At 70.6% G+C, this 57,671-nt stretch carries 51 protein-coding genes and 1 pseudogene (1 of these 52 running past the window's edge); 16 read left to right on the top strand and 36 right to left on the bottom strand.

Annotated features, from left to right (window positions below; translation table 11 throughout):
- Positions 1-194 precede the first annotated feature (194 nt).
- The 10 genes from E1288_RS09315 to E1288_RS09270 form a co-directional block, all read right to left on the bottom strand.
- Positions 195-2,282 (bottom strand): ATP-dependent DNA helicase UvrD2, encoded by a 2,088-nt coding sequence (locus E1288_RS09315; RefSeq protein WP_132483282.1) that lies wholly within the window; start codon positions 2,280-2,282, stop codon positions 195-197.
- A gap of 175 nt (positions 2,283-2,457) precedes the next feature.
- A complete protein-coding gene (gene nudC / locus E1288_RS09310) occupies positions 2,458-3,384 on the bottom strand; it encodes an NAD(+) diphosphatase (protein ID WP_207954263.1) in 927 nt (308 codons plus the stop codon).
- A gap of 25 nt (positions 3,385-3,409) precedes the next feature.
- Entirely contained in the window at positions 3,410-4,777 is a 1,368-nt protein-coding gene (locus E1288_RS09305) for a M16 family metallopeptidase (RefSeq protein WP_132483280.1), read from the bottom strand.
- Complete coding sequence (locus E1288_RS09300) at positions 4,774-6,102, bottom strand: M16 family metallopeptidase (RefSeq protein WP_132483278.1); 1,329 nt, start codon at positions 6,100-6,102, stop codon at positions 4,774-4,776. Before E1288_RS09300 ends, E1288_RS09305 begins: the two co-directional genes overlap by 4 nt.
- Before the next feature lie 145 nt (positions 6,103-6,247).
- Positions 6,248-7,033, bottom strand: a complete 786-nt coding sequence (locus tag E1288_RS09295; protein ID WP_235883439.1) for an ESX secretion-associated protein EspG — start codon at positions 7,031-7,033, stop codon at positions 6,248-6,250.
- A gap of 117 nt (positions 7,034-7,150) precedes the next feature.
- Positions 7,151-8,509, bottom strand: a complete 1,359-nt coding sequence (locus E1288_RS09290) for a PPE domain-containing protein (RefSeq protein WP_132483274.1) — start codon at positions 8,507-8,509, stop codon at positions 7,151-7,153.
- A gap of 13 nt (positions 8,510-8,522) precedes the next feature.
- Positions 8,523-9,065 carry a DUF3558 domain-containing protein gene (locus E1288_RS09285; RefSeq protein WP_132483272.1) on the bottom strand — a complete coding sequence of 181 codons (543 nt, stop codon included), beginning with the start codon at positions 9,063-9,065 and terminating at the stop codon, positions 8,523-8,525.
- Positions 9,062-9,475 (bottom strand): hypothetical protein, encoded by a 414-nt coding sequence (locus tag E1288_RS09280; RefSeq protein ID WP_132483270.1) that lies wholly within the window; start codon positions 9,473-9,475, stop codon positions 9,062-9,064. Before E1288_RS09280 ends, E1288_RS09285 begins: the two co-directional genes overlap by 4 nt.
- 228 nt (positions 9,476-9,703) lie before the next feature.
- The gene (locus tag E1288_RS09275) at positions 9,704-10,294 is read right to left on the bottom strand and encodes a DUF3558 family protein (RefSeq protein WP_132483268.1); all 591 of its coding nucleotides are present in this window, start codon (positions 10,292-10,294) and stop codon (positions 9,704-9,706) included.
- Positions 10,295-10,315: 21 nt separating this feature from the next.
- A complete protein-coding gene (locus E1288_RS09270; protein ID WP_132483266.1) occupies positions 10,316-11,938 on the bottom strand; it encodes a DUF2207 domain-containing protein in 1,623 nt (540 codons plus the stop codon).
- Positions 11,939-12,423: 485 nt separating this feature from the next.
- On the opposite strand from E1288_RS09270, the gene E1288_RS09265 reads away from it, so the two are divergent.
- Positions 12,424-13,431: a neutral zinc metallopeptidase gene (locus E1288_RS09265; protein WP_235883445.1), complete on the top strand. Its 1,008-nt coding sequence runs from the start codon at positions 12,424-12,426 to the stop codon at positions 13,429-13,431.
- Positions 13,432-13,437: 6 nt separating this feature from the next.
- On the opposite strand, the gene E1288_RS09260 is transcribed toward E1288_RS09265, so the two are convergent.
- On the bottom strand, positions 13,438-13,857 hold the full coding sequence (locus E1288_RS09260) for a hypothetical protein (protein ID WP_132483264.1): 420 nt from the start codon (positions 13,855-13,857) through the stop codon (positions 13,438-13,440).
- Between the two features lie 166 nt (positions 13,858-14,023).
- The gene (locus E1288_RS09255; protein ID WP_132483262.1) at positions 14,024-15,127 is read right to left on the bottom strand and encodes a potassium channel family protein; all 1,104 of its coding nucleotides are present in this window, start codon (positions 15,125-15,127) and stop codon (positions 14,024-14,026) included.
- 182 nt (positions 15,128-15,309) lie between these two features.
- On the opposite strand from E1288_RS09255, the gene E1288_RS09250 reads away from it, so the two are divergent.
- Positions 15,310-15,837, top strand: coding sequence for a hypothetical protein (locus tag E1288_RS09250; protein WP_132483260.1), 528 nt, complete (start codon positions 15,310-15,312; stop codon positions 15,835-15,837).
- Positions 15,838-16,074: 237 nt separating this feature from the next.
- Here E1288_RS09250 and E1288_RS09245 read toward each other — a convergent pair whose 3' ends face one another.
- The 3 genes from E1288_RS09245 to E1288_RS09235 form a co-directional block, all read right to left on the bottom strand.
- On the bottom strand, positions 16,075-16,683 hold the full coding sequence (locus E1288_RS09245; protein WP_235883438.1) for a hypothetical protein: 609 nt from the start codon (positions 16,681-16,683) through the stop codon (positions 16,075-16,077).
- A 178-nt stretch (positions 16,684-16,861) separates the two neighbouring features.
- Entirely contained in the window at positions 16,862-20,143 is a 3,282-nt protein-coding gene (locus E1288_RS09240; RefSeq protein ID WP_132483258.1) for an ATP-dependent helicase, read from the bottom strand.
- A gap of 49 nt (positions 20,144-20,192) precedes the next feature.
- Positions 20,193-23,363, bottom strand: a complete 3,171-nt coding sequence (locus E1288_RS09235; RefSeq protein ID WP_165968043.1) for an ATP-dependent helicase — start codon at positions 23,361-23,363, stop codon at positions 20,193-20,195.
- Between the two features lie 201 nt (positions 23,364-23,564).
- Here E1288_RS09235 and E1288_RS09230 point away from each other — a divergent pair, with 201 nt between their 5' ends.
- Together E1288_RS09230 and E1288_RS09225 are read left to right on the top strand one after the other, a co-directional pair.
- Entirely contained in the window at positions 23,565-24,551 is a 987-nt protein-coding gene (locus tag E1288_RS09230) for a chitinase (RefSeq protein WP_132483256.1), read from the top strand.
- A gap of 164 nt (positions 24,552-24,715) precedes the next feature.
- Positions 24,716-25,003: an MGMT family protein gene (locus tag E1288_RS09225; RefSeq protein ID WP_132483254.1), complete on the top strand. Its 288-nt coding sequence runs from the start codon at positions 24,716-24,718 to the stop codon at positions 25,001-25,003.
- Between the two features lie 185 nt (positions 25,004-25,188).
- Here the strand turns inward: E1288_RS09225 and E1288_RS09220 are convergent, their stop codons facing one another.
- The 5 genes from E1288_RS09220 to E1288_RS09200 all read right to left on the bottom strand — a co-directional run bounded on the left by E1288_RS09220 (position 25,189) and on the right by E1288_RS09200 (position 30,534).
- A complete protein-coding gene (locus E1288_RS09220; protein ID WP_132483252.1) occupies positions 25,189-26,010 on the bottom strand; it encodes a uroporphyrinogen-III synthase in 822 nt (273 codons plus the stop codon).
- 43 nt (positions 26,011-26,053) lie between these two features.
- Positions 26,054-26,851: a TIGR02569 family protein gene (locus E1288_RS09215; protein WP_132483250.1), complete on the bottom strand. Its 798-nt coding sequence runs from the start codon at positions 26,849-26,851 to the stop codon at positions 26,054-26,056.
- A 147-nt stretch (positions 26,852-26,998) separates the two neighbouring features.
- Positions 26,999-28,171, bottom strand: coding sequence for an adenylyltransferase/sulfurtransferase MoeZ (gene moeZ, locus E1288_RS09210; RefSeq protein ID WP_132483248.1), 1,173 nt, complete (start codon positions 28,169-28,171; stop codon positions 26,999-27,001).
- Between the two features lie 181 nt (positions 28,172-28,352).
- Complete coding sequence (locus tag E1288_RS09205; protein ID WP_132483246.1) at positions 28,353-29,414, bottom strand: DUF3152 domain-containing protein; 1,062 nt, start codon at positions 29,412-29,414, stop codon at positions 28,353-28,355.
- 97 nt (positions 29,415-29,511) lie between these two features.
- Positions 29,512-30,534 (bottom strand): alpha/beta fold hydrolase, encoded by a 1,023-nt coding sequence (locus tag E1288_RS09200; RefSeq protein WP_235883437.1) that lies wholly within the window; start codon positions 30,532-30,534, stop codon positions 29,512-29,514.
- A 127-nt stretch (positions 30,535-30,661) separates the two neighbouring features.
- Between E1288_RS09200 and E1288_RS09195 the strand changes: the two genes are divergently transcribed.
- Entirely contained in the window at positions 30,662-31,282 is a 621-nt protein-coding gene (locus tag E1288_RS09195; protein ID WP_132483244.1) for a TetR/AcrR family transcriptional regulator, read from the top strand.
- Positions 31,283-31,443: 161 nt separating this feature from the next.
- On the opposite strand, the gene E1288_RS09190 is transcribed toward E1288_RS09195, so the two are convergent.
- Together E1288_RS09190 and E1288_RS09185 are read right to left on the bottom strand one after the other, a co-directional pair.
- The gene (locus tag E1288_RS09190; RefSeq protein WP_207954262.1) at positions 31,444-32,358 is read right to left on the bottom strand and encodes an alpha/beta fold hydrolase; all 915 of its coding nucleotides are present in this window, start codon (positions 32,356-32,358) and stop codon (positions 31,444-31,446) included.
- Positions 32,355-33,254 (bottom strand): AurF N-oxygenase family protein, encoded by a 900-nt coding sequence (locus tag E1288_RS09185; protein ID WP_132483242.1) that lies wholly within the window; start codon positions 33,252-33,254, stop codon positions 32,355-32,357. The genes E1288_RS09190 and E1288_RS09185 overlap by 4 nt, the downstream gene beginning before the upstream one ends.
- 64 nt (positions 33,255-33,318) lie before the next feature.
- On the opposite strand from E1288_RS09185, the gene E1288_RS09180 reads away from it, so the two are divergent.
- Both E1288_RS09180 and E1288_RS09175 read left to right on the top strand, forming a co-directional pair.
- On the top strand, positions 33,319-34,086 hold the full coding sequence (locus E1288_RS09180) for a TetR/AcrR family transcriptional regulator (RefSeq protein WP_132483240.1): 768 nt from the start codon (positions 33,319-33,321) through the stop codon (positions 34,084-34,086).
- Positions 34,079-34,390 carry a DUF4873 domain-containing protein gene (locus E1288_RS09175; protein ID WP_132483238.1) on the top strand — a complete coding sequence of 104 codons (312 nt, stop codon included), beginning with the start codon at positions 34,079-34,081 and terminating at the stop codon, positions 34,388-34,390. Before E1288_RS09180 ends, E1288_RS09175 begins: the two co-directional genes overlap by 8 nt.
- Before the next feature lie 65 nt (positions 34,391-34,455).
- Here E1288_RS09175 and E1288_RS09170 read toward each other — a convergent pair whose 3' ends face one another.
- Both E1288_RS09170 and E1288_RS09165 read right to left on the bottom strand, forming a co-directional pair.
- Complete coding sequence (locus E1288_RS09170) at positions 34,456-34,683, bottom strand: DUF3107 domain-containing protein (RefSeq protein ID WP_132483236.1); 228 nt, start codon at positions 34,681-34,683, stop codon at positions 34,456-34,458.
- 272 nt (positions 34,684-34,955) lie between these two features.
- The gene (locus E1288_RS09165; protein ID WP_093262317.1) at positions 34,956-35,630 is read right to left on the bottom strand and encodes a ferritin-like fold-containing protein; all 675 of its coding nucleotides are present in this window, start codon (positions 35,628-35,630) and stop codon (positions 34,956-34,958) included.
- Between the two features lie 515 nt (positions 35,631-36,145).
- Here E1288_RS09165 and E1288_RS09160 point away from each other — a divergent pair.
- Together E1288_RS09160 and E1288_RS09155 are read left to right on the top strand one after the other, a co-directional pair.
- The gene (locus E1288_RS09160; RefSeq protein WP_408013176.1) at positions 36,146-37,783 is read left to right on the top strand and encodes a DEAD/DEAH box helicase; all 1,638 of its coding nucleotides are present in this window, start codon (positions 36,146-36,148) and stop codon (positions 37,781-37,783) included.
- 157 nt (positions 37,784-37,940) lie between these two features.
- Positions 37,941-39,143, top strand: coding sequence for an Rv3212 family protein (locus tag E1288_RS09155; protein ID WP_132483232.1), 1,203 nt, complete (start codon positions 37,941-37,943; stop codon positions 39,141-39,143).
- Positions 39,144-39,192: 49 nt separating this feature from the next.
- On the opposite strand, the gene E1288_RS09150 is transcribed toward E1288_RS09155, so the two are convergent.
- The 5 genes from E1288_RS09150 to E1288_RS46810 form a co-directional block, all read right to left on the bottom strand.
- Positions 39,193-39,588, bottom strand: coding sequence for a hypothetical protein (locus E1288_RS09150; RefSeq protein WP_132483230.1), 396 nt, complete (start codon positions 39,586-39,588; stop codon positions 39,193-39,195).
- Positions 39,589-39,614: 26 nt separating this feature from the next.
- Positions 39,615-40,448, bottom strand: a complete 834-nt coding sequence (locus E1288_RS09145; RefSeq protein ID WP_165968042.1) for a RecB family exonuclease — start codon at positions 40,446-40,448, stop codon at positions 39,615-39,617.
- Positions 40,449-40,495: 47 nt separating this feature from the next.
- Positions 40,496-41,377 carry a PHP domain-containing protein gene (locus tag E1288_RS09140; protein WP_132483344.1) on the bottom strand — a complete coding sequence of 294 codons (882 nt, stop codon included), beginning with the start codon at positions 41,375-41,377 and terminating at the stop codon, positions 40,496-40,498.
- 82 nt (positions 41,378-41,459) lie between these two features.
- Positions 41,460-42,032 (bottom strand): PH domain-containing protein, encoded by a 573-nt coding sequence (locus E1288_RS09135; protein ID WP_132483228.1) that lies wholly within the window; start codon positions 42,030-42,032, stop codon positions 41,460-41,462.
- 26 nt (positions 42,033-42,058) lie between these two features.
- Positions 42,059-42,220, bottom strand: a complete 162-nt coding sequence (locus E1288_RS46810) for a hypothetical protein (RefSeq protein WP_165968041.1) — start codon at positions 42,218-42,220, stop codon at positions 42,059-42,061.
- Between the two features lie 145 nt (positions 42,221-42,365).
- Between E1288_RS46810 and E1288_RS09130 the strand changes: the two genes are divergently transcribed.
- The 4 genes from E1288_RS09130 to E1288_RS09115 all read left to right on the top strand — a co-directional run bounded on the left by E1288_RS09130 (position 42,366) and on the right by E1288_RS09115 (position 45,464).
- Entirely contained in the window at positions 42,366-42,794 is a 429-nt protein-coding gene (locus E1288_RS09130) for an NUDIX domain-containing protein (protein ID WP_207954261.1), read from the top strand.
- Between the two features lie 454 nt (positions 42,795-43,248).
- Positions 43,249-44,328: a magnesium/cobalt transporter CorA gene (gene corA / locus E1288_RS09125; RefSeq protein ID WP_132483226.1), complete on the top strand. Its 1,080-nt coding sequence runs from the start codon at positions 43,249-43,251 to the stop codon at positions 44,326-44,328.
- Between the two features lie 146 nt (positions 44,329-44,474).
- Positions 44,475-44,663: a hypothetical protein gene (locus E1288_RS09120; RefSeq protein WP_132483224.1), complete on the top strand. Its 189-nt coding sequence runs from the start codon at positions 44,475-44,477 to the stop codon at positions 44,661-44,663.
- A 321-nt stretch (positions 44,664-44,984) separates the two neighbouring features.
- Positions 44,985-45,464 (top strand): CAP domain-containing protein, encoded by a 480-nt coding sequence (locus E1288_RS09115; protein ID WP_235883436.1) that lies wholly within the window; start codon positions 44,985-44,987, stop codon positions 45,462-45,464.
- Between the two features lie 203 nt (positions 45,465-45,667).
- On the opposite strand, the gene E1288_RS09110 is transcribed toward E1288_RS09115, so the two are convergent.
- From E1288_RS09110 to E1288_RS09080, 7 genes are all read right to left on the bottom strand, one after another.
- On the bottom strand, positions 45,668-46,840 hold the full coding sequence (locus E1288_RS09110; protein ID WP_132483222.1) for an ABC transporter ATP-binding protein: 1,173 nt from the start codon (positions 46,838-46,840) through the stop codon (positions 45,668-45,670).
- A gap of 4 nt (positions 46,841-46,844) precedes the next feature.
- Positions 46,845-47,690, bottom strand: a complete 846-nt coding sequence (locus E1288_RS09105; RefSeq protein WP_132483220.1) for a carbohydrate ABC transporter permease — start codon at positions 47,688-47,690, stop codon at positions 46,845-46,847.
- Positions 47,690-48,613 carry a carbohydrate ABC transporter permease gene (locus tag E1288_RS09100; protein ID WP_132483338.1) on the bottom strand — a complete coding sequence of 308 codons (924 nt, stop codon included), beginning with the start codon at positions 48,611-48,613 and terminating at the stop codon, positions 47,690-47,692. The genes E1288_RS09105 and E1288_RS09100 overlap by 1 nt, the downstream gene beginning before the upstream one ends.
- Positions 48,613-49,869 carry an ABC transporter substrate-binding protein gene (locus tag E1288_RS09095; protein ID WP_235883435.1) on the bottom strand — a complete coding sequence of 419 codons (1,257 nt, stop codon included), beginning with the start codon at positions 49,867-49,869 and terminating at the stop codon, positions 48,613-48,615. The genes E1288_RS09100 and E1288_RS09095 overlap by 1 nt, the downstream gene beginning before the upstream one ends.
- A gap of 252 nt (positions 49,870-50,121) precedes the next feature.
- Positions 50,122-50,592, bottom strand: coding sequence for a hypothetical protein (locus E1288_RS09090; protein ID WP_132483218.1), 471 nt, complete (start codon positions 50,590-50,592; stop codon positions 50,122-50,124).
- 157 nt (positions 50,593-50,749) lie between these two features.
- The gene (locus E1288_RS09085; protein ID WP_132483216.1) at positions 50,750-51,271 is read right to left on the bottom strand and encodes a general stress protein; all 522 of its coding nucleotides are present in this window, start codon (positions 51,269-51,271) and stop codon (positions 50,750-50,752) included.
- A 153-nt stretch (positions 51,272-51,424) separates the two neighbouring features.
- On the bottom strand, positions 51,425-52,435 hold the full coding sequence (locus E1288_RS09080) for an MFS transporter (protein ID WP_235883443.1): 1,011 nt from the start codon (positions 52,433-52,435) through the stop codon (positions 51,425-51,427).
- On the opposite strand from E1288_RS09080, the pseudogene E1288_RS47915 reads away from it, so the two are divergent.
- The 3 genes and pseudogenes from E1288_RS47915 to narJ all read left to right on the top strand — a co-directional run.
- Positions 52,368-55,539: pseudogene (locus tag E1288_RS47915) on the top strand (nitrate reductase subunit alpha); the annotation flags it as partial. The gene E1288_RS09080 and the pseudogene E1288_RS47915 sit on opposite strands and share 68 nt — an antisense overlap.
- Before the next feature lie 25 nt (positions 55,540-55,564).
- Positions 55,565-57,214: a nitrate reductase subunit beta gene (narH, locus tag E1288_RS09070; protein ID WP_132483214.1), complete on the top strand. Its 1,650-nt coding sequence runs from the start codon at positions 55,565-55,567 to the stop codon at positions 57,212-57,214.
- Between the two features lie 78 nt (positions 57,215-57,292).
- Positions 57,293-57,671, top strand: the 5' portion of a protein-coding gene (gene narJ, locus E1288_RS09065; protein WP_207954267.1) for a nitrate reductase molybdenum cofactor assembly chaperone. 179 nt of this gene lie beyond the right edge of the window; the window shows 379 of its 558 coding nt (coding positions 1-379); the start codon lies at positions 57,293-57,295; its stop codon lies beyond the right edge, outside the window.

Raw genomic sequence — 57,671 nt, 5'->3', positions numbered from 1 at the left:
CGGCCATGAGGTGGCGCGGGGTGCTCGACATCAGAATCGTGGACACCAAGGCCACCTCCCTTCGGGGTTCAGGGCCGTGGTTTCTCCCAACCACGGCTCGCGCTCTTGCAGGTTATTGGCACCACCGTGCCGGTCGCAACGTATTTTTCGAAGAATCCGCTCGATCGCCTGAAAAACCCGTGCGACCAGGCGTTTCAGCGCATGTCGCGGCGGTCACCCTGGGTCAGCGCGAGCACGTCGGAGCCGAACTTCTGCAGCTTCGAGGCCCCGATCCCGGAGATGCCGACCAATGCGGTCTCGTCCAGCGGCCGCTGCTCGGCGATCGCGGTCAGCGTCGCGTCGGTGAACACCACGTACGCGGGCACCTTCAGCTGCCGTGCCCGCTCGCTGCGCCACGCCTTCAACTGCGACAGCAGATCTTCGTCCACATCAGACGGGCAGCCCGCGCAGCGACCGAGCTTGATGTCCATCGTGCCCGTCAGGACGACGTTGCAGATGCGGCAATGCGGTTTCGCGGCCTTCGCGGGTCGTGACAGCAGCTCGCGCTGCTTGACCTTGTTGGGCAGCGCCGCCGGATGTTCGTCCGGCACCAGGCTGTACAGGAAGCGGCTGCGCCGGCGGTAGCGGCGGCCACCGGCGCGCGCCAGCGCCCACGACAGGGAAAGGTGCTCGCGGGCGCGGGTGACCCCGACGTAGAGCAGGCGGCGTTCCTCCTCGACGGCCGCGTCGGTGTCGGCGTGCATGATCGGCAGGGTTCCCTCGACCAGACCCACCAGGAACACCGCGTCCCATTCGAGGCCCTTGGCCGCGTGCAGCGAGGCCAGGGTGACGCCCTCGACGGTCGGCGGATGCTGGGACTCGGCACGCGCGTCGAGTTCCGCGACGTAGCGGGCCAGCCCCGCTTCGGGCTCCGCGGCGGTCAGCTCCTCCGCGAGCTCCACCAGCGCGATCAGCGACTCCCACCGCTCGCGCGCGGCCCCACCGGCAGGAGGCTCGTCGGTCAGGCCGACTTCGCGGAGCACGGACCGGACGGTCGCGGGCAGGTCCTCCTCATCGGCGCCGTGCGCGATCGCGGTGCGCAGCGTGGCCATCGCCTGCCGCACCTCCGCCCGCGCGAAGAACCGTTCGCCACCGCGTACCTGGTAGGGGATCTCGGCGTCGGACAGCGCCTTCTCGTAGACCTCCGACTGCGCGTTGACCCGGAACAGCACCGCGATCTCCGACAGCGCGACGCCTCGCTTGGCCAGCTGAGCGATCTTGCGCGCGATCGCCTCGGCCTCGTCGGTCTCGTCGTCGTACTCGGCGAAGTCCGGCCGGGGCCCGTCCGGGCGTTGTCCGACCAGCTTCAGCCGGGTGCCGGCCGGCCGTTCCCGCGCCGCGCCGATGACCTGGTTGGCCAGGCCCACCACCTGCGGCGTCGACCGGTAGTCCCGTTCCAGGCGCACCACCGTCGCCTCCGGGTACTTGCGCGGGAAACCGATCAGCCACTTCGGCGACGCGCCGGCGAACGAGTAGATCGTCTGGTTCGCGTCGCCCACCACCGTGAGGTCGTCGCGGTTGCCTACCCACGAGTCGAGCACCCGCTGCTGCAGCGGGTTGACGTCCTGGTACTCGTCCACGACGAACGACCGGTACCGGCCGCGGAACTCCTCGGCGATCTCCGGCTGGTCCTCCAGGATCGCCGCGATGTGCAGCAACAGGTCGTCGAAGTCCAGCATCTGCGCCCTGTTCTTGACCTGCTCGTAGGTCGCGAAGGCCTTGCTGAGCTGCTCCGGCAGGACCGGCACCTCCCGCCCGGCGGCGGCCGCGGCGGCCGGGTACTGCTCGGGCCCGATCAGCGACGACTTGGCCCACTCGATCTCGCCGGCCAGGTCCCGGACGTCCTCCCGCTCGGTGGACAGCCCGAGCTTGTTCGCCGCCTGCATGACCAGCCGGAACTTGTTGTCCGCCAGCTGCCACATCTGCGTCTCGTGCACCCGCGGCCAGAAGTAGCGCAGCTGCCGGAAGGCCGCGGCGTGGAAGGTCTGCGCCTGCACGCCGGCCGCGCCGAGCGCGCGCAGCCGGGTGCGCATCTCCCCCGCCGCTCGGGCGGTGAAGGTCACCGCGAGCACCTGCTGCGGCGCGACGAGGCCGCGCTGCACGAGGTAGGCGATGCGATGGGTGATCGTGCGCGTCTTCCCGGTGCCCGCGCCCGCCAGGACGCACACGGGGCCGCGTGGTGCGACGACCGCCTGCCGCTGCTCCGGATCCAAACCTTCCAGGAGTCGCGGCTGCTCGGTCATGCCCGGCATCTTCGCAGACCTGCTCCCCCGTTCGGGGCTACACCCCGGCACCCGCAACCGCGTGTCGGGCGTGATCCGCCGGCGAGAACTGTGCCCGAACCACGCTGAACTGCGGCGAAAGGTGCTCAAAAGGACATGCGGAGCCGGCCGGGGAGGTCCCGGCCGGCTCCTCGCGTCAGTCCTGCCAGGTGGCCCAGCCCTTGATCATGCGGTAGGCGATGGACACGCCCGGCGGCAGGCGCAGGCCGTCGACCGCTCCGCCCTCGGACTCCAGGGCCGCCCGGACCGTGTCGCGGTGCACCCAGCGGGCGTCCTCGATCTCGCCGTCCGCCGGGGTCAGCGGCGCCGACGGGTCCGCGATCGCGGCGAAGCCCAGCATCAGCGACCGCGGGAACGGCCACGGCTGGCTGCCGAGGTAACGGACGTCCGAGACCGCCACCCCGACCTCCTCCGCGATCTCGCGCGAGACGCAGGCCTCCAACGACTCACCGGCCTCGACGAAACCGGCGAGCACCGAGTACCGCTCCGGCGGCCAGATCGGCTGGCGGGCCAGCAGGATGCGGTCCGCGCCGTCGTGCACCAGGCAGATGACGGCCGGGTCGGTGCGCGGGTACTCCTCGCGGTCGCAGCCCGTGCAACGCCGGGCCCACCCCGCGCGGACCCGCGTCGTCGCCGCGCCGCACACCGCGCAGTAGCGGGCGTTGTCGTGCCAGCCGAGGAGGCCGACAGCGGTGGTGAACAGCCCGGCGTCGGTGTCGTTGAGCAGACCACCGCCGGTGCGCAGGTCCCGCCAGTCGTCCTGGGCTCCGTCGTGCTCGCTGCGCAACGCCCAGTAGCCGATCTCGTCCTCGACGCCGAGCAGGACGGCGTTGGGGACCGGGCCTGCACCGAAGTCCGTCGCGGGATGCACCACGAGCCGCGAATCCTGGCCGATCTGGGTGCGCCCTCTGGCGTCCACCAGCACGACCCGTCCGGTCGTCCACAGCTGGGCGCCGCCGTCCGGGGCGTCCCGCAGCGTCTCCCTGCGGTCCACTGTGGACCTGGAGAGCAGGGGCGCGGAATCCAGCTGGAAACCCGCCCCGGCCAACACCTCGGTAGTCATCTGCCCGCCTCACCGTCTAACCGGGTCATGGCAGCACCACTCCCCCGAGCAGCCGCAGCTGGCCGGCGAGCTTGTCCGCGTCGCCGACGACCACTCCGGTGAAGGACGTGGGAGCGAACAACCTGGCCGCCTCGGCAACTTGCTCGACAGTGACCGCCCGCAACCGCTCGGGGTGCGCGACCAGCCAGTCCTGCGCCAGCCCCGCCGTGGCCAGCGCGGCGAGCGTGGATGCCATCCCGGCCTGCGAAGCGGTGGAGGTGAGCAGGCTGCCGATGGCATACTGCCGGGCCGACTCCACCTCCGACTCGGTCGGCGGCACCAGCGCCAGCCTCGCCAGCTCGTACCGGGTCTCCAGCAGCGCTGCCGCGGTGACCTCGCTGGCGGTGTCGGCGTCGACGAGGACCGTGCCGTTGCCCCGGGTGAACTCGAACGACGAGTGCGCGCCGTAGGTGTAGCCCTTGTCCTCGCGGATGTTCTCCACCAACCGCGAGGAGAAGTAGCCGCCGAAGACCAGGTTCGCGACCTGCAGCGCCGGGTACTGCGGGTCCGTGCGCGGCAGCGCCTGCGCGGAGAAGCGCAGCTGCGACTGCACCGCGCCGGGCCGGTGCACCAGCCGCACGTCACCACCGCGGACCGAGGGCAACGACGGGAGCTCGCGCGCGCTGTCCTCGGACTGCCAGTCCGCCAGGTTGCGCGCGACGGCCGCCACCGCCTGATCCGGGTCGATGTCACCGACCAGCACCAGCACCGAGCCGCGCGGCAGCACCGACTCGCGGTGCAGGGTGCGGACCTCCTCGGCGGTGACCTCGGCGACGTCCTCGGCCGCCGGCACCTCGCGGACGAACGGGTGGTCGCCGTAGCGGTGTCGCTGCAGCTCCTCGCGGGCGATCACCCGCGGCTGCGATCGCGCGACGGCGATCCGCTCGACCAGCCGGGCGCGCTCCCCCTCGACCTCCTCGTCGCGGTACACCGCGCCGGTCAGCGCGTCGGCGAGCACGTCGAGCAGGGTGTCCAGCCCGGTGGCCAGCGCGTCACCGGTGATGCTGAGCCGCTCCGGGTCGACGACCGAGCTCAGGTCGGCGCCCACCGCGGCCAGGTCGGTGTCCACCTGCACCCGGTTGCGGCGCTCCGTGCCGGTCAGCAGCGTCTCGGCCAGCAGCTCGGCGCGGGCCGGGTGCTTCTGGTCCTCGCCGGCGAACGGGATCCGCAGGCGCAGTTCGACCATCGGGACCACGCCGTGCCGGGCGGCGATCACCCGCAGGCCGTTGTCCAGCACGGTGTCCACGACGGCCGGCGCGCGGCCGGTGCGGGGCTCGCCGAGCGGCGGCAGCGGGCGCCGGCCGAGCTCGGTGCGGCCGATCTCCTCGGCGCTGCGGTGCGTTGCGCGGGTCATGCCGGACCTCCTGTCGCGTTCTCGTCACCTGCGGGTTCGATCTCCAGCACCGCTCGTGCGTCCGACCGCAACGCCTTCGCGGCCGCCGCGACGTCCTCGGTGCGGACCTCGCCGATCCGCTTCGGCAGCTCGGAGATCAGCTCCGCGCGGCCGTGCAGCAACTCGGCGCTGCCCAGGTCGAGGGTCCGGGTGACCACCCGGTCGTGCCCCCGGTAAAGGCTGGCGGCCCAACGCGCCGTGACGCGGGACAGCTCGTCCTCGGTGGGGCCGTCGGCGGCCAGCTTCTCCAACTCCTCGTCGACCGCTCCGATCACCCGGTCGAGGCCGACCTCCGGCGTGTGGATCGCGGTCACGGTGAAGGTGTCCGGGTCGCGGGCGTCCAGCGGGGAGCCCATCAGACCGCAGCCGGCGTGCACGTCCACCACCAGCGAGTCCTGGTAGACCAGGCGCTGCTGCAGGCGGGCGGCGTCGCCGTCGGACAAGATCGCCGCGAGCACCACGTTCGCCAGGTAGGCGTCGAGCTCGCCGACCGGGTCCGGCAGGCGATAGCCCAGCGCGACGGCGGGCAGCGGCGCGTGCGGGTCGGTGTGCTTGCCGCGCAGCTCACCCGACGGGAACGGCTCGCCGAACGACGGCCGCGGCGCGACGTCGCGCGCCGGCACATCGCCGAAGTGCTTGTTGATCAGATCGATGGTGTGCTCGACGTCGAGGTCACCGCTGACGGTCAGCACCGCGTTGCCCGGCGCGTAGTAGGTGTCGAGGAACGCGGCGCAGTCGTCGACGGTCGCCTGTTCCAGGTCGGTGAAGTCGCCGTAACCGTTGTGGGCGTTGGCGAAGGTCGAGTACAGCACCGGCGGCAGCAAGATCCACGGGAAACCGCCGTAGGGGCGGTTGAGGACGTTGAGGCGGATCTCCTCCTTGACCACGTCCACCTGGTTGCGCAGGTTCTCCTCGGTGATCTTCGGCGCCCGCATCCGGTCCGCTTCGAGGAACAACGCCCGCTCCAGCGCCGCCGACGGCAGCACCTGGTAGTAGTCGGTGTAGTCCTGGTGCGTCGAACCGTTGAAGGTGCCGCCGGAGCCCTGCACGTGCCGGAAGTGCGCGAGCTTCTCCAAGCTCTCGCTGCCTTGGAACATCAAATGCTCGAAGAGGTGGGCGAAACCGGTGCGCCCTTCCGGTTCCGAGCGGAAGCCCACGTCGTAGTGCACGCTGACACCGACCACAGGGGCCTGGCCCGACGACGCTTGGCCCGCCGCCGAGTCCGGTGCCAACACCACGCGCAGCCCATTGGGCAAAGTAACGCGATGCAGCTGGGGTTCGACCATGCCATGCAGCCTACGTGCGGACTGTCAAGCCGTGGGCGCCCCCTTCGCCACTCTTCGGCGTGTCGTGATCACCCGGCGTAGATGGCGAAATCCCGGCGCGCAGCATCCAGCCGCGGTCGAGCGGTCCCCGCCTGTTCGGGCGCGGTCAGCGGACCTGGGCGATGAGGGAATCGATCTCGGCGCCGATCGTGCGCGCGTCGGCCGGCAGGATCGCGAAGACCTGCTCGCCGGAGCTGCCGCGCTCGACCCGGTTCAGGTAGCGGCCGTCCGGCTCGTTGTCGAACCAGGACACCACCTGGGAACGCTTCCGGCGGCCGTACTGGTCGCGCGTGCTCGCCGAGATCTGGCCAATGCGCGCGTGCGGCGCCTTCCCGATCGCCTCGTAGAGCGCGACCTGCTGGTCGCCGCTGCTGCCGCGGTTCGGGGTGGCCGACTGCATCATGCTCATCTGGTCGTAGTCGTCGGGCTGCGGCTGCTGCACCAGCGAGCTCTGCGGGACGCGCACCGGTCCCTGGCCGCCCGGCTTGGTGGGCGGCAACGTGGCCAGCAGGACCTGCGGCAGCGGGGCTTTCTCGTGGACCTCGACGGTCAGCATGCCGCCGCGCTGCGGGTCCTCGCTCGGCGTCTGCACGCCGAGCACGACCCGGTTGCCTTCGGTGAACACCGCGAGCGCCCGCCAGCAGTGATCGGAGCCGACCTGCGGGAACCACAGCGAGTCGACCCACAAGAACGGGTTGGCCAGCGTCTTGAGCGCGGTGACCAGCGGCGGCGCGACCTCGTCGTTGATCACGACGCCGGCGGCGGCCATCCGGTCCAGCTCACCGATCGCGATCTGGCTGAACTGATCGGCGGTGTACCCGAAAGAACGGGTGCTCAACGGCAGGGTCAAACCGTCGATCTTCAAGTACTTGAGCACGATGTCCAAGTGCACCGGCTGAAGCTGCCACCGCCCCAACACGCCCACTGTCGTTTCTCCCCTTGTGAATTCGCCCGCTTCAAGCGTGACCGACCGGTGGTGCCGAGGTCGGCACCACCGGTCGGCACCGGATCATTCGCCGAGCACCGGCGGGGCGGTCTTCGGCATGTCGTTCATCCAGATGTCGTCCTGCTCCTCGAGCCACGACGGACGCTCGTGCTCCTGGTCCTCGCTGCCCTGGCCGCGCTGACCGGCACCACCCATGCCGCCCATCGCGCCTCGTCCGGCACCGGCACCTCGAGCACCTGCTCCACCGGCCGCACCGGCACCAGCCCCGGCGCCGAGTCCACCGACACCGGCCCGGCCACCGGCGGCCATGCCACCGGCGCCTGCACCGGCACCCATGCCACCGACCATGCCGACACCGCCGGCGCCGCCGCCGGGGAGACCACCACCGGCGCCACCGGTGCCACCGCCGGGGAGCCCGGTTCCGCCACCGCCGGGAAGGCCGGGCTGACCGGCCCACTGGCTGCCGGTCCCGGACGGCGTGGTGTAGCCGCCACCGGGGATACCGCTACCGAGATTATTGGGGTCGTACGCACCGACGGGGCGCCCGTCCCCGGGAATGCCGCCACCGGGGATACCGGTGCCGATGCCACCAGCGGGAAGCTTTCCGGTCCCGCCACCCGGCGTTTCGCCGCCGGGTCCGCCGCCGGGATTTCCTGGACCTCCACCGCCCCACTCCGTGGGTGGCGGCGGGGGCACGGGCGGCGGCTCCTTGGTGTTGCCGTCCGGCCCCTTGTACTGCGGCATCTTGGCGTCGACCTGGGTGAGAGTGGGGCTGTAGACGCGCGCCATCGTCTCCTGCGCGGCCTTCTCAGCCTCCTCCTGCTCTTCCATCTGACTGAGCGCGTTGATACCACCGCCGGCGACCCCGAACGGAACGGAAGCGGCGGCGGCCTCACCCCAGCTGAAGCCCTGGGGCTTCTCAACCATCTTGCTGGCCTGACCGGCGGCCTCACCCGCGGCGTGCAGGTTGTTCCCGGTCATCTCGAAGGCATCGGCACTGGCCTTCATCCAGTCGGAAGCGGGCTTGCCGACCTCACGAGCGTTGCCCGCGGCCTCGCCTTCCCAGCCCCCATCGACGATCTTGGCCAGGTCCGTGGCGTAGTTCTCACCGCGCTCGCGCAGGCCCTTTGCCAAATCGAGCCACGCCTGCGCGGACTCACCAACCTTGCCTTGATCGATCGACTCCTGGTTGGTCTGGAAGATCTGCCCGTGGCTGAATCCAGACCAGTTGATGCACTGGCTGATAGCAGGCGAGTCGTAGCCGGTGACGTTCAACCCGGAATTCTGCTGCGCCAGCTGCGATTGTTGCTGCTGGGCGACCCGGTTGGCCTCTTCGCCGTGCTTCTTCCGCTCCTCTTCCGCAGCGCTCTCCCAGCCGAAGACCCGGGAACCCGCGTTGTCGAGTGTGCTGAGAAGTCCCATCACTCCTCCTCGGTCATTCTGGAAGCCTCGGCTCAATCTGACGTGCGATCTTCTCCGCCTCGCCGCAAGGGTCTGCCACGGAGTTGCGCATGATGCCAGCCACGTTCACATCAACGATGCCGCCGCCTGCACTGATGATCGCGGAGCAGATCCCCTGCCCCCCAGAACCAGCGGTGACAGCGCGCGCCGCTTGCCGGCCATTGATGTCGAACCGGTCGAACGTCTCGAAGTTGTTCTTGCTGTACTTCTCGAAGTCTTCGGTCTCGTTCTTGCTGAAGGTCAGCAGTACGTCCTTGCCCTCCCAGTCACAGCCCGGCTGCGACTTGAGGTCGTTCACTGGGCGACTGGGACCGGAGACACCTGCTGCGCTGAGCTCTTCGGAAGTAAGGAACGTGCACGGGTCCAAGTTCGCCAAGCCAGAGCTCTGGGCCGCTGACGTGGGCGTGGACGTGGACGTTTCCTCGCCGCTTTTGCCCGGGCCACCGGAGCAGGCAGACAGTCCAACCAGCGCCAGACCGGCGACGCCGACGGCCAAGGACCGGGAAACCAAACTCACTGAATACCTCGCTGCAAGTCGTCGGAGATCTGCTCGTCGGTCGCACGGTAGTCCTTGGCAGCCGCACGAAACGCGTCTGCCTGCTTCTGCAGCTCGTCCTGCAGCTGACGAACGAGTTCCACCGCACCTGAGCCGGGATCCGCGGCCTTGTCGATGAACCGTTGCGTCAACTGCTGCCCATCCGGGTAGTTCCCCAGACCGCTCAAACGCGTCATCCGGTCGGCGCCACGCATGAGTCGCGCCAACTCGCGGATCTCCTCCTCGCAGCGCTTCGCGGCCTTGTCGGCCACGTCGGGGTCAAGCGACAGCTTGCCCGCGCCGACCTGCTGATTGATCCACTGCGTGCGGCCGCTGATCGCCTTCAGCCCTTCCTTGGCTGCAGCGAACCCACTTGCGTCTGCGCTTGTCATCCCAGACCCCTCTGGACTCTGCGATCTCCCCAGGTAACGGTGAACACTTTAACCTGACGCAGGGGCGTCCGTAACGGTTCCCGACAAACCTGACGCAGCTCCGGCATCACCCGTTCAGCCGCAGGTCACAGCGTTGTTACGGTCCGATACCGAGCGATTGCAGACAGCGATCCCGCGAGACGTTCAAGCCGAGCCCGGAACACCTAACGCGACTGTTCGGCCTGTTGATCATTCCGGCAGGCGCGAAGCCGACTGGCCGACGATCTTCTCCACTTCCCCGCACGCATCGACCGAGTCGTCGAAGCGCCCGGAGACCCCGTAGATCGCGACACCTCCACCAGCATCGACCAGCACGTTGCAACCGCCCGTGCTTCCGCCGCCAGGAACGTTCGCGACCGCAGCAGAACGCCCGCCGATCGTCTTCTTGTCGTACCGCTCCCAGTTACCGCTCTTTTCGTAGGACGCGACGGTCTCGTCCACGTTCTTCTGGAAGGTGAGCGACATCTGCTCCCCCTGCCAGCGGCAACCCGGCTCGAAGCTCACCGGCGCGAACTCCTTGCCCTGGGCGGACAGTCCCCACGAGGTCAGCTCCGCAGGCCGAAAGAAGCCGCAAGGATCGAACTTCTCCATGGCAACGCCGCCCGACTTCGTGGTCGGCGCATGCCCCGTGCTGCCGCTACCGCCACTTCCACACGCGGGCAGCCCAGCCAACACAACACCCGCACCTGCGACGACAAGGAGTCGGACATGCTTGTTCAAGGAACCCCTCGTTCCACGCGAAAGCCGACAACAGCCCTCGCACCCATCCGCCCCGGACATGTCGGCAGAAGCTGGCCGGTGTCACCGGTTGATTTTTTTGTTCAGGGTTTCTACGAGGGTTGTGAAGGTTTGGTGGAAGTTCTGGAGGTTCGGGGTCTCGTTCGGGGTTCCGTACCAGTAGAGGCCCTGCGTTCCGTCTGCTCCTGGTTTCAGTTCCGCGAACTCCGCTAGCCAGCGGTCCGTTTCTTCCAGGACCACCGCGTACGGCAGCGATCGGGAGAACACCGTCTCGCGGTCCTGCTCCGGCAGGGACTCCGCCGCGGCCTCGTGCAGGTAGCCGCGCAGGCCTCTGACCTGCACCACGAGCGCGCTGCCTCGTCGTGTTCGCGCCGGCATCAGGCGTGCGCTGAACATCATCGCGATACCGCCGATCAGCACGGCGATCCCCAGCAGTGCTGCTGAGGTCGTCAGCGCCAGTACCGCCGTCAGCGCCGCTCCGCCGATGATCACGCCGAGGCCCGTCCACCAGAAGCGGTTCCGGTCGACGTCCGGGCGCCGTGCGAACCATTCCTTTTCCACGACCTCCGCGTACAGCGCCGCGCGGACCTGGCTTGCGTCGAGGTCTCGCAGTTGGGACAGCCGCACTTCTTGCTCCTGCCCCACGAGGAGGTCGTAGACCGCTCGCTCGAACGGCCGCAGCGAGTCGTCGGCCGGGTTCAGCCGGACGATTCGCCAGTCCTGGCCGGGGAGTTCCTCGATCCACAGGTAGTTGCGGACCGCCAGGTCGATGATCGTCGCCGTCACGTCGACCGGGTCCACCCGCTCGTCGATGACCGTGCCGATCTGGCCCGGCAGCACGCCGTCCGGGGACGCGAACGCGACCGCGCCCTGGGAATCGGTCATCAGCACCTCGACCTGGCCCACGTCCTCCGCGAACGCGCGCACGTCCCGGCCGCGGGCGTACCAGACGAGGCCGAGGCCGCCGATCAGCAGCAGGCCGATCGCGGCCAGGCCGGCGGCCGTCGCCGGCGTCAGCGAGAACGCCCGCACCAGGCTGAAGTACTGCTCGGTCACGGCGTTCGCCGGCACCGTGCCCGCCGGGACCTTGAACGTGAGGTCCATCCGGTCACCGGGCTGCAGGCCGTAGGTCACCGCGTGCATCGACTGGGTGTGGGTGATCTCGAACTGGGCGCAGCGGTTCGCGCTGCCCAGCGGGCCCGCCAGGCACATGATCTCCTGCGGCACCTTCGGCGACAGCAACGACACCTCGACGCGGTCCACCGGCACGTTCCAGCCACCGGACACCTGCCAGCGGACGTCCTGCCGGTCACCGGCATCGGCCACGGCACCGCGAACCGAGTACGTCAGCGTCGAAACCCCGGGCTGCAGCGTCAGATGCAGCTTGTCGGCCTCGGCTTGGATCGCACCGCCACCGTCGAGCACTGCGTCGGAGACCGTGAAGACCCGGTCCGCCCCGGGCCCCGCGGACTGCCGCAGCGGCATCGTGCGCTCGACTTGTTGACCTGTGGGAACGTTGATCCGCTCGGTGACCGAGACCAGGCCGTCGCGCTGCAGCTTGAGGTTCACGCTGCTGGAAACCGTGCCGGGCAACGCATCCACCGGTTGCTCCTGCGCCGCGGCCGTGCTCGGTGCGCCCAACAGCAGTCCGGTCAGGGCGACCACCAGCCCCCGTTTGGTCAACACGGCCCGAACGATAGCCGCCCGTGGCTAAGCTCTGGTCCGCAACGGTGGGATTGATGGTGAGGAAGTCGGGGGGAAATGACTGCTCGGTGGCGGCCAGCCGAACCTGGACCAACAGTCCACATTCGACACTCCGCGAGGAAGACCGCATGACGCAGCCGCCCCCGCCACCACGCGGCCCGCAGCCGCCGCGCCAGCCCTGGCCACCGCAGGGCCCGCGCGGCGGGCAACAGCGTCCGGGTCCCCAGCCGCCACAAGGCCCGGCTCCCCGTCCGCCACAAGGCCCGGGGTCCCAGCCGCCACAAGGTCCGGCTCCCCGACCGCCGCAAGGTCAGGCCCCCCGGCCGCAGCCGCCGCAACGCCGTCCTCCGTTACCTCCACCCGGCACGCAACCCCTGCGCCCGCAGCAGGGAGCGCCGATCTTCGACCAGCCGACCCGCCGGATCGCACCACCGCCGGCCGCGCGCCCGCTGCCGCCGCAGACGACCGTGCGATTGGCACCGCAGCGCCCGCCGCAGCCGATGCCGCACATGCGGCCGCCGCAGCGCAGAAGCAACACCGGTGTCATCGTCGCGCTGGTGCTGGTCGGCGTGGCCCTGCTCGGCGTCGGCACCGTCGGCGCGATGGCCGCCTCGATCACCTCGAGCCGGGCTTCGGACTACAGCAGCACCAGCAGCCGCTCGACGTCGACGAATTCCAGCGAGACCGAGACCTCCACCGGCACGACGACCAGCAGCGAGGAATCCGAGACGTCCACGTCGACCAGCGGCAACGACGGCGAGGTCAAACCGGTCTCGGCGCTGGGCGACCACCCGCTCAACATCCCGGGCAACGGCGCGATGAACACCTCGTGCAACCTGCCCCGCTTCAGCACCGACGTCACCTCGCAGGACCGCTTCTACCAGGCCGCGCTGCCCTGCCTGATGGAGGCGTGGGCGCCGGCGCTGGAGAGCGCCGACCTGCCGGTCCGGACGCCCACCGTGATCACCACCGGGGACAACATCGAAACGCCCTGCGGGACGCGGCGGTGGAACCAGACCGCGATGTACTGCCCCGGCAACCACACGATCTACATGACCGCGCGCTACTACGCCCAGGTCGAGCAGCGCACCAACGCCGGCGTGTACCTCGGCCAGTTCGCGCACGAGTTCGGCCACGCGCTGCAGGGCATGACCGGGATCAACAGCGCCTACGGCGACGCGTCCTACGACGCGGGCGGCAGCTCCACGTCGGCCGGGCTGGAGTTGACCCGGCGCTCCGAGCTGCAGGCGACGTGCTTCGAGGGCATGACGCTGGCCGCGTTGCAGAACGGCGGTGTCAGCAACGACTTCATCTTCCCCGCGCTGGAGGACTCCTCCGATCGCGGCGACGAGCACACCAACGTGCGCGACCACGGCAGCACGTCGACCAACGCCGCTTGGGTGGAGCAGGGGTTCCGGAAGAACCGGATCACCGAGTGCAACACCTGGTTGGCGGCGGCCTCCGACGTCGACTGACGGGGCTCAGCGCCGGCGGAGCATCAGCCCGTAGCCGCCGCCGGCGACCGCGGCGAGGGTCAGCAGGACCCAGTTGGCGCGCTGCACCTGGCCTTTCAGCTCGGAGTCGGTCGATCGCGCCGGGCGGACCACGAAGTCCTCGCCCGGGTCGGCGGGCACCTGCACCGGCAGCTGCTGGCCGGGGGCGTGGCCGCAGCCGTCGAACGGCGCTCGCCGCACCACGCCGTCGATCCGGACCTCGACGAGGTCCCGCGCCGAAGCGGCGCCGCACGGGCGCGACTCGATGACCGTCGCCGTCGCCGACCGCATCGCCTGCCCGGCCTCCGTCACCAGCGGCCACAGCGTCACCGCCGCCACCGCGACCCCGAGCGTTCCGAGGACAAGCAGGATCGGCGCCACCGACGCCGAACCTCGTTGCCTTCCCACGACACCGATATTGGCAGAAAGCCGCACGGCGCCGACCGTCACTCGGGGCAATTGCGGGAGCACGCCCGGTGCGCCGGGCCCGGTGCCATGTCAGGGCAGGCGATTTCGCGAAATCGTCACTCCCCACGCCTGGCAGATGGCGATTTCGCGCGAAATCGCCCGGTCCCTAGGAGGCGTCCGCGGGTGTCACCTTCTTGACGTAGAGCAGCCGGTCACCGGCCTCGATCGCGTCGGCTTCCGGGGCGTCCACCCGGTAGAGCTGTCCGCCGCGCACCACGCCGAGCACGATGTCCGAGAGGTGCCGCGGCGAGCCGCCGACCTCCTGCGGTTCGACCTCCCGCTCGGCGATCGCCAGGCCCACGTCCGGCGTCAGCAGGTCCTCGAACATCTCCACCACCGACGGCGTCGAGGTCGCCATGCCCAGCAGGCGGCCCGCCGTCTCGCTGGACACCACCACCGAGTCCGCGCCGGACTGGCGCAGCAGGTGCACGTTCTCGGCCTCCCGCACCGCCGCGACTATCTGCGCCTTCGGCGCGAGCTCCCGCGCGGTCAGGGTGACCAGCACGGCGGTGTCGTCGCGGGCCGGGGCGACCACGATGGCCCGTGCCCGCGGCACGCCCGCCACGCGCAGCACGTCCGAGCGGGTGCCCGAGCCGTTGACGGTGACCAGTCCTTGCGCGGACGCGGTTTCCAGCGATCGCTGGTCGGTGTCGACGACCACGATGCGCCCGGGCTCCGCGCCGTCGCCGAGCAGTGCGGTGACCGCCGAACGGCCCTTGGTTCCGTATCCGATGACGACCACGTGGTCGCGCACCCTGGACCTCCAGCGTTGGATCTTGAAAGCCTGCCGAGAGCGCTCGGTGAGCACTTCCAGTGTGGTACCGACCAGCACGATCAGGAACAGCACCCGCAGCGGCGTGATGACCAGCACGTTCACCAGCCGGGCCTGCGAGGTGACCGGGGTGATGTCGCCGTAGCCGGTCGTGGACAGCGACACCGTCGCGTAGTAGACGGCGTCCAGCAGGTCCAGCTCGCCGCCCGCGGAGTCCCGGTAGCCGTCCCGGCCGAAGTACACGATGAGCACCGTGGCGGCCAGCGCGAGCATCGCGCCGATGATCCGGCGGATGATGGAGCGCACCGGGCTGATCGTGCTGCCCGGCATCCGGATCACGCCCACAAGCGCGTGGTCGGGCCGGCTGGTCAGCTCCTCCTCGTCGGTGCGGCCACCGATGAAGGGGTGCGCCAGCCGCTTGGGACTGCGCCGCATCATGACCCGTGCCCTCCGGCTCCTGCCGCGAGGCTCGGAAGCGCGTTCTCACCACTCACGGCGCAGAACAGTAACCCTTGACCGCGCGCCGGGTGCGATGCGGCACCGGCAGTTCGGCGACGAGTTCTCCTGCAGGCCGGAAGACCTGGTCTGGACATGGCGGTGCGGCGGCTTACCATGCAGCGGTGCAGCAGCTTCAGCACGCGGCGCGCGCCCTGGGATGGGACGGCCAGCTGATCACGGACGTCGAGGTCCTCGGTGCGCGGTTCGCCGCCGTGGCGCGGATCAGGCGGGACGTCCACGAGTGGCGCAGTCTTCACGGCTGGGGGCCGGAGCTCAACCCGGCCTGGTTCCGGTCCTGGTCCGAGCCCTGCACGCACGACCAGGTGCCGGTGGCCGCGGTCGATCTGCTCGGGCTGCTGGTGCCGGTGTCCCGCTCCCGTCACGCGCTGCGGGCGTGCGGGACGTTGCTGACGTTGGCGCCGTGCGCGGTCGTGCTGCCCCAGGGCTCCAAGTACAAGCCGTTGCGGATGCTGGAGCTGGACTACTACGGCGTGGGCGTGGTCAACGCCGGTTTCGAGGGCCCGGCCGAGCTGGTGGTCACGCCGGAGGACCGGACCGCGGAGTTCGGTTCGTCGATGTTCGGCCGCTGGCTGCTGGAGGTCCTCTACTCGCGACTCCTCGAACTCCCCCAGCTCACCGAGAACGCCTGAGCGCAGACGTCAGGCAAGCGGCGGTAGCCGCTTCCTCCTTTCACCACGTACTCAACCGGCACCGCCGCGGGTTCTCAGACGGTGCCCACCCCGTCGGGGTTCTTGGCGAGGCCAGTCCCCGAAGCCGCGTATTGGTCATACGTAAGTCGGGGATCCCACAGCGAGAAGGCGTCTGTAATTCCCGCAGGGGGGCCGCTACCCGCACCGCTACGGAAAACGAGCCTGGAATGCTTCTACTCACGCCAGGACGTATTCGTGCCAGTTGAGCTGCTGCGGGTTCCAGCGCATGCCGCGGCCTTCCTTCAGGGCGCGCAGGGCCTGCATCGTGTGCGGCCAGCGGCGGATCACGTTCGCGAGCGCGACCGGCGTCATCAGGTCGGCCGAGCGCCGGTGGTCGCCCGGGCCCAGCAGCGCGATGCCGCCGGGCGTGGAGATGATGTCGGTCAGCGGCGCCTGGCCGGACAGGGCGGCCTGCTCGACGCTGAGGATGCTGTGCGGCTGCAGTTCGCTCGGCCAGCTGTTGCGGTCGATGTCGGCGGCGACCGGCTGGTCGCAGCTGCCGCACTCGCACTTGAACTCGCTGGCCCAGCCGTGCTGCTTCCACGACCACACCGCGGCACCACCGGTGTCCAAATCGGACAGTGCGGCGACGTGCGGCCAGGCCCCGACGACGGCGCTGAGCATCGTCTTCTTCGACGGCCGCGGGTTGCGGCCCGGGCCGTCGAAGGACCAGGTGCCTTCGTCGTTCCGGTGCACCCGCACCAGCGGGGCGCGCATCGCCAGGACGTCGGCGTCGACGTTCACTTCGGATTCCGGTGGCGTGTTGAGCTTCCAGTCCGTGTTCATCGCGGGCATAGTCATCCGCCGCGAACCGCGATCTCAAGCTCCGCCACCCGAACGTGTACTGATCCGGGCGCCGGGCGTGATCCCGCTGACGCCGACGTCTCCGCAGGTCAGTGCTCGTGAGCACGTTGGATCGCTATAGCAGCACAAAGTGCGCACGAGGCCTGACCAGGCCGAACGGTCACTGCGCCGAGGGCACCGAGGTGATGAGGTTCCGGAGGCCGTCGGCGTCGAGGAGGTCGGCAGGGCTGAGCGTGTAGTCGTGGCGGACGTAGTGGAACGCCGCGCGGACCTTCGACAGCGGCGTGCCGGAGAGCTCCGCCCACGCCAGCCGGTACGCCGCGAGCTGCACCGACAGCGCCGGGATCTGGTCGCCGCCCGGCACCGCGCCGGTCTTCCAGTCCAGCACCGTCCAGCCGCCGTCGGCGTCGGCGAACACCGCGTCCATCCGGCCGCGCAGCACCACGCCCTCGACCTGGGTCTCGAACGGCACCTCGACGCGGTGCGGCGTGCGGTCGGCCCAGGAACCGGCCAGGAAAGCCTGCTGCAGATCGGCGAGCTCCTCGTGCACCGGCGCGGATTCGTCGGCGGCGCCGGGCAGTTCGTCGAAGTCCAGCAGCGCGGTCGAGGTGAACCGGTGCTCCAGCCAGGCGTGGAACGCGGTGCCCCGGCGGGTCATCGGGTTCGGCGGGAACGGCAGCGGGCGGCGCAGCCGCCGGGCGAGGGTGTCGGAGTCCTTGGCGAGTTCGACGAGTTGGCTCACCGACAGGTGGTCCGGCAGCCGCACTTGCTCCCGCCGCTGTGCGGCCGCGGCGCGCTCGGCCAGCAGCACGTCGACGTCCCGCGCCCAGCCGTCCTCGTCGTCCTCCGGCTCCGAATCATCCACAGTGGACATCGCGGCCCGCACGAGCTCCGCGCCTTCGGCCACCGCGGCGCGGCGCGACCCCAGCGGATCGACCGGCCACTCCGCGCAGCGCACGGCGTCGGCGAGCGGGTTCGTCGCGTCCTCATCGGGTTCCGGCGTCCACAGGTCGACGACCCCGGCCCCGGCCTCGCCCAGCACCTCGGCCAGCTGCCGCAGGAAGTCCGACGGCCCCTTCGGCCGGTCGCCGTTCTCGCCCCACCAGTGCCCGGACAGCAGCAACGTCCGCTCCGAACGCGTCACCGCGACGTAGAGCAGCCGCCGTTCCTCGGCGAGCCGGCGCTCCTCGAACTCCTCGTCGTGGATACCCAGTGCCTCGGTGACCTCCTTGCGGTCCAGCCCGAACAGCCGGTCCACGTCCAGCCGGGGCAGGTCCTGGGCGTCGCCGCGGAGTTCGGCGGGCAGTTCGGTGGCCGACCGCAGCCACGACGAGGACTTCCGCTTGCCGGGGAAGACGTCGTTGACCAGGTGCGGCACGGCGACGACTTGCCACTCCAGGCCCTTGGCGGCGTGCACGGTGAGCACTTGGACCCGGTCCTCGGCGACTTCGACCTCGCCGGGCTCCAGGCCGTCCTCGGCTCGTTCGGCCGCTTCCAGGTAGTCCAGCAGCGCGTGCAGCGTGGCCGACGGGCTCGCGGTCGCGAAATCGGTGACGGCGTCGGCGAAGGCGTCGAGGTGGATACGGCCCGCGCCGACCGGTCGCGCCATGCTCTCGATGTCCAGCAGCAGCGTCCGCTCGACGTCGGCGACGAGCTCGGGCAACGGCTGGTCCAGGCGGCGCCGCAACGCGGCGAGTTCGCCGCCCAGGCGCCGGATGCGCCGGTAGCCGTCGCCGGAGTAGGGCTTCGCATCACCGGGGTCGTCGAGCGCGTCGACGAGGCCGGCCTGCTCGGCGTTCTCACCCGGCAACGCCGCGGTGACCACAGCGGACGGATCGGAGGATTCGGGCTCTCCGAACGCCTGCGTCCCGAGCTCCCTCGCTCGGTCCCACAGCGCGGCGATGTCGGCCGCTCCCAGGCGCCAGCGCGAGCCGGTGAGCAGCCGCATCGCGGCCGTCCCGGCGAGCGGGTCGACCAACAGCCGCAGCGCGCTCACGAGGTCGCGGACCTCGGGCTCGTCGAGCAGCCCGCCGAGCCCGACGACCTCCACCGGCAGGCCGCGTTCCCGCAGCGCCGCCGCGATGTCGGACATGTCGGCACGCCGCCGCACCAGCACCGCCGCGGTCGGCGGCCGGCCCGTTTCGTCCAGCGCCGCCTGCCACTGCGCGGTGACCTGGTCGGCGACCCAGTCGCGTTCGGCCCGCACGTGTTCGCTCAGCGCCAACCGGATGTCTCCGGGTTCGGCGCCGTCCCTGGCGCGCAGTTCGTCGACTTCCAGCCCGGTCTTGCGCAGCGGTTCCGAGACCGCGTTGGCGACGTGCAGGACCTCCGCCGGGTTGCGGAAGCTCGTCAGCAGCCCGTACCGGTGCGCCGGGCCCTTGCGGCCGTCGTCGACGCGCGGGAAGTCGGTGGTGAAGCGCGGGAGGTTCGCCGCACTCGCGCCGCGCCAGCCGTAGATGGCCTGCGCCGGGTCGCCGACGGCCGTGACCGGCAGCGGACGGTCACGACCGAACAGCGAGCGCAGCAGCACCCGTTGCGCGTGGCCGGTGTCCTGGTACTCGTCCAGCAGGACAGCGCCGTAGCGGGCGCGTTCTCCGTCGACGACCTCGGGATGCTCGGCGGCGAGCAGCGCGGCCAGCGACATCTGGTCGGCGAAGTCCATCGCGCCTTCGCGCCGCTTGCGCTGCGCGTACTCCTCGACCAGCGGCAACATCGCCACCCGCAAGCGTTGCGCGGCAACGACCTTCACCAGGTCCTGCGGCAGGTTCGCGCGCTGGCCCTTGGCGCGCGGCGCGTTCTCGACCGCGTGGCAGACCTTCTCGGCATGCGCCCGCAGGTCGTCCGGACGCACCAGGTGCTCGGCGAGCTCACCGGCCAGCGAAAGCAGGTAGCCGGTGACCGTGGACGGGACCTTGTCGGTGTCGATGTCCTCGGTCCAGGTCGCGACCACGCTGTGCGCGAGCTGCCAGGACGCGGTCTCGGTCAGCAGCCGCGCGCCCGGCTCGACCGGCACCCGCAGGCCGTGCTCGCCGACGAGCCGCCCCGCGTAGGCGTGGTAGGTCAGCACCGTGGGCTCTTCGGTCAGCACCGCGGAGCGCAGCTGCCCGCTCGGATCGACCTCGTCGAGCAGTCCCGAGCCGGCGAGCCGGCGCAGCCGGGCGCGCACCCGGTCGGCGAGCTGCCGCGCGGCCTTGCGGGTGAACGTCAGGCCGAGGACGCGTTCCGGCGTCACCAGCCGGTTGGCGACCAGCCACACCACGCGGGCGGCCATCGTCTCGGTCTTCCCCGCGCCCGCACCCGCAACGACCAGCGCCGGTTCGGCGGGCGCGGCGATCACCGCGGCCTGCTCCGGGGTCGGTGGGTGCAGCCCGAGCGCCTGCGCGATCCGATGTGGACTGATGGCCGCGGGCGCCGGCTGGTTCTCGGGAAGCCGGCCGTTCATGCGCGGCCCCCGGACCGAGCTCCGCGGCGGGCGTCGAAGCAGTACCCGATCACTGCGCGACCTGTCTTCCGGCCGGGTGGACGGGACAGCAGGTGCGCGCCGGGCACCGCGCGCAGTCGGAGTTCTCGCTGGCCACGTAGGCCGGGCCCAGGCTGGACGCGGCGGCGGTGTGCACCACGTCGAGCCACACCTCGATCCGCTCGGCGTCCAGGGCCGGCTGGGCGCGTTCGGTGGCCGCGCCCTTCCGGTCTGCCTTCGCGACGTACAGCAGCCGCGCCCCGCCCGGCCCGTCGCTGTCGCCGAACGCACCCAGCGCGGCGGCCAGCTGGTACACCGCCAGCTGCGGGTGTTCCTCGGCATCGCCCTTGCTGACCGGCGTCTTCCCGGTCTTGACGTCGACCACCACGGGGCGGCCGTCGGCATCGACCTCCAGCCGGTCCACGCGGCCGCGCAACCGCAGCCACGGCCCGCTCTCCCGGCCCGGGACCGTGACGTCCAGGTCCTTCTCCACCCCGATCTGGGTGAGCTCGGCCCGCGATTCCACCAGCCACGTCACGAACGCGTCGAGCATCTTCTCCACACGCGTGCGCTCCTTGCGCGAGAACCACGGTGCGCCGGCGTCCACGGATTCCCAGGCGTCGTCCAGGGCTTTGTGCAGCTGCGCGGTGTCCGCACCGTCCGCCGCGGCCTGCACGAGCGCGTGCACGAGGGTGCCGGTGACGGCGGCGAGCTCGGCGGTGTCCTGGCCGCCGTGCCGCTCGACCAGCCAGCGCAGCGGGCACTTGGCCAGGATTTCCACAGTGGACGGTGACACCTTGACCGGATCGTCGCCGGTCACCAGCGGCGTCGCGGTGGAGCTCTCCGGCAGCCCGTACCAGGCGTCCGGGCTGGCGCCCGGCACCCCGGCGTTGGCCAGCCGCGCGAGCTGCGCCGCCGCCCGCCGCCGCCGCGCCGGATCCGCCTCCGCGTCGCACACCACCCGGCGCAGCTCGCCGACCAGGTCGCCGAGCGCCAGGCCGCGCTCCGGGCGGGCGATCGGCCGCTCCACCGCGTCCGGGTCGCTGATTACGCCCTCCAGCTCGTCGAGGAACCGCGATGGCTGCTCGTCCTCCCCGCGCACCGCGCTGACCAGCAGGTTCCGCCGCGCCCGGCTCGCCGCCACCAGCAGCAGCCGCCGTTCCTCGGCCAGCAGCGGGGCGGTCGCCGACACCCGCTCGGCGTCCACTCCGGACAGCACGTCGACCAGTCGCTCCACGCCGAGCAGCGAGCCGCGCAGCCGCAGGTCGGGCCAAATCCCCTCCTGCACACCGGGAATCGCCACGACCTCCCACTCCCGGCCGCTCGCGGCGTGCGCGGTCAGCACCGACACCGCGTTGTCCCGGGGCGCGGTCGGCGCCAGCGAACTGCCCGCGATCTGCTGGCTGGTCAGGTAGTCCGCGAAACCGGCGACGTCCGCGCCCGGCAGCCGGTCGACGAACTGGGCGGCAGCGTCGAACAACGACACCACGGCGTCGAGGTCGCGATCGGCCTGCGCACCGGCCGCGCCGTGCCGCTCGGCCTGCGCCACCCACCGCTTCTCCAGGCCGCTGGCCTTCCACACCCGCCACAACGTGTCCTCGACGGTGTGCCCGGCGGCGACGGAGTCGGCAGCGGTGCGCAGCAGCCCCGCGAGGCGGCGGGCCGGTGCGGCGGCGGAGTCTTCGAGCGCGGCGAGCCGGTCGTCGTCCTGCAGCACCTCCACCAGCAGTTCTCCGCTGGCCCGGCTACCTCCGGCGGCGAGCTCCAGGCGGCGGAGCCCGCGACGCAGCCGCCGCAGCGCGAGCGGGTCGGCGCCGCCGAGCGGCGAGGCGAGCAGCTCAGCGGCAGCGTCCGGGTCGAGCGCCTGCGGGCGCGCAGCGCAGCGCAGCAGCGTCAGCAGTGGGCGGACCGCGGTGCGCTGCGCCAGCGGCAGGTCGTCGATGGGCAGCGCGATCGGCACGCCGGCCGCCAGCAAGGCGCGGCGCAGCACCGGGAGCGACAGGCCGGTCGAGCGGACCACGACGGCCATGTCCGACCAGGCGATCTCGTCGAGCAGGTGCGCCCGGCGGAGCTGGTCGGCCACCCACGCGGCCTCCTGGGCCTCCGTGGCCAGCAACCGCACCTGGACCGAACCGCTGCGCCCGTTCTCGGGCTCCACGAGTTCGCGCTGCGGGCCCGCGCCAGGCAGCCGCGCGGCCAGCCGCTGCACGGCCTCCCGAACGGCCTTGGACATCCGGTGGTCGACGGTGAGCACCTCGGTGTTCGTGCCGTCCGGGTCGGCGTCCAGCAGGCAGCGCGGATCGGCGCCGCGGAAGGAGTACACCGCCTGGTCCGGGTCGCCGGCCAGCACGAACTCGACGGCCGTGTCGCCGAGCCGCCGGGTCAGCCAGTACTGCTGCGGGTCGAGGTGCTGCGCGTCGTCGACGAGGACGTAGCGCACGCGGTCCTGCTCGGCCGCCAGCAGCCCGGGATCGGTGTCGAACGCCAGCAGCGCCGAACCGACCAGCTCCGCGGCGTCCAGCGCGGGGGCCTGCGCGCCGCCCGCTCCGCGCAGCAGCGTGACCTGCTCGTACTGCCGGGCGAACCGGCCGGCGGCGATCCACTCGGGACGGTTGTGCTGCCGGCCGAGGTTCACCAGTCGCTCGGGGCCCACGCCGCGCTCGGCGGCCCGCAGCAGCAGATCACGCAGTTCCTCGGCGAACCCGGGAACGGTCAGCGCCGGACGCAGCGTCTCGGGCCAGTCCCGGGCGCCGCCCTCGACGTCGCCGGCCAGCAGGTCGCGCACCAGCGCGTCCTGGTCCGGGCCGTTGAGCAGCTGCGGGGGCGGTAGCTGCTCGCGCACGGCCTGCAGCCGCAGCACCGCGAAGGCGTACGAGTGGACGGTCCGCACCAGCGGTTCGGGCGCGGTCCGCAGGTCGTCCGTGGAACCGGTCAGCAGCCGGGTGATCTCGGTGCGCATCCAGGCCGCCGCGCGCCGGCTGCCGGTCAGCACCAGGACGTTCTCCGGCGACACCCCGCGGTCGCGGATGCGCTCGGCGGCGAGCTGCGCGATCAGCGTGCTCTTGCCGGTCCCGGGCCCGCCCAGGATCCGCAGGAGGCCGTCGCGGTGCGCCAGCGCCCGCTGCCCGGCGGTGTCCCAGACCGTCCGCCGCCGAGCGGGTTCGGCTCGGCGCACGAGTACGGGCGCGGTCGGGGATGGCACGCATCGATGGAATCACGCGCCGACGACAAGGTCGCGCAGGGCTCGCTGGTAGGCGCAGCTCAACGAGGAATTAACAGAACCTTTTGGTGGTATGAACCAATTTCGCTCTCTGGCAGTGTGCTGATCGTCACAGCGCCTCCCCCGGCTGTGACCTGCGAAAGCGCGCCCCCGAGCGCGATCAACTCCCCCGAAGGAGGAACCGTGAGCAAAGTCCGCAAAGCCCTACTCGGCTGCGCCGCGGTCGCCGGTGCTCTGACCATCGGCGCGGCGCCCGCACTCAGCGCGGAGACCTCGGCCCCGGCCTCGACCAGCGCAGCGGCACCGGTCGCCGCGTCGCCCTACCTCTACATGGGCTGGGGCAACCCGCCCAAGCCCAGCGAGGTGATGAGCGCTACCGGGATCAAGGACTTCACCTTGGCCTTCATCCTCTCCGACGGCGGCTGCAACCCGGCCTGGGACGGCAACCGCCCGCTCGACGCTGACAAGGCTGTCATCGACGAGATCCGCGCCGCCGGCGGCGACGTCGTCCCGTCCATCGGCGGCTGGGCCGGCAACAAGCTCGGCGAGTTCTGCCAGGACGCCCAGTCGCTGGCCGGCGCCTACCAGAAGGTGATCGACGCCTTCGGGCTCAAGGCCATCGACGTCGACATCGAGGCCAGCGAGTTCGAGACCCCGGCCGTGCAGGACCGGGTGCTGGAGGCGCTGAAGATCGTCAAGGAGGCCAACCCCGGCCTGCAGACGGTGGTCACCTTCCCGACGCTGGCCAGCGGCCCGAACGACGTCGGCAAGCGGATGATCGGCAAGGCCAACGAGATCGGCGCGAACGTCGACGTGTGGACGCAGATGCCGTTCAACTTCGGCGGTTCGGACATGGCGGCCGACACGATCAAGTCCACCGAGGGCCTGAAGGAGGTGCTCAAGAGCACCTTCGGCTACAGCGACGCGGAGGCCTACGCGCACGCGGGCATCTCGTCGATGAACGGCAAGACCGACGTCGGTGAGACCGTCGACCAGGCCGCGTTCCAGAAGATGGCCGACTACGCCAAGGAGAAGGGCCTCGGCCGCTTCACCTTCTGGGCGCTCAACCGGGACCGCCCGTGCAACGGCGGCGGGCCCTCGGACTCCTGCGGCGGCATCGACCAGCAGCCGTGGGACTTCACCAAGATCGTCGCCGGCTTCCAGGGCTGACCAACACCTGCAGCGGCACCATTTCTGCTGGTCAGGTCTCGTGAGCGGTTTGGAGTGCTATGGCGCTCCAAACCGCTCACGAGCATCTACCAGCGGAAACGGTGCCGCTGCGCGTTCGGTGTGCGGCTGATCCGCGGCAGTGCGCTTGGAGTACCTTCGGGCTCGTGGACGAGGAGACCGTGGAGCAGGTGCGGGCCGTGGTGGCGTCTATCCCGCCCGGATCGGTGCTGTCCTACGGAGACGTCGCCGAACTCGCCGGCCTCCGCTCGGCGCGCCTGGTGGGCCGCATCCTCGCCGAGGACGGCGGCGACCTGCCGTGGCACCGCGTCCTGCGCTCCAACGGCACGGTCGCCGACCACCTGCGTCGCCGGCAGCTGGAACTCCTGCGAGCAGAAGGCGTCCTCGCCGACGGGGCCCGCATCGACATGCGCCGATACCGCTGGGGCGCCTGACCGGGCCAGTGCGGGATCGCCGATACCCGCCGACGCGAACCGGGAGGTGAGCTGCGGAAGCACGCGCGCGAGCACATCACCGGAGGCGATCACACCGACGCCTGCAACTACCAGGCGCGCCGGAAGCCACGTCCCGTTCGGACACCGGCGCGGCGAACCGGCCTCATACCGACCACTGTGGATGGTCAGCGCGCGGCGCGCTTCGGGAGTTCGTCCGCGACGAGCCGCACCAGCGATGCGGTGCGGGCGCGGTCCGGCATCGCGTACGACAGGCCCGCCGCGTCGATCGGCGCCGCCGTGACCGGACCGACGCAGGCGATGAACACCTTGTCGCGCAACGCTTCCCGGAACTCCTCGCCGTGCCCGGTGCGGTCCGCGCGGGCCAGCAGGTTGGTCGCGGCCGGCGCGCTGGTGAACGGCAGCGCATCCACCTCGCCCCGCAGCACCGCGTCGATCAACCGGTCCAATGCGGGCAGGTCCACCGGATCCGTCCACCGGTAGACGGTCACCGGCACGACCTCGGCCCCCGCCGCCCGCAACGCTTCGCGGAACCGCAGCATCGGATCGCCGTGCACCTGGAGCACGACCCGCTTCCCGGCGAGATCGCGCGCCAGCAGGTGCTCCAAGACCTCCGCGGACTCCTCCGACGGCGAGGTCCAGGACTCGACCAACCCGGCACCGCGCACGGCGCCGCGAGCCTTCGCACCCCGCGCCAGGACCTCGGCCGAACGCAGGTGCGCCAGCAGCCGGTCACCGATGCCGGTGTGCTGCGCCGCCTCGATCCAGCCCCGGAACCCGACACCGGTGACCGCCACCGCGTAGTCGACCGGCGCCGCGAGGACTTCCTCGGTCGCGGCGGCCAGCTCGCCGTCCTCGGGCAGCGGCACCGTGTGCATCGCCGCCCCGAAGAGCACGCGAGCACCGCGGCGGCTGAACAACGACCCGATCTCGGCGGCCTTGCGTTCCGCCGTCACGCCGACGGTGAAGCCGCTCAACACTCCCTGCACCGCCCAATCGTCACACAACCCCGGCGCCGGGCAGGGCAACCGGTCAGAGGACTTCGAGGACCATCTGGGAAGCGCGTTCCAGGCCCGTCAGGGTCTGCGACGACGAGCGCGGGTGCAGCGCGTGCACCGAGAGCCGGAACAGCAGCGCCCGCAGCAGGGCCTGCGGCCACTCCGAAAGGTGCGACCAGCGCTCCACGATGGCCGGATCGGCCCCGCCCCACGCCAGGGCGTCGATCACCGCCACCGCCGCGGCCCACTCGGCGGGTCGCCAGTACGGGTTGAAGTCGATAATGCCGGGCGCCACGTCCTCGGCGAACAGCACGTTGCCGAACAGGTCGCCGTGCACCACCTGCGGGCGGAGGTCGACCTCCCGCCGCGACCCGGCGAGCACGTCGTAGAGCCGACCGCCCTTCTCCTGCGGCAGCACGTACTCCTCTTCGCCCCAGGCCATCCGGTCGGCCAGCGCGTAGATGTCCTGCCGCGCCTGCAAGAACCGCGGCCGGGCCAGGAACCGGCTCGCCGAGTGCAGCCGCAGCGACATGGCCACCACGTCGTCGTGCCGCGGCTCGGCCTGGCCTTCGAGGTTCCGGCTGGCCGACCAGCCGGACACCACCCAGCGACCGTCGGTGGAGCGAACCGGGCGGGACACCCGCACGTCGTCGGGTTCCAGCAGGTCCAGCGTCTGCGCCACCCAAGCGGCCTCGGCGGTGTTGGCGGCCGGCTTGAGCACGATCTCGCCGCACCGCCAGGCGACCGCGCCGTCCAGCGGCTCGGGTTCTTCGACGCGCGCGCCGAATGCCGCGCGCACGTGCGGCGGTGGCGGCTCCGGCGTATGGGTCACGGACGAGACGCTACCTAAATGGTCGCGATTTCCGTAGCAGGCACTCCGCGCGCCGCATCCGATCCCGCGATTTCGCGACTACCGTGGTGTCTTTTCGGACGACGAACCCGCTCCGCACCTCGGTGCGGAGCGGGTTCGGGGTTCGACCTAGTACGTCGGCAGGCTCGGGTCGACCTGGTTGGCCCAGCCGAGCACACCGCCGCCGACGTGCACCGCGTCGGCGAATCCCGCCTTGTGCAGCGCCGCCAGCGCCTCCGCAGAACGCCCGCCGGACTTGCAGTGCAGGACGATCTTGCGGTCCTGCGGCAGCTCGGCCAGCGCCTCGCCGGAGAGGATGCGGTCCTTCGGGATCAGCTTCGAGCCCTCGATCTTGACGATCTCGTACTCGTGCGGCTCCCGGACGTCGATCAGTTCGAACTTCTCGCCCCGGTCGAACATGTCCTTGAGCTCGCGCGGGGTGATCGTGCTGTTCACCGCCGCCTGCTGCGCGTCGCCGGAGAGCACGCCGCAGAACGCCTCGTAGTCGATCAGCTCGGTGATCGGCGCGGCGTTCGGGTCCTTGCGGATCTTGACCGTGCGGTAGCTCATCTCCAGCGCGTCGTAGATCATCAGGCGGCCCAGCAGGGTCTCGCCGATGCCGGTGATCAGCTTGATGGCCTCGTTGACCATGATCGAGCCGATCGACGCGCACAGCACGCCCAGCACGCCGCCCTCGGCGCAGGACGGCACCATGCCCGGCGGCGGCGGCTCGGGGTACAGGTCGCGGTAGTTCGGGCCGTGCTCCGCCCAGAACACGCTGGCCTGGCCCTCGAAGCGGAAGATCGACCCCCACACGTACGGCTTGCCGGCCAGCACCGCGGCGTCGTTCACCAGGTAGCGGGTGGCGAAGTTGTCCGTGCCGTCCAGGATCAGGTCGTAGTCGCGGAAGATGTCGAGCGCGTTCTCCGACGTCAGGTGCGTCTGGTGCAGGTTCACCTTGACGAACGGGTTGATCTCGGCGATCGAGTCGCGGGCCGATTCCGCCTTGGGCCGCCCGAGGTCGGACTGCCCGTGGATGACCTGGCGGTGCAGGTTCGACTCGTCGACCTCGTCGAACTCCACGATGCCGAGCGTGCCGACCCCGGCCGCGGCCAGGTACAGCAACGCCGGGCTGCCGAGTCCGCCGGCGCCGACCACCAGCACCTTGGCGTTCTTCAGCCGCTTCTGCCCGTCCATCCCGACGTCCGGGATGATCAGGTGGCGGCTGTAGCGCGCGACCTCTTCCTTGGTCAGCTCCGACGCCGGTTCGACCAGCGGCGGCAGCGACGATGCGCCGGACATTCCCAGCTCCTCCTCAATGGTCGGTACCTGCTGCTCTCGGAGCTTGGCAGCGGCACCTCAAGCGTCCCCGAAGGGCACCCGAACAGGGCCTCACGGAATCTGCAACGCAAGACTCCCCGATGGGCTTCCGCAACCCAAACTACTCCCACGATCCGGGACGAAAAGGCCCGCGAAGATCCGCTCAGGCGCCGGCGGTCGGGAACGGCCAGGCGTTGTACTTGCAGACGAAGCCGTCGGCGGGGATCTCGGTGCCCTGGTCGGCGATCTTGTTCAGCTCGTGCAGCTCGTTGTTGGACACGCTGAACGACTGCTGCATCATCACCGGCGCCAGCCCGCCCTGCACCGGGCAGCCGACGTGCTTGTTGCCGAAGACGTGCCCGACCTCGTGGTTGATCGCGTAGCGCTGGTAGTTGCCGATGTCGCCCTCGAACGACACCGCGCCGCGCACCCAGCGGGCGGCGTTGAGGTAGACCATGTCGCCCTTGCGGCAGGAGCTGTCGTAGGGCACGCCGTTGCTGTAGTCGCAGGCCTCGCGCGCGGTCTGCTGGCTGACCAGGATGACCCGGAAGTCCGGCCGCGGGCCGCCGGCGTCCACGCGTTGCAGCGAGATCCCGCCGCCCTGCGGGTTCGTCCAGCTGCGCGGATCGGACAGTGTCGCCTGCACCAGGTTGCCGAACTCGACGTTCGGGTTGCCGATCTGGACGCCGACCTCGATCTCGACGCTGTACCGGTAGAGCTGGCCCGCCCCGATCACCTCGGACTTCCCGGGCAGCACCTGGAAGGTGCGCGCGCCGGTCTCCGGGATCGGTCCGCCGGGCGGCAGGTCGGCGGAGAACAGCGCGGGGTTGAAGGTCTGCCCCGGTGGCGCCTCGGTGACGATCGGCTCGGCCGGTGCGTCCGAGGCGATCGGGTCGAGCAGCTCGGTGGCCGAACCGTCCCCGGGGGGCCGGACGGTCTGGAACACGACGAGCGCGCTGAGAACGATCAGCAGCGGCAGCGCGTAGATCCGCCAGCCGTAGCGCGCGTGGACTCCCCGGCGGCGCCGCCGGGGCCGCACGTCGTCGTCGAGGTCGTCCGCGTCGTCGAAGTCCTCGGGCTCCGACGCCGGCTCGGAGACGGGATTCCAGGAGGCGGCCAGCGGCTCGCCGCGGCGACGTTCCCCAGAACCCGTGCGAGTGCTCGTCCGCCCCGCCGGTCGGCGGTCGGACGCGGAGGCACGAGATCGCTGCGGCGGACGATTCACGCTCTAAGCGTGCCACAGGCCCTCCGGCACCTTGAGCAACCACCGGCCACTCCGAGTGACCGCAACATCTGGGCCCACACGGAGCAACGCGAACCGGTCACCACCGGGAGCCGGCCTGCACCAACCCGAGGAACGCGCGGGCGACCACGCGTGGCCGCTCCATCTGGGCAACGTGGCCCGTTCGTGGCAGCACGAGGAGCCGGCCGCGCGGCAGCAGCATCGCGGTGCGCGGCGCCTTGCGAACGGTCACGACCCGGTCAGCGCTACCCCACACGACCAGCGACGGAGCGCCGACCTCGGGCAGCCGTCGCCACAGCGACCGCGCGGGCGGGACGAGCCAGGAGCGCAGCAGCTCCACGGTGGTCCGGCCCAGCGCCGGGCCGGACCACGACAGCCGGCTGCGTTCCTCGAACTCCGCAACCGCCTCGGCGAGCCGGTGCGGTGGCACCGCGTCCGGCTCGGCGAAGCACAGCCGCAGCAGCTGCTCGGCCCGGGCCGCCGGCGGCACCATCGCCAGCTCGCGACGCGTGCGGTTGCCGAGGACCGGCACCATCGCCACCGCGATCCGCGGATCGGAGAGCCGCCGCGGATCCAGCCGCAGGTCGGGCATGGCCGGCGAGATCAGCACCAGCGACGCGACCAGGTCCGGCCGCAGCGCCGCCACCTCGATGGCCACCGCGGCGCCGAAGGAGTTCCCGGACAGGTGCACCGGCCCGGCGTCGAGCTGCTCCAGGAACCGGATCACCACGTCCGCGTTCGCCTGGCGGGTGAAGGCGTACCCCGGCGGCGGCTCGGAATGCCCGAAACCGGGCAGGTCCAGCGCGATGCTGCGCATCCGCCCGGCGAGCAGGCCGGCCAGGTCGGTCCAGTTCGTCGACGAGCCGGCCAGCCCGTGCAGGTGCACCGCCGTCGGCGCCAGCGGCGACGGCCCCGGCGTCTCCCGCAGGTGCAGCCGCAGCGGGCCCGAGCGGGTGGTCAGTTCGGCGTGCCGCCCCGGCGGCGGCTTCGCCGCGAGGTCGATCGGCGGGACGCCATCGGCCACCAGCGGTACCCACGTCAGGTCGGATCGGCCTAGCCGGGAACGCCGGTGCGGCGGAGCGGCGGACGTAGTCGTGGTCACACCCACAGCATGGCCGCCCGCCTGAGCCCGGATTTCGCTACCTACCTCTACCGGCGAGTAGAGTCATGCCCCACTGGGGGCCGGAGGGCCGCCGAGCGCGAGTGGAAGGAATCGGGTGGAGGCGAGGATGACCGAGACCGCGCAGCCGAGCCGAGGTGTCCGGTTGCCCCGCGACGCACGCCGGGCACAGCTGCTCGAGGCGGCTCAGCACGTTTTCGTGCACAACGGCTACCACGCGGCGGCGATGGACGACATCGCGGAGCGCGCGGGAGTCAGCAAGCCGGTCCTCTACCAGCACTTCCCGGGCAAGCTGGAGCTCTACCTGGCGCTGCTGGAGACGCACGGCAACGAGCTGGTGCGCCGGGTGCGCGAGGCCATCGCGTCCACGTCGGACAACAAGCTGCGGGTGCGGGCCGCGATCGGCGCGCTGTACGAGTTCGTGGCCGGCGAGGGACAGGCGTTCCGGCTGGTCTTCGAATCGGACCTGCGCGGCGAGCCGGCCGTGGAGAAGGCCGTGGAGGGCGCCCTGTCCGGGTGCATCGACGCGATCACCGAGGCGGTGACGGCGGACGCCGGGCTGGACGCGGAGCGCGCGCGGCTGCTGGCGGTGGGCCTGGTCGGCCTGAGCCAGGTGACGGCGCGCTACTGGCTGGACGCCCGGGAGACGATCTCGCGCGACGAAGCGGTGAACCTGATGTCCACCCTGGCCTGGAAGGGCCTCGCGGGTTTCCCCCTCCAGAACCCCTGACCGACCACCCGCAATTTCAATGGAAATCAGAGGTCCGATTTCCATTGAAATTGCGGAGGTTGTCCACAGTCAACGGCGTGTCGTGGCCCGACACGCCGATGTCCCGCAATTTCCATTGAAATCGAAGGTTCGGTTTCAATGGAAATTGCGGAACACCCAGGTCAGCGGAGCGCGCGGGTGACGAGTTCCGCGATGCGGGCGGTGACCTCGTCGGCCCTTTCCAGCGGCAGCATGTGCCCGGCACCGGCGTAGATCAGCAGTTTGGCGTCCGGCAGGGCGTCCGCGATGCGCCGAGCGTGCGAGTGCGGCGTCAGGCGGTCGGCCAGCCCGGACAGCACGACCGTCGGGACCGACCGCAACGCCGCGAGCGCCCCATGCCGCTCGTGCTCGGCCAGGGCCTGCCGGTAGGCGGCCATGTTCGCCGGGTGGCAGCCCGCGACCCAGTCCGCGGTGGCGGCCACGTCGGCGGCCTCGGGACTCCGGCCGAACAGCAGCCAGCGCATCCCCGGTCGCAGCCAGGACGACTGCGGGACCAGCCGCTTCCCGCGCGAGGCCGCGAGCCGCTTGCGGAACGCCTGCTCGCCCCGGTTGGCGACGGCCGCGACCGGCCGGGGCAGGCCGAGGGTCGGCGCCACCAGGTCGCCCGCCGAGGTCGCCACCAGCGCGACCGCGGCGGTCCGCCGCGCGAAGAGCTCCGGGTGCTGCTCGGCGAACGCCATGATCGTCATGCCGCCCATCGAGTGCCCGGCGAGCACGACCGGCCCCTCCGGGACCCGCTCCGCGATCAGCTCCGCCAGGTCGTCCGCGCACTGCCGGATGCTCGCGCTCCCCGGCTGCGCCGGGTCGCTCTCGCCGTGCCCCCGCAGGTCGAACCGCAGGATCCGCAGCTGCGTCCCGGCCGCCTCCGGCAGGCCGTCCGCCACCCGGTCCCAGGTGTGCTTGGTCAGTGCCCACCCGTGCACCAGGACGACGGCGACCGGCGCGTCGGCGGGGCCTTCGTCGACCACCCGCAACCGGGTTCCGTCGCTGGTCGTGAACTCTTCGGCGGTCATCGTGCGCAAGGTTTCGCCCTTCATCGGATCAGGTTCGCCTTCTTCCACCAGCGCATGCCCGGCTTGCCGACCAGTCCGGCCTCGTCCAGGAACGCCATGATCTTCTCGCCACCCCAGTGCAGGGTGTCCAGGAAGCCGGGGTTGGCCCAGGCCGCCTGGTAGCCGTCGCGCGGCCGGATCCCGACCGCCTTGTAGACGTGCGGATTGATGAGGCTGAGGCAGATGCAGTACGAGACGAGCGCGGTCCAGTACTGGTGGTAGGCGCGCTCGGCGGCGTTGCACTCGGCCATCCGGCGGACGACCTCTTCGCGGGCGAAGGTGACGTGCCGGGCCTCTTCGAGCACGTGGATGCGGTTGACCATGCGCACCAGCGGCTGGACGTCCTCGTCGTACATCTGGTCGCGCTGGAAGCGGTCCAGGATCTCCTCGGCCACCAGGATCGACGCGTAGGCGGAGGGGCCGCGCAGCACGGCGGGCAGGATCCGGCCGCCGCGGTGCAGCAGCGGCAGCGGCCCGTAGGCGGGTGCGCCGATGCGGTCGACGGCCTTGGCGAACATGGTGGAGTGCCGGCATTCGTCGGCGACCTCGGTGAGCGCGTACTGGGCGTGGTTGGTGCGCGGGTCGGAGTTGTAGAACTCCTTGAGCAGCATCTGCATGAGCAGCACCTCGAACCACAGGCCGTTCGAGGCGATGCTGGCGAACTCGTGCTTGGTCAGCTCGATGCGCTGTTCCTCGCTGAGCCGGTCCCAGAGGTGCGTGCCGTAGAGCGAGCTGCGCTTGAACGGGATGTAGGGCTTGCCGTCGGCCAGCGGCGCGTCCCAGTCGACGTCGACCTCGGGGTCGTAGCTGTTCCGTGCGGACGAATTCAGCAGCCGTGCGGCCGTCTTCTCGCGGTCGTTGACCTGCAGGGCCCTGCTCATCCGGCGATCACCCTCTCGGCATCGAGATTGCATGTTACTTCCAGTAACAGTTACCTTGGGTAGCGTGAGCCACATCTCTCGCCCTGTCAAGGCGGTCACACCGGAGAAGGCCCGCGGCGACGCGCGCCGGGAGCGCTGGCGCGAGCATCGCCAGGCCCGCCGCGCCGAGTTCGTCGAGGCAGCGGTGCGCGCCATCAGCAAGCACGGCGCCGAGGTCGGAATGGACGAGATCGCCGCCGAGGCCGGCGTCAGCAAGCCCGTGCTCTACCGGCACTTCAGCGACAAGAGCGACCTCTACGTCGCGGTCGGCGAATGGGGCACCGAGCTGCTGATGCAACGGCTGCGGCCGCTGTTCCACGAGGGCGGCACGCCCAACCAGCGCATCCGCCGCCTGCTCGACGCCTACCTCGGCACCATCGAGCAGTACCCGGAGCTGTACCGGTTCGTCGTGCAGCGCACCTTCGCGGACCGGCCGGTGCGCTCCGACCCGGTGTCGGCGGAGAAAACGGTGATCGCGAACTCGCTGTCCCGCATCCTCGGCGAATACCTGCGGGCGCTGGGCCTGGACTCCGGCGGCGTCGAGCCCTGGAGCCACGGCCTGGTGGGCATGGTGCAGGCCAGCGGCGACTGGTGGCTGGAGCGGCAGTCGATGAGCCGCAGCGACCTCACCGACTACCTGGCGCAGATCATCTGGTTCGCCATCGACGGCGTGCTGCGCTCGGCCGGCCTGGTGATCGACCCCGACGAGCCGCTGGACCTCGGCAACGACCTGCGCCTGTTGCCCGGCGAACACGAAACGCCCGAAGACGAGGAGGACGTGGACCATGGCTGACCACGAGCACGACGAGGACGACTACCGCGGCCCGGCCACGCTCCTGGCCGACGAGCGGGAGCTGGCGGTCGAGGTGGTCCTGCGCGGGCACTTCCAGCCCATCGACGGCCGCTTCCACTGGTACGGGCGCCTGTCCGCGCACCAGGACGTGGACGAGTTCGCCGACCGCCGCAAGAAGGATGTGGTGTTTCGCACACCGGCGGGCGAGGCGACGGGCACCCTCTCCGACCAGGACCCCTGGGGCCGCTACCGGATCACCGGCACCGGCCGCCCGCCCTTCGAGATCCCCGCCGAACTGGACTGACGCAAAGCGCGAGGGGCACCTCGGCCGAGTTCGGCCGGGGTGCCCCTCGCGCGGAAAAACCCAGGTCAGCTCACGCCGAAGCCGACGCGCGGCGGCGTCGCCGGGCCGATCTCCACGTAGGCGACCTTGGTCGACGGGACGATGATCCGCCGCCCCTTCTCGTCGGTCAGCGCCAGCACGCCTTCTGCGTTCTTCAGCGCGTCGGCGACCAGCGACTCGACCTCTTCCGGGGACTGTCCGCTGACGACCGTCAGCTCGCGCGGGCTGTCCACGACGCCGATCTTGACCTCCACGCCGAACCTCCGTTGAGCACTCGAATCCGTTGGGATGTGGCAAGGCTATCCCAGGTCCCGCCTTGATCGGCGGATCCTCGCGACGCCACCGAACGAGGTCCTGCCCGGGAACCTGTTTCGCCTTTGCAGCGGCGGTGCCGTTCAGCCCACCTTCGCAGCTCGCACCGCCGCGGGTTTCTCAGGCGTCGCCTGGCAACGACAGCGCCGACGCGTCGTATCGGTCATCCGTTCGCCGCCCGCTCCGCCACGCGAAACGAGCCCGGAACGGGTCATCAGCCCAGGCCCAGGCGGGCCATCCGCTTGGTGTGGTTGTTCTGCAACCTCCGGAACATCGCCGCGATGCCGGTGAGGTCGCCCGAGCCCTTGATGATCAGCTCCGCCAGCGCGTCGCGCTCGGCGACCACCCGCTGCGCCTGCGTCATCGCCTCGCCCAGCAGTCGCCGTCCCCACAGCGTCAGCTTGTCCCGCAGCTTGCGGTCGTCCTCGCAGGCCGCCTGCACCTCGCGTTCGGCGAACGCCGAGTGGCCGGTGTCGGCGAGCACGGTCAGCACCAGCTCCCGCGTGGCGGGGTCCAACCACTCCGCGACCTCGCGGTAGAAATCGGCCGCCAGCCCGTCGCCGACGTAGGCCTTGACCAGTGATTCCAGCCACGAATGCGGCGCGGTGGACTCATTGAACGCCTCGAACGGAGCCACGAACGGCTGCATGACCTCGTCGACCGCCACCCCACGGCCCGCCAGGTGCTCCTCCAGCTGCCGGTAGTGGCCGATCTCCGCGGCCGCCATGCTGGCCAGCGCCGCGCGGCCGGTCAGCGTGGGTGCGGTGCGCGCGTCCTCGGCGAGCCGGTCGAAGGCCGACAGCTCTCCGAAGGCCAGCGCCGCGAGCAGATCCACGACACCTTCGGAGTAACGCTCGTCACTTTCACCGCGCTGGTCAGCCTCGTTCATGGCTGCGAGCCTAACCGGCGGCACGCCCGAGTTATACGCGCCACGGTGAGAACGGCCGACCAACAGGTATCCTCGGACCTCGGAGGAGCATCGGCGTCCGACGGCACAGTCGGCGGCACAGCCGGCGACCCGGTCGTGAAGACCGCGGTGCTGGCTCCCCGAACGTCACGGTCTGGGCGACTCCCGTCCGAGCGGGACGGCCCCCGGGACCACAGCCTGCGTGTACGCGGCCCGAGCGAAATCGCTCGTCGGCCTTGGCGCACGCGACGCCGAGAAGAACGAACCAACAGCGGCTCAGCCGCTGAGCGAACAAGGGCGCGCACCATCACGTCGGTGACCACGAGCACGAAGAGCGGCCGCGAGCAGCGAGCCGCCGTGCCGGGAGGACGTCGCCACGGATCGGCCCGAACCGGGACGCATGCGCGCAGGTACCGAGAGAGGCGATCATTCTGACGTTCACCAACAGCCAGGCCCCCGACGGCCTCGAAGATCGTAATGGGGGCGCCAGCCCCACCATCGCGGACGACACGGAGCTCGAGCACAGCGAGTCCGGTGCACCTGAAGCCGCGGACACGCCGCACCTGAAGGTCGGCACCGCCGGCAACCCGGACGCTCCGACCTTCGCCGAGCTCGAGGTGCACCCGGAGATCGTCCGCGCGCTGCACGAAGCCGGCATCGAGCGCACCTTCGCCATCCAGGAACTGACCCTGCCGCTGGCGATGCAGGGCGAGGACCTGATCGGTCAAGCCCGCACCGGCACCGGCAAGACCCTCGGCTTCGGCGTCCCGCTGCTGCACCGCCTGCAGGTGCCCGGCGACGGCACTCCGCAGGCGCTCGTCGTGGTGCCGACCCGCGAGCTGTGCCTGCAGGTCACCCGCGACCTCACCGACGCGGGCAAGCACCTGGGCGTGCGCACCGTCGCCGTCTACGGCGGCCGCCCGTACGAGGAGCAGATCTCCGCGCTCCGCAACGGCGTCGACGTGGTCATCGGCACCCCGGGCCGCCTGCTCGACCTGGCCGAACAGCGCCACCTGGTGCTCGGCAAGGTCCGCGGGCTGGTGCTCGACGAGGCCGACGAGATGCTCGACCTCGGCTTCCTGCCGGACATCGAGCGCATCTTGCGCATGGTTCCCGAGCAGCGGCAGACGATGCTGTTCTCGGCCACCATGCCGGGCCCGATCCTGACCCTGGCCCGCACGTTCATGACGCAGCCGACGCACATCCGGGCCGAGCAGGCCGACGAGAGCGCGGTGCACGAGCGCACCCGGCAGTTCATCTACCGGGCGCACGCGATGGACAAGGGCGAACTGATCGCGAAGGCCCTGCAGGCCACCGACCGCGGCCTGGCGATGATCTTCAGCCGGACCAAGCGGACGGCGCAGAAGCTCGCCGACGAGCTCACCGAGCGAGGCTTCGCGGCCGGCGCGGTGCACGGCGACCTCGGGCAGGGCGCGCGCGAGAAGGCGCTGCGCGCGTTCCGCTCCGGCAAGGTCGACATCCTGGTGGCCACCGACGTCGCGGCCCGCGGCATCGACGTCGCCGGCGTGACCCACGTGATCAACCTGCAGTGCCCGGACGACGAGAAGACCTACGTGCACCGCATCGGCCGCACCGGCCGGGCCGGTCGCGAAGGCGTCGCGATCACCCTCGTCGACTGGGACGAAGAGCCACGCTGGAAGCTGATCAGCGAAACGCTCGGCCTGGGCAAGCCCGAGCCGGTCGAGACCTACTCGACCTCGCCGCACCTGTTCGCCGACCTCGACATCCCGACGGACGTCACCGGTCGCCTGCCGCTGTCCAAGCGCACCCGCGCCGGACTGGACGCCGAGCCCGAGACGCAGGGCGAGGCCAAGCGACCGCGCCGCAACCGGCGGCGCACCCGTGGCGGCGCGGACCAGCACCAGGGCGAAGTCGAGAGCGGTGCCCGCCAGGACAGCGACGCCGAGACCCGGCCCGCCCGACGCCGGCAGCGCCGGCGTACCCGCAGCGGTGCCGAAACCGCGGTGCAGCAGCCGGAAGCGCCCGCCGCAGGAGGCGAAACCGACGCCGGTGAGCGGCCGCGCCGTCGGCGCCGCAGGCGTCACTCGGGCGAGCCGGCCGGCGAAGCCGGCGACACGGCGCGCAGCGGCAACGCCGAAGGCGGCGCCGCGTAGCAGCAGGCGAGACCCGTGAGCCGGGAGGCTCGCGGGTCGAACTCCAGGCGGCGTCCGCAACTCCTGCAGGGGCCGCCACCCGCACCGCCACGCAAGGCGAGTCCGGCGACAGGCTCTAAGCTCGGCGCAGGAACAGCCAGGCGATCGAGGAGTGACTGTGGTCCGGCCGGAGCGGCGCACGAGAACCGACCTCGCCGTGGTGGCGCTGATCGTCGGGGCCGTGCTCGCCGGTAGCGCCGTGCTCTGGTTCAACAGCGATGCGCGCGCCACCGTGTCCGAACCCGCCGCCCAGCCGATTCCGGAACTTCCCGCAGCAACCGCCGTGCCCGAGACGCTGTCCGAGGCATGGCGCGCGACCAGCCCGGTCACTCCGGTGCCGGTCGTCGCCGGGGCCGGAGTGGTCACCGGGGCGGGCAACGAGGTGAGCGGCCACGACCCGCTGACCGGTCAGGTCGTCTGGCGCTACGCCCGCGACATTCCACTGTGCACGGTCGGCGCGGAGTGGAACCGCGCGATCGCGGTCTACCGCAAGTCCGAGAACTGCAGCGAGGTCACCTCGCTGCGCGGGGCCACCGGGGTGCGCGGGCCGCAGCGCAATGCCGACGCCGAGTTCGGCACCCAGCTGCTCGGCGACGGCACCTACGTGACGGCCACCGGGAAGAGCTCCTTCGAGTCCTGGCGCTCGGACCTGGTGCGCACCCAGCAGTTCGGCATGCCACCCGCGGTGAAGAACCCGGACAACAACATGAAGCGCCCGGACTGCACCTACTCCTCGATCGCGGTGGGGGACGAGCGGGTGGGGGCCGTCGAGGCGTGCCCCCGCGAGCAGGGCCGGATCACTGTTCTGAAGGCCCACCCCGAGGAGGACGAGAAGCCGGAGGAGATCTTCAGCGTCGTCCTCGGCAGCGAGTCGGCGGGGGTCATCGCGGTCAACGACAAGCACGTCGCGGTGGTCCTCCGGGACCGCTCCGAGGTCGTGGTCTACAACAACGACGGCGCGGTGGAGAACACCTTCCCGGTGCGCGTCGGCACTCCCGACCTCCGGGCGAACGTGCAGGTCGAGTCGACCTCGAAGGGCGGCCGGATCTACTGGCACACCGGCACCGACACGGTCGCGCTGGACCCGGAGACCCTCGCTCCACTGTGGACTACGCCGGACACGCTCGGCCCGGGCGTCGGATTCGGCGGGAAGCTGCTGGTACCGGTGACCGAGGGCCTGGCGGTCCTGGACGCACTGACCGGCAACCGCGAGCGGGTGATCCCGGTGGACCGCGCCGGCTACACCGGCCCGGTCCAGCTCAACGCGGTGGGCCCGGTTCTCCTGGAACAGCGCGGCGACGCGCTCGTCGCCCTGCGCTGAACCGGCGGCGCGAAAAGTCCTTGTCCCCCAACGGGAATACGGCCGCCCGTCAGGCCCACCACCAGAACCACAACGAGCCGAACACGACCACGAGGACGCCGCAGGCCGCCAAGCCGCCGCGCGCGTCGTTGCGCCGGTCCGCGATCGCCTGCAGCATCAGGGCGATCAGCGACGCCACCAGTTGAGCGATCACCGCGGCCAGCCCGGGGCCTTCCTGCCCCTGGTTCGTCGCCCAGAACTGCACCACCACCAGCACGAGTGCGAGCAGCAGGAAGCCGGCCGCCAGCGCGCCGGTGAGGCCGCGGAGCGCGGAACCGGCCCGGCTGGGCGGCGTCGGCCGGCTCAGCGAATGCCGACCGCGTGGTCGCTGCGGCGGCAGCTCGTCGGATCCCGGCAGGCGCCGCGTTCGGGGCGGCCGCGGTCGTTGCGAAGCGGGTGTGCGCATCGGCCCGTCCTCAGGTCGCATGCTCGTCAATCTCCCAGCAAAGCCCACGGGGGCAGGCTCGGCGCCGCCTGCCGGCCCTCCTCGCAATGCGCCCGGAAGTCGCACCACGAGCAGTGCGGTCCGGTTCGCACCGGGAACATCGCCTGCGGATCGGCACCGAGCTCGAACTCGTCGGTCGCGGCCTGGAGTTCCCCGGCGAGCTGCTCGGCGCGATCCTGCAGCGCGGCGAGCGATTCCGCGGTGTGATCCCAACCCGCGACGGTCCCGGTCGGCAAGTGGTGCAGCTCGACCCGCCAGCACGGCCGGCGCAGGGTCTTGCGCGCTGCCAACGCGTACAGTCCGAGCGCCAGCGACTGCCGCGCATCGTCGACGCGCAGTCCGTGCCGCCCGGTCTTGTAGTCGACGACGACGATTTCGCCATGCCGGTCGTCGATCCGGTCCACCCTCCCCTCGGCGATGATCGACCCCATCGGCGCGGACACCCAACGCTCGACCGCGAGCGGCACGGCGTCGGGCGCCAGCTGCTCGACGTACGAGCCGACCCACTCCTGCGCTCGGCGCCGGTAGTCGCCCGCCTGCTCCGGGCTCGCGAAGCCGTCGGACTTCCAGTACTCGCGCACCAACGTGGCGGCGCGCTCCGGGCTGCGCTGATCCGCTCGCAGCTCGAAGTACGCGCGCAGAGCGTTGTGCACGACGGCGCCCAACGTGGCGTTCGCCCAAGCACCGGCGCGCGAGGGTGCCGGCCGGTCCAGGTACGTCATGCGGTACTTCCGGGGGCACGTCGCCCAGGTCGCGAGCCTGGCCGGCGTGACCCGCACCAGCTTGCTGGGAATTCCTTCTAGACCGAGCTGCCCCTGCACGCCCCCACAGTACGCAGTTTTCCCGCTACCCGGCCGTTCCGCCACGATCAGCCGATGACCTTGCTGCCGCTGCACCGCTCCACCAGCCGGTCCAACGAGTCGGGCGGAGTCGTCTCCTGGCCGATCCGGATCGTCTTGTTGGTGCCGTGGTAGTCGCTGCTGCCGGTGGGGATCAGATCCAGCTCGGCGGCCAGCCCGCGCAGCCGCGTCCGGGTCTCGGCGTCGTGGTCGGGGTGGTCGATCTCGATCCCGGCGAGCCCGATCCCGGCGAGCTCGGCCACGATGTCGGCGGTCACGATCGGCCCCCGCGCGGTCGCGAAGGGGTGCGCCAGCACCGTCGCGCCACCGGCCTCGGCGATCATCTCGATCGCACGGTGCACGGGCGTGTCGGTGCGCGGGAGGTAGTAGCTGCCGCGGCCGCCGAGGTACTTGGCGAAGGCCTCGTCGACGCTCGCGACCGTCCCGGCGTTGACGAGCGCGCGGGCCAGGTGCGGGCGCCCGCCCGGCGAGTCGGGCGGCAGGCCGGCCATGAGCTCGTCCGGGTCGACCGGAAAACCATCGGCGGCCATGTGCTGCGCCATCTGGTAGAGCCGCTCCCGGCGCTCAGCGCGCAGCCGCGACTGCTCCCGCACGAGCGCGGTGGAGTTCGGGTCGAACAGGTACGCCAGCAGGTGCACGGTGATGTTCCGACCGTCCTCGCCCGGGCACGAGCACGACAGCTCGGCGCCCGGTACCAGCCGGAACCGGCCGGGCTCCGCGAGATCGCGCACGGCCCGCTCGGCCGCCGCCCATCCCGCGGTGGTGTCGTGGTCGGTGATCGCGATCGCGTCCAGGCCGGCGGCGAGCGCCGTCGCCACCAGCTCTGCCGGCGTATCGGTCCCGTCGGACTCGGTGGAATGCGTGTGCAGGTCGATTCGCACACCCACCAGTGTGACCGATGGTCCGACCGCGGGCCGAACCAACACCCGTCCGGCCGACCCGGGCGCTGCCGCGCCGGGCCGACCGGATCGGTCAGAGCTTCGCCGCTTTCCGCTTGCCCACCGCGGCGCGCCGCGCCTTGAGCATGGAGAAGCGGTCCTGCTGCTGGCCCTTCTTGTCACCGAAGACGAGCGCCGAGATCGCGTCCTCGACCTCGGTCGGGTTCGGCACGTAGTCGATGCGGTTCAGGGCCTGGATCTGACCGGCCGACTCGACCACGAGAGTGCCGTACCCGAAGAGACGGCCCATCAGCGTGCGAGCGAACGTCAGGTCCGTGACCTTGGTGATCGGCATCATCGCCACGTTGGTGGTGAAGATGCCGGTGGTGATCAGGAACCGCTTGTCGGTCACGACGATGCGTTCCACGTACCAGTCCAGCACCTGGTACGCGAAGCGGATCAGGATGATCAGCCCCACGTACCAGAGGATGTTCTGGACCAGCCCACCGCTGCCCTCGGGCACCAGGTAGGACACCATCACCAGACCCACCAGCAAGCCGGTCGCCTCGAAGAGGTCCCACACCAGGACCGCCCAGTGACGCCGAACGCGGATCACCCGGCGTTCACTGTCCAGCAGGTATTCGTCGGGGTCCCTTGGAGCGAACACGGCACCCGCCTCCCGCGGCTCGCGCTTTACTGGAAGAGGTTCTGCATGAAGGTGATGACGGCCTCAGCTGCTCCCCGGAGACTGCCCAGGATGCCGTTGATGACACCGCTGGCTTCCACTGGCGCGGAAAACAGGAAGAACAGGAGGAAAGCAACTCCGGCCCACGTGAGGATTTTCTTCATGTTCACTGTGACGCACCCCGTCCGAAATGCCCTTGAGTAGCGCAGGCGCCTGCTGATCCGTTGTACCGCACTCCGCCGCTTTACGGCAGCTTTGTACCGCACTTGGGTCAGTCGTTTCCGGGCAGCCCCGGATCAACTACCCTCCGTGGCGATGATCGTATCGGAGAATCCTGTGATCCGCTGCGTCGGCGCGATAATTCACCACCCGGACGGCCGGTTGCTGCTGGTCAAACGTGCACATGAACCCGGGAAGGGGAAGTGGTCCCTACCGGGTGGCCGAGTCGAGCCCGGCGAGACCGACCATTCGGCGGTACAGCGCGAAGTCCGCGAAGAAACGGGACTCTCCGTCACCGTCGGTGAGCTCGTCGGCCGAATCTTCCGGCCCGCGGCGCACGGCACCTACGAGATCCTGGATTACTCCTGCTGGAGTAACGAACAGGAGCTTTCCGCTGGTGACGACGCCGCCGATGCGATCTGGGCGGACAGTGCGACTTTCGCCACACTGGACCGCGACGGGGCGCTGACCGAAGGCCTCGCCGAGATCCTGCGCTCTTGGAATAGTTTACCCCGCAACGAGTGATGGCTGAAATACGAGCAGGGAAGGCCGTCGTGGCGTCCCGTCACAACCCGTCGAGAGGCGGGGTTCGGGTCGAACACGGATCCGAATGCGATTCACCCATTCCGCCCAATTCACCCGTTTCATGCATTGCGGTTCCGGCGGGTTGTGACCTCGAATGCGAGCCGTTGCCATCGGTCCACTCGGACGGAGTATCGTGTCGGGTTGGCTGACTCATGACCACCGCATCGGTGGATGACCTTCTGGAGGTGAGGGATCGTGGACAGCAGTGCCGATAGCGCGCTTCCGTGCAGTACCAACAGCGTCCCCGCCGGAAGGGCCAGCCGCTAGGCCTTCGCCCGTCAGGGCCGGCAGGGATGCGCGAGCAGCGGGCGGAGCCCGCGAAGCACGCCACCCACGCAGCTCTCACCCGGAGCCCCGTCCGCCGGGGAGCTGCGCCCGGACCTTGGAGGTCGCCGTGCCCAACCTGCCCTCGCTCGGCCTGCGCAACCGGAACAACCGCGCGCCCCAGCCGCTCATCCGCAGCGCCGCCCCCGTCTCCGCGTACGTCGTCGACTGCGCGATCTACGACGAGGGACGCCGCGTCGAAGGTTCGTGGAACCACTCCGACGCCATCGAGGAGGTGCGGCGGCGCGGTTCCGGCTTCGTCTGGATCGGGCTGCACGAGCCCACCGAAGAGCAGATCAACGGCATCGCCGAAACCTTCGGCCTGCACGAGCTGGCCGTCGAGGACGCCGTGCACGCGCACCAGCGCCCGAAGCTGGAGCGCTACGACAACACGTTGTTCATGGTGCTGAAGACGGTCCGCTACACCGACACGGAGACGCGGTCGGCGACCAGCGAGATCGTCGACACCGGCGAGCTGATGGTGTTCCTTGGCCGCGACTTCGTCATCACGGTGCGGCACGGCAAGCACGCGGGGCTGGCCGAGGTGCGCAGCCAGCTGGAGGCCGACCCGGAGCAGCTCGCGCTGGGCCCGTCGGCGGTGCTGCACGGCGTCGCCGACCACGTGGTGGACACGTACCTGGAGGTCACCGAGGCCATCCAGGACGACATCGACGAGATCGAGGCCGAGGTCTTCGAGCCGGGCACCAAGATCGACGCCGAGCACATCTACCTGATGAAGCGCGAAGTCATGGAGCTGCGCCGCGCGGTGCAGCCGCTGACCAAGCCGATGCAGCGGCTCGCCGAGGGCTACACGCCGATGGTCGCCGACGAGGTGCGGTCCTACTTCCGCAACGTCGAGGACCACCTGGCGAGGGTGTCCGAGATGGTGGGGGCCTTCGACGAGCTGCTGACCACCCTGGTGGACGCGACACTGGCCAAGATCACGCTCCAGCAGAACACCGACATGCGCAAGATCTCGGCGTGGGTCGCGATCGTCTCGACACCGACCATGATCGCCGGGATCTACGGCATGAACTTCGACTTCATGCCCGAGACGAATTGGACCTTCGGGTACCCCCTGGCCCTCATGGTGATGCTCGGCGCCTGCATGGTCCTCTTCAAGATCTTCCGGCGGAACAAGTGGCTGTGATCGCACTTCGTAACGAATTCCGCGCCGCCGGCGATATGCCGTGCGGGGTCACTTCGCGTCCCGTCATCGCCGACTGGACGCCGTTCCGCTTGTCTTTCACCACCGTCCGTTCTCATCGGTCGGCGCGAGCGCGTGAGGAGGTTGTCATGCACCGTCTTCCGCAGCACCAGGGGCGGGTCCGGCATCGGCTCCTCACCGGCCCGGTCCCCCGGCGAAATCCCGTGACGCGTCGGGAGATCGCCGAGAAGTTGTTCCGGCACACTGCTTGGGTGCAGCGAAAACCCGGCGCGATGTGGGACGCGGTTCCCGCCGCGCCACGCGCCGTCGCGCGCTGACGCCTGCCGGGACCACCGCGGGCCGCATCGTGAAAAACGAATCTCCGTCAGATCTTCGTTTCTTTCACGTTGGGAGGCACCGCCATGACTCGCTTGGCCGCCAACAAGCTCACCCTCCTGGTCGCCCTGATCATGGGGTGGATCGTCACCCTGTTCGTACTCATCGCGAGCCAGCTCTAACGCTCCGTGCTCGGCCGTCCACTATGGACTGAATCCGGCACGCCCGGCCGGTAACCGGATTCGGCGAAATGATCCGGCGGCGTCGTCGCGCCGCGGTTACAACACTCCCACCCATCGTCGCGATGCTGGGAGTGATCGCAGATGTCGCTGGTCGAACGGATGTTGTCGTGCGGGGCCGCGGTCCCACTTCTCCTGCTCTGCGCTGGGCCGCCGCTGCAGGCGGCCCAGCGGACGCCGGCGGAGCAGCGAATACTCGAACTCACCAATGCCGAACGGGCCCGGGCCGGATGCCCGCCGGTGCGCCTGAACGGCGACCTGACCCGGGCGGCCGCCGGGCACAGCGCGGACATGGCGCACCGGAACTTCTTCAGGCACACCGGAAGCGACGGCCGCAGCCCGGTGGATCGCACCCGGTCCGAGGGATTCCCGGGCGGCTACGTCGGCGAGAACATCGCGGCCGGCCGCGAGACCGCCGACGGCACCTTCCGCCAGTGGATGGAAGCCGTCCCGCACCGGGACAACATCCTCGACTGCGCCTTCACCGACCTCGGCGTGGGCCACGCGGCGACCGGGCACAGCCGCTACCACCACTACTGGACCCAAGAGCTCGGCCGCCCCTGACCTCCACCCGGCGTTCACCTGCCCGCAATTTCCATTGAAATCGAAGGTCCGATTTCCATTGAAATTGCGGACGAACCCGACCCATCGGGTGGTGGAGCTGGTCGGCGGTGTCACCTTGCCCCGGTTTGAAATCCGCTCTTGGCCGTGGGTGGGGGCACCCGTGCCCGGTTGCTCGGTCATGGGTGCCCCTCACCTCGACCGGGTCAGGTGAGGGTTCGGCCCGTGGCCGGGTCGAAGAGGTGGATCTTGTCCGGGTCGAACCAGACCGTCAGGGGCCGGCTCTCCCTCGCCGCCGATTCGACCGAGAGGCGGGTGACCACCTGGCCCTCGTCCGTGGGTACCTCGGCGCTGCCGCTGTCGGCCGCCAGCTCGTCCAGCTCCGCCGTGCTCGCCCGTCCACCGTGGAGGGTGAAGTACACGTACTTGTCCGAGCCCATCTCCTCCACCACGTCCACCTCGCCGGTGAACGTCCCGCCCGCCGCGCGGGCCGAGTCGTCGAGCAGCGCCGCGTCCTCGAAGTGCTCCGGGCGGATGCCCAGCACCAGTTCGCGCGGCGCGTCCGCGGACTCCAGCGCGGTGCGGATCCGGTCGCTCAGCGGGATGTCGCCCAGCGGGCCGCGCAGCACGCCGTCGGCCACCTCGACCGGCACGAAGTTCATCGCGGGCGAGCCGATGAAGCCCGCGACGAACAGGTTCGCCGGGTGCTCGTAGAGGTGTTGCGGCGCGCCGACCTGCTGCACCACGCCGCCGCGCAGGACCACGACCCGGTCGCCTAGGGTCATCGCCTCGGTCTGGTCGTGCGTGACGTAGACCGTCGTGGTGCCCAGCCGCTTCTGCAGCTTCGACACCGAGGTCCGCATCTGCACCCGCAGCTTCGCGTCCAAATTGGACAACGGCTCGTCCATCAGGAACGCCTTGGGGCTGCGCACGATCGCCCGCCCCATCGCCACCCGCTGCCGCTGCCCGCCGGAGAGGTTCGCGGGCTTGCGGTCCAGGTGCTTGGCGAGGTCGAGGATCTTGGCGGCCTCCTCGACCTTCTGCCGCACCGTCGCCGAATCCACCTTGGCCAGCCGCAGCGGGAACGCCATGTTCTCGAACACCGTCATGTGCGGGTACAGCGCGTAGGACTGGAACACCATGGCGATGTCGCGGTCCTTGGGCGCGCGCTCGTTCATCCGCTCCCCGCCGATGCGCAGTTCGCCGCCGCTGATGTCCTCCAGCCCCGCGATCATGTTCAGCGTGGTGGACTTCCCGCAGCCGGAGGGGCCGACCAGGATCACGAACTCGCCGTCCGCGATCTCCAGGTTCACCTCGTTGACCGCCAACGCCCCGTCCGGGTAGCGCTTGGTCACCTTGTCCAGCACGATCTCGGCCACTTGGTTACCCCTTCACTGCGCCGGAGGTCAGTCCGGACACGATGCGACGCTGGAAGAACAGCACGAACACGATGATCGGAATGGTGATCACCACCGCGGCCGCGGAGATCGACCCCGTCGGGTCCTCGAACTGCGAGTCGCCGGTGAAGAACTGCAACGCCACCGGCGCGGTGCGGGAGTTCTCCGTCGAGGTCAGCGAGATCGCGAACAGGAAGTCGTTCCAGCAGAAGATGAACACCAGGATGGCGGTGGTGAACACCCCCGGCGCGGCCAGCGGCGCGATCACCTTCGCGAAGGCCTGCCCCGGCGTTGCGCCGTCCATCTTGGCCGCCTTCTCCAGCTCCCACGGGATCTCCCGGAAGAACGCCGACAGCGTGTAGATGGCCAGCGGCAGCGAGAAGGTGATGTACGGCAGGATCAGCCCCGGCCAGGTGTCGAACAGGCCCAGCGCCCGCTCGATCTCGAACAGCGGCGACACCAGCGACACCTGCGGGAACATCGCGATCAGCAGCGAGGCGCCGACCAGCACCCGCTTGCCGGGGAAGTCCAGCCGGGCGATCGCGTAGGCGGCCATGGTGCCCAGCACCACGGCGATGGCGGTCGCGATCAGCGCGATGCCGATCGAGTTCAGCAGCGCGCGGGTGAACTCGCTGGTGGAGAAGATCGCCGCGTAGTTCTCCAGGGTCCACTCGCGCGGGATCAGGTTGCCGTCGGCGAGCGTCTCCGGCGTCTTGAACGACAGCGACAGGATCCACAGCACCGGCACCAGCGCGTACACCAGCACGATGATGTTGAGCAGCGCCCACTTGGTCTTCCGCGCGGGGGTCTCGGCCCCGCCGACGCCGGCCATCAGCGCCTCCCCTTGTCGTCGCTACCGGGCGCGGCCGCGCCGAAGAGCTTCACGAACATCCACGCGATGATCGCGACCGCGATGAAGATCAGGACCGACATGGTCGAGCCGATGCCCAGGTTCAGGCCCTTGATCAGGTTGTTGTAGGCGAGCACGGACACCGACGAGGTGCCTTGCGCGCCGGAGGTGAGCACCACGATGTTGTCGAAGACGCGGAACGCGTCGAGGGTGCGGAACAGCAGCGCGACCAGGATGGCCGGCTTCATCACCGGCAGCATCACCTTCACGAACCGCTGCCACGGCCCGGCGCCGTCCATCGCCGCCGCCTTGAGCAGGTCGTCGGGCACCAGCGCCAGACCGGCCATCAGCAGCAGCGCCATGAACGGCGTGGTCTTCCAGATCTCCGCCAGGATCACGATGGCCAGCGCGCTGGCGTGCTCGGTCAGCGGCGCGCCGCCCGGCGTGATCGCGTTGGCCAGGTAACCGGTGTCGGGCGTCCAGGCGTAGCGCCAGCTGAAGGCCGCGACGACGGTGACGATGCCGTACGGGATGAGGGTCACGGTGCGCACCAGGCCGCGGCCGACCAGCGCCCGGTGCATGACCAGCGCCAGCCCCATGCCGAGGGCGAACTCGATCGCCACCGAGACGATGGTGACCAGGATCGTCACCCAGAACGCGCTCCACCAGTAGCCGTTGCCGAGCACCGTGATGTAGTTGTCCAGCCCGACGAATTCGCGCTGGTCCGGGTACTTGAGGTCGAACCGCTGGAACGACAGCCACAGCGCGTAGAGGATCGGCCAGCCGGTGACGGCGAGCATCACCAGCGCGGCCGGGGCGCACAGCAGCCAGCCGAGCTTGCGTTCGGCCTTCTTGCCCTCGCTGATCGCCTTCGCGGTTGGCAGGGAGTCCTTCAGTTGCACCATCACGGCATCACTCCCTTGGAGTCCAAGGCGTTCTGCACCTCGGTGCGCATCCGCTCCGCAGTGCTCTGCGGGTCGATCTCCCCGATCGGCGCGAGCAGGTTGGACAGCGCCGTGGAGACGTTCTGCGAAGCCGGAGTCACCGTTCGCACGCCCGGATCCTTGAGCGCTTCCAGGATGGTGTCGCGCATCGGGTACTCGGCGGCCACCTCGGGATCCGAGTAGACGGACTCGAGAGCCGGCGGCACGCCGTCGTTGATCGCGGAGAACTTCTGGCTTTCCGGGTTCCGCAGGCACTTCGTCGCCTCGAAGGCCAGGTCCGGCTTGGTCGAGAAGCTGCTGACCGCGTAGTTGGCGCCGCCGATGGTGGACTTGCTCGGCACCCCCGGCTGCAGGCCGGGCAGTCGCGCCCAACCGACGTTGCGCGCCAGCTCGGGCTTGTTCTCCTGCATCGACGGGTAGACGAACGGCCAGTTCAGCTGGAAGGCGGCCTGCCCGGTCTCGAACTCCTGCCGGGCGTCGTCCTCCTTGGCGTTGTTCATCGACGGGCTGGTGACGCCCGCCGTGCCGAGGTCGCGCAGCGCCTGCAACGCCTGCACCGCGCCCTCGTCGATCACGGCGCGCTTGCCGTCATCGGAGATGATGTGCCCGCCCGCCGATTGCACGAGCGTGTTGAAGTGCACGTACAGGCCCTCGTACTGCGCGCCGGTGAGCGAGATCCAGTGCGGCTTGCCCTCCTGCTCGAGGCGCTGGGCGGTCGAGATCATCTCGCCCCACGTCTTCGGCGGTTCGGGCACCAGGTCCTTGCGGTACCAGAGCAGCTGCACGTTGGTGTTCTTCGGCGCCGCGTAGAGCTTGCCCTCCCAGGTGGCCGTCTCCAGCGGCCCCCGCAGCGTGTCGCGTTCGGCTTCAGCCTTGTTCTGGCCGGTCCACTCCCGGATCCACTTGGCCTCGGCGAACTCGCCGGTCCAGGAGACGTCCAGGTAGAGGATGTCCATGCCGGTGTCGCCGGCGGCCAGCCGGCGCACCATCTGCTCGCGCTGGCCATCGGCGTCGCGGGGCAGCTTGTGGTAGACGATCTGGTACCGCCCGCCTGACTCGGCGTTGCAGCGGTCCACGTTCTGCTGCAGGTTCTCCTCGGGCGCGCTGTAGAGGTTCACGGTGTTCGCGCCGGAGGCCGGTGCGCAGGCGGTCAGCGCGGACGCGCACACCAGCGACGCGCCCAGCACTGCCGCTGCACGGGTGCGGCGAACTCTCACGGTCGGTCCTTCCAGTTGCCGGTCGCAGCCGCGACCCGGCACTGGGGTGCCCACGCTTCGTCGCCTGCCACCGCCGGCGGTGAGCCGGTGTTGGCAAGCTAGGCGTCTTGATCAGTCAAGGCAAGGGCGGTGTGCCCCTTGTTGCAAATACGTGAATGTGGGTGAAAAGGGACGTCGGGGCGCTGCACCAAAGGCCGCATCCCACTGCGATGATCGTTGGCAGTCGTACAGCCGAACGCTGGCAGCGCCGCCTCAACTGCTGGTGCGCAGCCATCGCGCCCTGGCGAACCCGGTGGTCGCGATGGCCCACGCGACCACCCAGACCGCTCCGACCGCGAGCGCCGCGTACGTGGACCAACCGGCTGCGGGCGGCCCGAGGGCCAGCACGATGCCGAAGGCGCGCAGCGAGAATCCGATCACACCCGCTGCCATCACCGCGACGCCGAGCCACGACACCGCGACGAGTATCCAACGGACGACCGCGACCCTCGCGAGGGTGCGCCACGCAAGCAGCAAGGCGCAGATCGCGGTGACCAGGCCGACGGCCGCATTGCCCAGCTGCGCGAGCGCGATCTGCTCGGGTTGCCAAGCGACGTACGACGACGGCGGGGCGGGGAACCCGTGGATGCCGAGTTCCGCGCGAATCGCGAGAACGACTTTCGAGGTGGTGTACGCGAGAGCGCCCGCACATGCGATCAGGGCTGCGGTGGTCTGTCGTTTCATGCCTCGAATACTCGCGATGCGCGCCTCGCCGATCTTCCCGCCGAGGAACGAACCGCCTCCCCCCGGAGAGGGAAGTCTCCGAAAAAGCAGGACCCAGGCCCCTCATGGGTCCTGGGTCCGCCGGAAGTCGTGAGCGGCGCTGCCGCGCCACTCACGATCATTGCGCCGACGGTGGGCGCATGGCGAGTTTGGCGAGCAGGTCCCGGCCCTGTTCCGCGTGGCGCGGCTGGGCCAGCACGTCGTAGCGGCCCGCGACCAGCTGGCTGGCCGAGGAGAAGTCCCGGCGACCGCGGGTCGAGGCGTAGCCGACCGCCGCGGAGACCAAGCCGAACACGATACCCGCGCCCAGACCGACCAGCACCGGGCCGAACCAGCCGCCCTGCGGCGTGAACAGGCCCAGGATCAGGCCGACGAACAGGCCGAACCAGGCTCCGGAGGCCGCGCCCCCGCCCAGCACCCGACCCCAGGTCAGCCGCCCGGTGACGCGCTCGACGAGCATCAGGTCGACGCCGACGATGGTCACCTCCTGGACCGGGAAGTCGCTGTCCGCCAGGTGGTCGACGGCGCGCTGCGCCTCTTCGTAGGTGCCGTAGGAACCGATCGGCCAGCCGCTCGGCGGGGTGGGCAGGTTGGGTGTGCCCGGCGCCGACCGGCCGGAGCCGGTGAACGGATTGGACACCGCTGACACCTCCGTTGGATTGCTGCCATGACGGGGACCGCGGGAGCCGGGCGAGCCCGATTCCGGCGTATTGTCCCCTACCCCATCAGGCTACCCCGTGGAGTCTCCCGGAGATCATGTCCGTCCGAGCGGTTCCACGCATCCGCAGCCCGGTCACTGGGCGGCCGCCCGCCGGACGACCGCGAACGTCAGCGCGGCGCACCCCAGCGCGGCCAGCGCCAGGAGCACGAGGCCCCAGGTGTAGTCGCCCGCCGTGCCGTAGATCGCGCCCATCACCAGGGGCGGGAAGAATCCGCCCAGGCCGCCCGCGGCGCCCACCAGGCCGGTCACCGCGCCGACCTCGTCGGGCGGCGCCAGCTTGGCGACCAGTGCGAACACCGCACCCGCGCCGGCCCCGAGCACCGCGGCCAGCCCGAGGAAGGCGATCGTGCCGAACGGGACCAGCGGCAGTTCGAAGGCCGCCAGGGCCGCGAACGCCACGGCGAGCGAGCAGGCGGTACCGAGCACGTCGGCCGGGTGCACGCGGTCGCAGAGCCAGCCACCGATCGGCCGGGCCACCAGGGCCACCACGGCCAGCACCACGAATCCCGCCGTGCGCATCGAGGCGTCGCTCGCGCTGAGGTCGTAGGCGGACTTGAGGTAGGTCGGCAGGTAGACGCTGAACGCCACGAACCCGCCGAAGGTCAGCGCGTAAAGCACCGACAGCTCCCAGGTCGCCGCCAGCCGCAGGGTTTCCACGGTGCGGTGGAACGCCGAACCCGGCGGCACCACCCGATCGGCCGGATCGCCGAGCAGCGTCCACGCCAGCACCGCCACCACGACCAGCGCCACCGACACGACCAGGAACGGCGCCAGCTGCCCGAACGCGGCGGTCAGCGGCAGCGTGGTGAACGAGGCGATCGCCGTGCCGCCGGTGCCGACGCCGAAGACGCCGAGCGCCATGCCGCGGTTCTCGGGCGGGAACCAGGCGTTGGCCGCCGGGACGCCGACGGCGAAGGTGGTGCCGCCGAGGCCGAGCAGCACGCCGCCGATCATCAGCACCGGCAGCGAATCGGGCAACAGCCCGACCAGCAGCACCGGGACGATCGTCAGCAGGCTGATCAGGGTGAACATCGGCCGGGCGCCGTCGCTCGTCGCCGCCGCGCACGTGCACACCATCCGCAGGCACGGCCCGACCGGATCGCCGGGTTCTTCCCGATCCCGGCGATGTCGATGGTCTCGCACGCCGCGGGCGCTCGGTTCATCTCGCTGATCGGCGGCACCATGCTGTCGTTCTACGACTGGTACGCCGACCTCCCGGTCGCCTCGCCGCAGGTGTTCGGCGACCAGACCGACGTGCCCGAGTCCGCGGACTGGTGGAACTCCTCCTACCTGATGATGTGGGGCTCCAACGTCCCGGTGACCCGCACCCCGGACGCGCACTTCATGACCGAGGCGCGGTACCGGGGCCAGAAGGTCGTGGTGGTATCGCCGGACTACGCCGACAACGTGAAGTTCGCCGACACCTGGCTGTCGCCGCAGCCGGGCACCGACGGCGCGCTGGCGATGGCCATGGGGCACGTGATCCTGCGGGACTTCTTCGTGCAGCGGCAGGCACCGCGCTTCGCCGACTACGTGCGCCGCTACACCGACCTGCCGTTCCTGGTTTCGTTGCGGGACAACGGCGCGGCGCTGGTGCCGGACAAGTTCCTCACCGCGGCCGATCTCGGTGCGCCCGGCGATCACGACCGGTTCAAACCGGTGCTCGTCGACGAGCGAACCGGCCGCGAGCACGTGCCCGGCGGCAGCCTGGGATTCCGCTTCGGCGAAGGGGAAACCGGCCGCTGGAACCTGGATCTCGGCGAGGTGCGACCGCAGCTGAGCCTGCTCGGCCACGCCGCCGCCGAGCCGGTCGCGGTCGAGCTGCCGAGGTTCGACGTGCCCGACGAGCGCGGTGCCCGGCTGCGCCGCGGCGTCCCGGCGATCCGCGTCGGGGACCGCCTGGTCACCACGGTGTTCGACCTAATGCTGGCCGACTACGGGGTGGCCCGGCCGGGACTGCCCGGGGACTGGCCGAGCGGCCTCGACGACCCGAAGCCGCACACCCCGGCCTGGCAGGAGGAGATCACCGGGGTGCCCGCCGCGCAGGTGACCCGGGTGGCCCGCGAATTCGCCCGCAACGCCGAGGAATCCGGCGGCCGGTCGATGATCCTGATGGGCGCGGGCACCAACCACTGGTTCCACTCCGACACGATCTACCGGGCGTTCCTGGCGCTGGTGACGCTGACCGGCTGCCAGGGGGTCAACGGCGGCGGCTGGCCGCACTACGTCGGCCAGGAGAAGTGCCGCCCGGCCACCGGCTGGGCGCAGCTGGCCGGGGCGCTGGACTGGGCGCGGCCACCGCGCCAGATGATCGGCACCGCGTTCTGGTACCTCGCCACCGACCAGTGGCGCTACGACGCGCTGGGCGCCGACGAGCTGATCCACCCGCTGGGCCCAGGCCGGTTGTGGGGCGCGGCGATGGCCGACTGCATCGCCCGGTCGGCGCGGATGGGCTGGATGCCGTCGTACCCGACGTTCGACCGCAACCAGCTCGACCTGGTGGATTCGGCCGGCGCGGCCGGGATGGAGCCCGCCGACCACGTGATCGACGAGCTGCGCGCCGGGCGGCTGCGCTTCGCCTGCACCGACCCGGACGCCGAGCAGAACTGGCCGCGCATCGTCACGGTGTGGCGGGCGAACCTGCTGGGCTCGTCGGCGAAGGGCAACGAGTACTTCCTGAAGCACCTGCTCGGCACCGATTCCGCGCTGCGGGCCGAGGAAGCCCCGCCGAACCGGCGGCCGCACGACGTCCGGTGGCATCCGAAAGTGCCGGAGGGAAAGCTGGACCTGCTGGTATCGCTGGACTTCCGGATGACCAGCACCGGCCTGTGCAGCGACGTGCTGCTGCCCGCCGCCACCTGGTACGAGAAGCACGACCTGTCCTCGACGGACATGCACCCGTTCGTCCACGCGTTCACCCCGGCGATCGCGCCGCCGTGGCAGACCCGCAGCGACTTCGCCGCTTTCCACGCCGTGGCCCGCAAGTTCTCCGAGCTCGCCGCGACGCACCTGGGCATCCGCGAGGACCTGGTCGCCGCGCCGCTGCTGCACGACACCCCGGACGAGCTCGCGACGCCCGGCGGGGTGGTGCGGGACTGGGGCCGCGACGAGGTGGACCCGGTTCCGGGCGTCAAGATGCCGAAGCTGATCGTGGTGCGACGCGACTACCCGGCGGTGGCGGAAAAGATGGCCGCGCTCGGGCCGCTGGTGGACCGGCTCGGCGTGGGCAACAAGGGCTGGACGGTCATCCCGGACCAGGAGATCGAGCGGCTGCGGCGCAGCAACGGCACCGTGCAGGGCGGCGTCGCCGCCGGGCGCCGTCGCTGGCGCGGGACGTGGACGCGTGCGAGGCGATCCTCGCGCTGTCCGGCACGACCAACGGCCGGATCGCGGTCGCCGGCTTCCGGGTGCTGGAGGAGCGCACCGGCGTCCGGCTGGCCGACCTGGCGCTGGACAACGAGGGCAAGCAGGTCACCTTCGCCGACACCCAGGCGCGCCCGGTGCCGGTGATCACCTCGCCCGAGTGGAGCGGCAGCGAGCACGGCGGCCGCCGCTACACCGCATTCGCGATCAACGTCGAACGCCTCAAGCCCTGGCACACCCTGACCGGCCGCCAGCACTTCTACCTGGACCGCGACTGGATGCAGGAGCTCGGCGAGGCGCTGCCGGTGTACCGGCCGCCGCTGAACATGCACCGGTTGTTCGGCGAACCCGAGGAAACCGGCGGCACCGCGGTCTCGGTGCGCTACCTGACGCCGCACTCGAAGTGGTCGATCCACTCCGAGTACCAGGACAACCTGCTGATGCTCGCGCTGTCGCGCGGCGGACCGGACCTGTGGATGAGCCCGGCCGACGCGGACCTGATCGGGGTGCGCGACAACGACTGGGTGGAGGCGGTCAACCGCAACGGCGTGGTCGTCGCGCGGGCCGTGGTGTCGCAGAAGATGCCGCGGGGAACGGTGTACATGTACCACGCCAAGGACCGGGTGGTGGACGTGCCGAAGTCCGAGATCTCCGGGCTGCGCGGCGGGATCCACAACTCGCTGACCCGGCTGCTGCTCAAGCCCACCCACCTCATCGGCGGCTACGCCCAGATGTCCTTCGCGTTCAACTACCTGGGCCCGACCGGCAACCAGCGCGACGAGGTCACCGTCATCCGCCGCCGCAGCCAGACGGTGGAGTACTGACGCGGAACGTCGAGAAGGAGTACTGATGCGCGTGATGGCACAGCTGGCGATGGTGATGAACCTGGACAAGTGCATCGGCTGCCACACCTGCTCGGTCACCTGCAAGCAGGCGTGGACCAACCGCGGCGGCGTCGAGTACGTCTGGTTCAACAACGTGGAAACCCGCCCCGGGCAGGGATATCCGCGCACCTACGAGGACCAGCAGCGGTGGCGCGGCGGGTGGCGGCTGACCCGCGGCGGCCGGTTGAAGCTGCGCGGCGGCGGGCGGTTCAAGCGGCTGCTGTCGCTGTTCGCCAACCCGAAGCTGCCCGCCATCCAGGACTACTACGAGCCCTGGACCTACGACTACGACAACCTGATCTCCGCGCCGCTGAGCGACCAGACGCCGGTGGCCCGGCCCTGGTCGCTGATCTCGGGCGAGCCGACGAAGATCTCCTGGAGCGCCAACTGGGACGACAGCCTGGCCGGCTCGCCGGAGCTCACGCGGCAGGACCCGGTGCTGCGCAAGCTCTCCGACGAGGTCAAGCAGTCCTTTGAAGAGACCTTCATGTTCTTCCTACCGCGGATCTGCGAGCACTGCCTCAACCCGTCCTGCGTCGCGTCCTGCCCGTCGGGCGCGATGTACAAGCGGTCCGAGGACGGCATCGTGCTCGTCGACCAGGAGCAGTGCCGGGGCTGGCGGATGTGCGTCACCGGCTGCCCGTACAAGAAGGTGTACTTCAACCACCGCACCGGCAAAGCCGAGAAGTGCACGCTCTGCTACCCGCGGATGGAGGTCGGGCTCCCGACGGTGTGCTCGGAGACCTGCGTCGGCCGGCTGCGCTACCTCGGGGTGGTGCTCTACGACGCCGACCGCGTGCTCGAAGCGGCATCGGTGGACGACGAGCACCAGCTGTACCCGGCGCAGCTGGAGGTGCTGCTCGACCCGAACGACCCGGAGGTGCTCACCGCGGCGCGCCGCGCCGGCATCCCGCCGGACTGGATCGACGCCGCGCAGCGCTCCCCGGTCCACGCGCTCATCAAGGACTTCCGGGTGGCGCTGCCGCTGCATCCGGAATTCCGCACCATGCCGATGGTCTGGTACGTCCCGCCGCTGTCGCCGGTGGTGGACAAGCTGGCGGAGACCGGCCACGACGGCGAGGACGTGGGCAACATCTTCGGCGCCATCGACGCGCTGCGGATCCCCGTCGAGTACCTGGCGGAACTGTTCACCGCCGGCGACGTGCGGCCGGTGACCGAGTCGCTGCGCAAGCTGGGCGCGATGCGCTCGTACATGCGCGACATCAAACTCGGCCGCCCGCCGAACCCGGCCATCCCGGAGGCCGCCGGGCTCGACGTCGAGCAGGTCCAGCGGATGTACCGGCTGCTCGCGCTGGCGAAGTACGAGGAGCGCTACGTGATCCCGCAGGCGCACGCCGAACTCGCGGGACAGCTCGACGAGCCCGGCTGCTCGCTGGACTACGAGGGCGGGCCGGGCATGTACGCGTTGGGGCCGTTCGGGGAGTCCTCCGGCCAGCCGGTGCCGATGTCGGTGGAGAACTTCCACCTGCTCAAGCAGCGGCAGAGCGCGGAGCACTTCACCGCGCCGGACGGCTCGCGCCGCGTGAACCTGCTCAACTGGGACGGGCGAGGCACGCCCGAGGGCCTGTTCCCGCGCGACGACGAGGACAGCTGATGGGCTTCGACCGCTCCCGCGCTCTCACGCACCGCATCGCGGCATACCTGCTGGCCTACCCGGACGAGCCGCTGCGCGCTGCTGCCGCAGCTGCGGGAGGCCGGCGCGGAACTCCCGCCCCAGTACGGCGCGCCGCTCCGCGAACTGCTGGACCACCTGGACGCGACGACGCTGCTGGCGGCGCAGCAGCACTACGTCGAGACCTTCGACCTGCGTCGGCGCTGCTGCCAGTACCTGAGCTACTGGTCCACCGGCGACACCCGCAACCGGGGGCGCGCCATCGCGGACTTCAAGCGCATCTACCGGTCCGCCGGCGTGCTGCCGCCCGACGACGAGCTGCCCGACCACCTCACGGTGGTGCTGGAGTTCGCCGCCACGACCGATCAGGAACTGGGCACCGCGCTGCTGGTCAACCACCACGCCGGGCTCGCGCTGCTGGCCGAGGCCCTGCACGGCC

It is taken from the genome of Saccharopolyspora elongata, assembly GCF_004348985.1.
In the GTDB taxonomy this organism is placed as follows: domain Bacteria; phylum Actinomycetota; class Actinomycetes; order Mycobacteriales; family Pseudonocardiaceae; genus Saccharopolyspora; species Saccharopolyspora elongata.
Note: the sequence above shows the minus strand (reverse complement) of the source record. Positions and strands in the feature narration are given on the sequence as shown.

What these genes read in the sequence shown, in the direction of transcription:
- E1288_RS09195 (WP_132483244.1), top strand. Translation starts at nt 30,662, where the DNA reads ATGACCGAGACCGCGCAGCCGAGCCGAGGTGTCCGGTTGCCCCGCGAC.
- nudC (WP_207954263.1), bottom strand. Translation starts at nt 3,384, where the DNA reads ATGACTACCGAGGTGTTGGCCGGGGCGGGTTTCCAGCTGGATTCCGCG.
- E1288_RS09105 (WP_132483220.1), bottom strand. Translation starts at nt 47,690, where the DNA reads ATGGCCGGCGTCGGCGGGGCCGAGACCCCCGCGCGGAAGACCAAGTGG.
- E1288_RS09120 (WP_132483224.1), top strand. Translation starts at nt 44,475, where the DNA reads ATGCACCGTCTTCCGCAGCACCAGGGGCGGGTCCGGCATCGGCTCCTC.
- E1288_RS09190 (WP_207954262.1), bottom strand. Translation starts at nt 32,358, where the DNA reads ATGAAGGGCGAAACCTTGCGCACGATGACCGCCGAAGAGTTCACGACC.
- E1288_RS09165 (WP_093262317.1), bottom strand. Translation starts at nt 35,630, where the DNA reads ATGAACGAGGCTGACCAGCGCGGTGAAAGTGACGAGCGTTACTCCGAA.
- E1288_RS09280 (WP_132483270.1), bottom strand. Translation starts at nt 9,475, where the DNA reads ATGACAAGCGCAGACGCAAGTGGGTTCGCTGCAGCCAAGGAAGGGCTG.
- narH (WP_132483214.1), top strand. Translation starts at nt 55,565, where the DNA reads ATGCGCGTGATGGCACAGCTGGCGATGGTGATGAACCTGGACAAGTGC.
- E1288_RS09240 (WP_132483258.1), bottom strand. Translation starts at nt 20,143, where the DNA reads ATGAACGGCCGGCTTCCCGAGAACCAGCCGGCGCCCGCGGCCATCAGT.
- E1288_RS09290 (WP_132483274.1), bottom strand. Translation starts at nt 8,509, where the DNA reads ATGGGACTTCTCAGCACACTCGACAACGCGGGTTCCCGGGTCTTCGGC.
- E1288_RS09245 (WP_235883438.1), bottom strand. Translation starts at nt 16,683, where the DNA reads ATGAACACGGACTGGAAGCTCAACACGCCACCGGAATCCGAAGTGAAC.
- E1288_RS09175 (WP_132483238.1), top strand. Translation starts at nt 34,079, where the DNA reads ATGGCTGACCACGAGCACGACGAGGACGACTACCGCGGCCCGGCCACG.
- E1288_RS09115 (WP_235883436.1), top strand. Translation starts at nt 44,985, where the DNA reads ATGTCGCTGGTCGAACGGATGTTGTCGTGCGGGGCCGCGGTCCCACTT.
- E1288_RS09150 (WP_132483230.1), bottom strand. Translation starts at nt 39,588, where the DNA reads ATGCGCACACCCGCTTCGCAACGACCGCGGCCGCCCCGAACGCGGCGC.
- E1288_RS09130 (WP_207954261.1), top strand. Translation starts at nt 42,366, where the DNA reads ATGATCGTATCGGAGAATCCTGTGATCCGCTGCGTCGGCGCGATAATT.
- E1288_RS09315 (WP_132483282.1), bottom strand. Translation starts at nt 2,282, where the DNA reads ATGACCGAGCAGCCGCGACTCCTGGAAGGTTTGGATCCGGAGCAGCGG.
- E1288_RS09275 (WP_132483268.1), bottom strand. Translation starts at nt 10,294, where the DNA reads ATGTCCGGGGCGGATGGGTGCGAGGGCTGTTGTCGGCTTTCGCGTGGA.
- E1288_RS09255 (WP_132483262.1), bottom strand. Translation starts at nt 15,127, where the DNA reads ATGATGCGGCGCAGTCCCAAGCGGCTGGCGCACCCCTTCATCGGTGGC.
- E1288_RS09300 (WP_132483278.1), bottom strand. Translation starts at nt 6,102, where the DNA reads ATGGTCGAACCCCAGCTGCATCGCGTTACTTTGCCCAATGGGCTGCGC.
- E1288_RS09090 (WP_132483218.1), bottom strand. Translation starts at nt 50,592, where the DNA reads ATGAAACGACAGACCACCGCAGCCCTGATCGCATGTGCGGGCGCTCTC.
- E1288_RS09305 (WP_132483280.1), bottom strand. Translation starts at nt 4,777, where the DNA reads ATGACCCGCGCAACGCACCGCAGCGCCGAGGAGATCGGCCGCACCGAG.
- moeZ (WP_132483248.1), bottom strand. Translation starts at nt 28,171, where the DNA reads ATGTCCGGCGCATCGTCGCTGCCGCCGCTGGTCGAACCGGCGTCGGAG.
- E1288_RS09100 (WP_132483338.1), bottom strand. Translation starts at nt 48,613, where the DNA reads ATGGTGCAACTGAAGGACTCCCTGCCAACCGCGAAGGCGATCAGCGAG.
- E1288_RS09185 (WP_132483242.1), bottom strand. Translation starts at nt 33,254, where the DNA reads ATGAGCAGGGCCCTGCAGGTCAACGACCGCGAGAAGACGGCCGCACGG.